Here is a 55642-nt window from a genome sequence, read left to right on the forward strand (position 1 = left end):
GCCCAGGGCTGGGCCGGCGCCACCTGGGGCGCCATGGCCATCCCCCGGGTCGGCCAGGAACTGATCATCAGCTACCTGGACGGCGACCCCGACCAGCCCATCGCCACCGGCCGCGCCTACCGCGAAACCAACCTGCCGCCGTATCAACTGCCCAGGCACAAAACGCGCATGACCATCAAAAGCCGCAGCCACAAGGGCCAGGGCTTCAACGAGCTGCGCTTTGAGGATGAGCTGGGGCAGGAAGAGGTGTTCATCCATGCCGAGAAGGACAAGAACGTTCATATCAAGCACAACAATGGGGTGTTTGTTGGCAATGATCGCAGTGAAAAGGTCGTGCGCGATGAGCAGATCGAGATCGGCCACGACCGCAGCGAACGGGTGGGTAACGATGAGCGGGTTGAGGTAGGGCAGGATCAGTATCTGCAGGTGGGGCGTGATCGCTTTCAGGTCCTTGGTCGCGACCATCAGATCGCGATTGCCAAGGACCGCATCGAAACCATCGGCAACAACCGTCATGACAGCATCGCCGTCGACCATCGCATGGACATCGGTGGCAACGCCGAGCATGTCATCCAGGGCTTCCAGCACATCACCGCCGCGCAAGGCATAGAAGCAAGCACCACGGTTCATCAACTGCACGCCAGCCAGAGCCTGGTACTCCAGGGGCCGGGGGGCAGCATCACGCTTGACGCTAATGGCATCACCTTGCGTGGCGTTGCCATCTACCTGAAAGGTCCGACCGAGCTGACTCCTCCAGGCCAGGGGCAATCCTTCGACCTGGCCGGTACAGCCGCTACCGGTGAACCCATCTGTGTCAGTTGCTGGCTCAAGGCAGCCCGAGAAGGCAAGGCGCTGATGAAGGTGGACGCATGATTACGCGAGAGCTTATCCACGCATTGAGCAATGACCTTCATGCCGAGAGGGCACCGGGGCCACGTTATCTCTGCGCCCTGGTCGAGATGGCGACGCTGTCAGAAAAAACCAGAACCCGGCTCACAGCCTACCCGGGCAACGAACTGCTGCCCCTGCTTGTGGACCCTACCCTGGAAACCATCAAACCCCTGGGTGCCCATTTGATAGCGCCCCGGGAAGATCTGGGCAAAACCTACCGGACGCTGATCGACAGCCTTGCCAGCTACGACGATGAAACCATCGTTGCCTGGATAGTCAGCACGCTGAAACCCGCCGACCTGGTTGACCACCTGAGCCAGGCAACCTTTGTCGATGATGAGCACGGTGAGCGCTACTTGCTGCGCTACTACGACCGCCGGGTCACGCCCTTGCTGCTCATGCACGCCCCGAAGCCCTGGAGCAGGTGGCTGTTTTCTCCCATGGTCTCCTGGTGGATCAGCGGAGCCACGCCCAGCCATACCACCTGGTCCAAGATTGCTTGCCCGGGCCTGGCAAAACCACATCCAGAGGTACCTCGCCTGGTGATGACCAGCGAGCTTTTGCAAGCGCTGAACTATGACACTCGACCGCAACAGCTGTTGGACATCTTCAACCAGCAGCTGCCGTCGCTGTTCACAATCTCGTGCCAGGGCGTTCGCCGCGCGCAGATCGAATCATTGCTCAAGAAGGGCAGCAAATGCGGTCTGGTCGACCATCACGACCTGGTCGAGTTCATCGGCCGCCACCTGCGCGACAGCCCGGAAAAGCTGGAAAAAGACCCGCGATGGCATGCCGCAGTGCAACGTACCGCTGAAGGCCAAGGCCGCCTGAGCGAGCTATACAGCCGAGGAAACACCCGAGCATGAACGATACTTTCACCCTGATTGCCCAGCAAACCTACAGCACCGAAGGCAGTAGCCCCTTCGTTACCTGCAAACGCTCCGTATCGATCCTGCCGCTGCGTTACGCCGTTATCGGCGGCGCGCAATCGGCATCGTCACAACAGCACGCAGCACTTCCCAGCGTATTGAATCAATCCACATCGCCAGCCAGGCTGCACCTGGACACCGCGCGCTATGCGGTACGAACACTTCGCGATGGCTACCTGTACGTGTTTATCCTGCGCCGGGAAAAAGGCTGGATATGCGAAGGCGCCTACCAAACCTACAACAGCGGGTTGTGCAAAACGTTATGGCCCAAGCCGAACGATCTGAGCGTTGGACGGATGCCGGACTTCGGCAGTCGCGCCATACAGATTGCCGACCCTGAAGACGTTGATGAAGCCCGGCTGCTGTTCACCCCCGACCCGCTAACGCCGCGCATGCTCGCGGAAATTCCTGCACAAAGACAACTTCGGGAAACCCTGCGCAAACTGGACATACGCCGGCTTATCCAGAGTTGCAGCCACACCGAGCACATCATTGAAGCACCAGCCCTTGAAACTACTGTCGCCGACAGTGTGGCGCTGACATCTGCGTCCTTGACGGCCAGCCTGGCGCAGCAACTGTTCCCGCCACCAGGCGATCTATCGACCCTGGTTGGCGTTGCATCGTTACTCGCTCCGACAACCAGGCAGGCGCAAGGCTTCGCCGTGGTTCTCGATGACCCCATCGGCATCACCCAGGAACTCAATGCCTGGCGCAACCAGAGCGTCGCCCAGTTGCAGGCTTTCATGGACAAAACCGACAGCGAAGGCATCAGCAACCAGCGCAAACACACCATCGCCTTTGCCATCGAGAACCTCAAACTCACCCTTGCCGAGCAAGCTGAGCAGCGTTACACCCAGCACGCCAACTCCCTTGGCGTTCGTTATACCGATCGCCAATACGCCAGCGGCAACGCCCACATGGCCATGGCCTCGGCAGGCAGTTACCGCAGCTTTCGCAACCCCGCGGACCAGCAGCGTCAACAGCAACAGGAAATTGATCACGCCCGTAACGAGAGTTGGGATAAAAAATACGCCTCCTCCGTTGACCAAGCGCGTATCGATGCCTTCCTGACCGAGTTCAACATCGCCACAAGGCAGGCGGATGAAATCAAGGACAACCGCGCCGCCGACCACTTGCTCTGGCTCAACAGCACGTCCCTTGCACAGGCGTTTGCCTACTACGACCGGCATGATGTGGCCAATGGCTTGCTGTTTGAAACCCAGCTGGGTGTCGCAGTCGCAGGCATGAACAATACGGCGCTGGGTAATGCGCAACTGGAAATCTGGAGTGACATCGACAGCGTCAATCCGCACAACCTGTTCTGGCGCGGGCTGGCCCTTAACCAAGCCAGCGCAACTGAACAGATCAACCTCGTGCTCGACCGGCGCAGCGAACTGGCCACGCTGGATGACAGTCAGCTGCAGGGCTTGATCAAGGCCCTGTCCGACATCTATGACAAAGCCCACGCGCTGGTAGGCGAAGTCAACAACAATGCTTCGGCCTCATCGATCAGGCTCGGCGGCGCCGTACTGCTAATCAACACCTTCGGCACACGACTGTTGCAAAGCAAGCCGGCCACGCTGCTCGATGGCCCGGCGAACACGGCCCTGGCCCTGGTGTTCAGGGCACGGCTGGGTGAGCTCGGAGCGCAGCTGCACTTTGAACGCACCAGCGTGCCGCTCAGCACCGGGGTTAAAACCAAGATCGGCCTGGCGGCCAACAAAAGCTTCGGTGACGCCATGGCAGCGGGCTCAGCCGGCCCCATGCTGGAAGTGCGCCTGGGCAGCACCTTGGCGCTGCTCGAACTCTGGAACCTGAAGCTCAAGCTGGAAAGAACCGATAAAGACAGCCGCGAATACATTGAACTGGCTGCCGCCATGATTGCGGTATCCGCCGCGGGGCTGGAACTGGGTGCTGTCGCGGTAGGGTTTGCCGATCGTAGCCGTAACAGTGCCATTCGCCAGGCTGCGCGATTGATGGGTAGTGAGTTGAAGTTGATGGCGGGGGTGTTGGCGGCGGCATCCGGAAGCATTGGAATGGTTCTAGATATCCAGGATGTATTCACAGCAACAAGAAACAATAATTATTCTTTAGCCGCTGTCTACTCTCTACGCGCCACTGCTCAAGCTGGTGCCGCATTATTTTCTGTAGCCATCGGACTCGCAACAGCTGGGCCTTATCTAGAACGCATCATCCAGCTACATGGGCGAAATACTTTTCTAACATACACACAAAAGAAATCCGCTCAGCTAGCATTGAAAATGGCTTTCATGCTGCAATGGTGCATACGAATAAACATCATAATTTTCTCCGCCACCTTAATACTGGAACTACTTCTCCCTAACAACCTTCAACACTACTTACGCCACAGCACCTTCCGCCAAGAACGCCAGAACGGAACTTCAAATTCCGAAGCTCAAGAACTAATAAATCTAAACAAAGCAATTGAGGACACACTCTGATGTATTTTTTCGAATGGCTAATGTACGACGGACGTGCAACGACGAACTACGAAGAGTTGACCAAGGAAGCCGATCGCCAAATCGAAAGCGAAGAAAAACTACCCCCTATTCGTACAACACAAAAAATTTCGGGGCGCATCACTGACAACCTTTCCCTATACGCCCATAACAAAACCTACATTGACGCTCGCACACCAAACGATGAAAAAAGGGGGCTTATCACACTAATCGCTGGTTCAATAGGCGTTGCATTTCTCATCATGCTAGCCGGCTCCAGCTATTATATTGGAGCTGATTACCTATCGCTGTTCAAGGGCACAGACGACCAACTGGATACCTCCGATTACTTGTTTATGTGGATTATCCCGGCGATCCCATTGGTCTCGCTTTACTATTATTTCAAATACGTCTTCCCTTACCTCCGTCTTGAAGCCTTCACGGCAAGGCGCCTGATCGTCCGCTTCAACCGCATCACCCGCAAGGTCTACCTGCTCCGTCCCAAGCACCTGGGCGGTATCGTTGCGCTGGACTGGGACGCGGCCGAGGTCTGCATCGACCCGAACATGTCCGAGCTGGAAGGCACCGGCGGCTTTGTCATGTTGGGCTGGGACAAGGAAACCCGGTCCGTACGGGACGCCGACGGCAATTTGAAGGATGACTTCGAAGTCACCCTGGTGGGTAGACCTACCCGCAATGCCTCGGAGTTATTGGCGTTCTGGGAATATATCCGTCGTTATATGGAAGAAGGCCCCGAGGCCGCGCCCAAACCGACGAAGCTGATTGGCAAGTTCCCCTGGCCATGGCGTTCGTTCATGGCTGTCTGGCGCCTGGACAGCCGTTTCATAAAAACCCCTGCGCTGTGGGTGTTCGTGCTCGTTTACAGCTTGCTGTTGCCACTGATCGTGATCCACGCCTTCGGCCATTGGATTTCCCTGTTGCTGTGCTACGAGCCGAAATTTCCCCGTAGCATTGAGGAAGCCGGCGTAGAAGTTAAAGCGGAAAAGGAAATTCACTGATGTACTTTTTCGAATGGCTGATGCACGACGGTCGTGCGACGACGAATTACGAGGAGTTAACTAAGGAGGCCGGTCGACAGATCGAAGAGGGCGTAAATATTTCACCTATTCGCGTCACACAACACGTATCCAACCTCACCTCGGACAATTTTTCTCTTTACACATACAGCAACACACATGTAGATGTGCGCACTCCCAACGACGAGAAACGTGGACTGATAACTTTAATTCCAGGTGTCGGCGGCGCATTGCTACTCTGCATGTTAATGTCATCACTTTATTACATTGGAGGCTATTACATATCTGCTCTCTCAGAAGCTGACGAACAATTAAACTCACTTGACTATGCGTTCATGTGGGTAATACCAGCAATTCCTGCAATAACTCTGTATTTTTACATTAAACATGTTGCCCCTTACCTCCGACTCGAACTTTTTACCGCTCGTAGACTGATCGTCCGCTTCAACCGCATCACCCGCAAGGTCTACCTGCTCCGTCCCAAGCACCTGGGCGGTATCGTTGCGCTGGACTGGGACGCGGCCGAGGTCTGCATCGACCCGAACATGTCCGAGCTGGAAGGCACCGGCGGCTTTGTCATGTTGGGCTGGGACAAGGAAACCCGGTCCGTACGGGACGCCGACGGCAATTTGAAGGATGACTGCGAAGTCACCCTGGTGGGTAAACCTACCCGCAATGCCTCGGAGCTATTGGCGTTCTGGGAATATATCCGTCGTTATATGGAAGAAGGCCCCGAGGCCGCGCCCAAGCCGGCAAAGCTGATTGGCAAGTTCCCCTGGCCATGGCGTTCGTTCATGGCCGTCTGGCGCCTGGACAGCCGTTTTATAAAAACCCCTGCGCTATGGGTGTTCGTGCTCGTTTACAGCTTGCTGTTGCCACTGATCGTGATCCACGCCTTCGGTCATTGGATTTCCCTGTTGCTGTGCTATGAGCCGAAGTTCCCCAAGTCCATCGAAAAGGCGGGCATCGAATGATGCCTTGCAAGCGTGCACTTACAGGCTGCGTTGCCAGCCGCCCTTCCCCATCTATTACCGGTGCAGTTGGCAACCTTCCAGCGCATCATCGACGGTGCCGGCCGGGGCCTGCCGCACGCCGGCCTTTTTCTGCTGCGAACAGCACGATTACGACGGCGCCGATTTTACCTCGGGCCAGGCCTACAGCCAGACCATGGCGCTGTGCCTGAGTGGCGGGGTCAGCGAGCCCGTGACCTTCAATCTCGCCCGCCGCCTGGCGCCCAAGGTGAAGTGGCCCGAAGACCTGGACCTGGAATCGAGGACAGCGCCTTGATGCCAACGGCAGGCCCCCGTTGATAAGCGACGCGCTAACCGGGCGCGCGGTCCTGGCCGAGCAACCCAACCTCACTCAACAACTGCCGCTTGAGCCCGGCAATCAGATCGGTCTGGGTAATCACCCCTACCAGCGCTTCGCCGTCCATCACCGGCAAGCAATGCAGGCCCTGCTCGCTGAGCAACGGAATCAACGCCACCGCCGGCTCGTCGCTGCGCACGGTGATCACCGGCCGGCTCATGATCTGTTCCAGCATCACCTTGGGCCGGCGCCCAAGTAGTGCGCGCCAGCTGAACCGCCCCTGGGCCATGGCCGGGCCAACCAGGTCGGTGAGGCTGACTATCCCCACCAGGCGCCGGGCGTCATCGAGCACCGGCAAGGTGTGCAGATGGTGGCTCGACAGCAACTGCCAGGCCTGTTGCAAGGTGGTTTGCGGGGTCGCCAGTTGCACGTCCCGGGACATCACCGAGGCGGCGGTAATGCCGCCCAGGCTGCGTTTGAGCGCGTGCTGCTCGGTAGCCATGATGATGCGCTCGAGCTCATCGCGGGTGACGTCGACGAACTCGCCGAGCTCTTCCAGCGCCTGGTCGAGGTCTTCGCCGCTGACGCCGACCCGCTCCCCCGGCAGCACGTCGGCAGTGTGGTGCAGGTCTTTGCGCGGTGCGGCGATCTTCGGGTAGCGAACGCCAGTCAGGCGGTTATAGATCACCGCCACGGCCACCAGCACCAGGGCATTGAGCATGATTGGTTCGAACACCTGGTCGCCCATCGCCGCCAGCGACGAATCGGCCAGCACCACGCTTACCGCCACGCCGCCGCCCGGCGGGTGCAGGCAGCGCAGCAGGCACATGAGCAAAATCGCCACGCCCAGGGCCAACGCCGCGACCCACAAGGCCGAGCCAAAGCAGTGATGCAGCACCAGGCCCACCGCGGTGGCGCTGGCATAGCTGCCAATAAACGGCCAGGGCTGCGCCAGCGCCCCGGAGTGCACGGCAAACAGCAGCACCGCCGAGGCCGCCAGTGGCCCGAGCAGGTGCAGCGCCACTGTCGGGCCAAAGGCCAGGCTGCAGGCCAGGCCTGCGAGAAACAGGCCGAGCAGCGCGCCGACGCCTGCGCGTAGCCATTCTTTCGGGGGGATATTCAAAGGGGCCGGCAGCAGCCGGCTGAACCCGTTGTTCAGAGCGCGGGGAGACATGGGTAGATCGGGCACCTGGGCAGTAAAAAAAGCCCGGCCAAAAGGGCTGGGCTGAGTATTGCGAGGGGCAATACCAATGGGCTCCGTCCGTGGAGATGGAATTTTTGGGTGTTGCGTGGGCGGGGATTTTGCCGGGGTTGGGCTGGGGGGTGGTAATTCAAAAAACTGAGGGGTGAGTGCAGTTTTTTTGAGGGATGGCACGAGTCGGCGGCAAGGCCGCCGACTTCGCCAGGCAATCAATGCATGAACAGAGCGATCAGGATGATCACCGGAATGGGTACACCCAGCATGAACAACAGTAGTGAACGCATGGTAGTTCTCCTCGGTTCAACGGACTTGGGCACTGACGTAGTCATCGACCAGCACCACGGCATCGCGACGACGGCCACCGTAAGTGGCGGCGAGGCTGGCGAAGAACGCCCCGCACAGCAACGCAATGAACATCCACAATGCCGATACCGCAGCCGCCTTGCTGGCGGCATCAGCCGCTTCACGGGCAGCCTTTTTGGCATCGTCCATTGCCTGGCGGGCCTGGGCGAAGACCTGGTCGACACGCTGCTCGGCCTGGGCCGGCGCAAGGTTGGTACGCTGGCTGACCAGTTGCGCCAGGTACTGCCGGTCTTCAGCACTCAGTTGCCCGCCATTGCTCAATGAGCGCGCCATGATGCGGGTCACCGCCACCTGGGCGGCATCTTCGTTGACCGCGACCGTGCCATCGCCACGAAACAGGGTATCGACGAAATAACCATAGGGGTCGCTGTCCTGGGAACCGCTGGCAGCCGCCGCTGCCGCAGTAACGCCACCTGCAGCACCCGCGGCGACCTGAGCCCCCGCCTGCACGCCGCCAGCGACGATACTGCTGACCGAACCGACCACCAGCGTAGCCGTTACCAGCGTGGCAACGGCCCAGGCCAGAAAGCCGTGGGCGGTATCGCGAAAGTACACCTCATCACCATGCACACTCGCCCACTTGACCCGTAGACGCCCCGCCAGGTAACCACCCAGGCCGGAGGCGATAATCTGCGTCAGCGCCAGCCAGACAATCGTCGAAATGCCCAGGCCCTTGGCGCTCATGCCGTCGCCAACCCAAGGCGAAACAGCTGAGAAGCCCAGCCCGATACCGAGCAAAACCAATATCAACGACAACGCCGCGGCGCCCGCCGCACCGGCGAAAATAGCCGCCCATGACACGCCGGAGCGGCTTTGCGCTTCGACGATGGAGGTGGAATGGGTTTCTGATGTTGTAATCATTGTTGTAGAGCTCCCGTGAGGAACATCGAATGTTCACTACAACGGGTGCACGCCCTGTGCCAAACCGGTTGAATGGGCAATGGCCATAGATTCAATAGGTTGCAGCACCTCGCGAACATCTCCATCATGCAAAGTGCATGATCGGGCCATCGGCAGCGGGTGTTCTGCACACCAGGACAACCGCCAGGGGCCGGTCCCGACCGCACACTTACCACTCAGAGCCAGCGATGATAGATGAAGCGTTGATAATCGATTTGTTTGAAGCCGCTGACACCTTGGTCAATGGCGACAACAGGGCAATGCAGCGCTTGCTTGCACCGATCAAAAACCACGAGTCCTATAACGGTATTCCCGTTCTGTTCTATGTGGCTGAAAACATACAGGCGCTGGAATTTCTTGCGGCCAAAGGCGTTGATTTTTTGCAAAACAATAGCCTTGGCGGCAATAACCTGCTGCACCGGGTGGCATTGGAAAGTGATGACTCCGTGTTCGAATGGGTACTGGCCTGGTACAGCCGCAACAACCGTGTCGATGCAGCAAATGAGGATGGGTTAACCGTGCTCTCGACGCTGCTCAAGTTCGGGCGGGCGGACCGCGCCAAGCGCTTGATCGAGTGTGGTGCAAGCCTTTCATCGGTCGCCAACAACGGCCTCACCCCGGCCCGGCAAACGGTCGTTTGCCTTGAGCAAGAGCACGATGCGCTTGAGGGTCTGGCGCTACTCCTGTCCCATGGTTTGACCCTCAGCACTGCAGAGTTGGCGTATTTGGCTCACATGGCGCGCGCAATCGATCGGCACCGGCTTGCCCAGTGGATTGAAGACGATTTGATTCCTTCTGCGCCAGCTAATTAGTGCCTGAAAGGCTGCAAGATCCCTACCGGTACGCTTTCACTGCCCCGACAAAACCTGCACAATCGCCGGCTTTTTTCCGACAAGGCAGTCCCTCATGCAACGGATCGTAATTCTGGGCAACGCCGGCAGCGGCAAGTCCACCCTCGCCCGTGCCCTGGGCAAACAGCTGGGCTTGCCCGTGGTGCATCTGGACAGGTTGTTCTGGGAGCCCGGCTGGGTCGAGCCGGATGCCGAGCAGTTCCGCTCGCGCGTGCGCGAGGCAGTGTCGCAAGACACCTGGGTGTGTGAAGGCAACTACGCGCGGCGCACCTTCGACCTGCGCCTGCCGCAGGCGGACCTGGTGATCTGGCTGGATACGCCGCGCCTGACCTGCTTGATGCGGGTGATCAAGCGCAGCGTGCTGAACCGCCCACGCCCTGACCTCGCCGATGGCTGCAGCGAGAAGCTGGACCGGGCGTTTCTGACCTTCCTGAAATTCGTCTGGACCTTTGATCGCGGCTATCGCCCGGGAATCGAAGGGGTGCGCGAAGCCACCGGGCCGCAGGTGCCGGTGGTGCATTTGTGCGGTAGCCGGCAAATTGCGGCGTTTGTCGAAGGCTTCAACCACGTTCCAGCCTGATCTCCTATGCTCATGGTTCGCCCACACCACAGAGGAGTAGCGAGCATGGCATTCGTGACCACTAACGATGGCGTTGAGATCTTCTACAAAGACTGGGGCCCACGTGACGCCGAGGTGATTTTCTTTCACCACGGCTGGCCGCTCTGCAGCGACGACTGGGATACGCAGATGTTGTTCTTCCTGGCCCAGGGGTATCGGGTCGTCGCCCATGACCGCCGCGGCCATGGGCGCTCGAGCCAGGTCTGGGATGGCCACGACATGGACCATTACGCCGATGACGTGGCGGCGCTGGTCAAACACCTGGGTGTTCAAAAGGCCGTGCATGTCGGGCATTCGACCGGCGGTGGCGAAGTCATCCATTACATCGCCCGCCATGGCCAGGAGCGGGTGGCCAAGGCCGCCCTTCTCGCCGCGGTTCCGCCGCTGATGGTACAGACCGCCAGCAACCCCGGCGGCCTGCCAAAATCAGTATTCGACGACCTGCAGGCGCAACTGGCGGCCAACCGTGCACAGTTCTACCACGACATCCCTTCCGGGCCGTTCTACGGTTACAACCGCCCGGGCGCTACGCCGTCGCAAGGGGTGATCCTCAACTGGTGGCGCCAGGGCATGATGGGCAGCGCCAAGGCCCACTACGACGGTATCGTCGCCTTCTCGCAGACCGATTTCACCGAGGACCTGAAGAAGGTCACGGTACCGGTGCTGGTGATGCACGGTGATGATGACCAGATCGTGCCCTACGACAACTCCGGACCGCTGTCGGCCAAACTGCTCGGCAACGGCACGCTGAAAACCTACAAGGGGTTCCCACACGGGATGCCTACCACTCATGCCGACATCATCAATGCCGACCTGTTGGCCTTTATCCGCAGTTGATCGCGGCTCAATGCAGATCTATCAGCTCTGGCAGAAGCGTATCCGGTTGCCAAACGGGTCATAGACTTCCAGTACCTTGCCCCAGCCCTGCTCGACGATGTCCGGGCGTCCATAGCCATAACGCTTGGCCTGCAGTTCGTCGCGCAGTTGCTCGATGTTGTGCGTGGGCACGAAGATCGTCGCCCCCGGGCTGGCATCGCCATGATGTTCGGACAGGTGCAGTTGCAGGCCGTCACGGCTGATGCCCAGATACAGCGGCAGGTCAGCTTCGAAACGGTGCTCGAACTCGACGCTGAAACCGAGGAAATCCAGGTAGAACTCGCGGGCCTTGGCCTCGTCGAAACTACGCAGGATGGGAATGGGCTTGTCGAAGCGGACCGCCGTCGGCTTGGCTTGCTCGGTTGAAATCATCGTTTTTCTCCTGAAGCCGAGGCCGTGTGGGCGCGAGCGGCTGGCAGCATAAGCCTGGGGGCGATAGTACACAGATGATCGAAGCGCTGTCGATTTCGCCGGCGCCGGTTCGACTAGTGTCAGGCAGTTCCGCCTGCAGCCCCATCAGGAGCCACTCATGCGTAGACTCATCGTTGCCGCCTTCACCAGCCTCGACGGCGTAATCCAGGCCCCGGGCAAGCGCCTGTTCGATGACCAGGCGCAAGCGGCGTCCTTTACCTTGGCCGAATCGAACAGCACGCCAGGTGGAGTGCTGATCGCCCGTTATGTGCTTGATGGGGAGGTGCGCACCGGCTCATTTGCCTAGACTGCAGCTGTGCATGCTGGCCTTGCCAGCGCCGGTAATGTTGAATGGAGAGCGCCATGCCTGCCCCCGAAAACGAGCTGTTGCAAAGCTGGCAAGACAACGCCCAGGCGTGGATTGAAGCCGTTCGTAGCGGCGCCATCGAAAGCCGCCAGCAAGTCACCGACCAGGCGATTCTGCTGGCGGTGCTCGGCCGCCAGCCCGAACGCGTGCTCGACCTGGGCTGTGGCGAAGGCTGGCTGTTGCGCGCACTGGCCGAGCGCGGCATCGACGCCGTAGGGGTGGACGGCGACCCGACCCTGGTCGAAGCGGCGCGGGCAGCGGGCACGGCCCAGGTGTATCTGGCCAGCTATGAAGCGCTGGCAGACGCACAGGTTGATATCGGTCGCGACTACTCGCTGATCTGCGCCAACTTCGCCCTGCTGCACCAGGACATCATCCCCCTGCTCGGCGCCATGAACGCCCTGCTCGCCGCTGGTGGCGCCCTGGTGATCCAGACCCTGCATCCGTGGACGGCCGCGGCGGGCAACTATCAGGACGGTTGGCGGCAAGAAACCTTTTCCGGCTTTGCCGGCCAGTGGCAGCCCATGCCCTGGTACCTGCGCACTTTGTCCAGCTGGGTTAATGCCCTGGACATGGCAGGGTTCAGGCTGGCCACCCTGCAAGAGCCACAGCATCCGCAAAGCCCGCTGCCGCAATCACTGCTGTTGATAGCCGAGCCTAAAGATTGAAGCGCATCCCACCCACCTGACAAGGAACCACACACCATGAGCGAAGAGACAAAAGTAAAAGGGCCAGCGTCGTACTTCCCCTCCATCGAGAAGAAATACGGCCAGCCCGTCAGCCACTGGCTAAAGCTGATCGGCACCGTCAGCGGCAAGAAGCACATGGAGATCGTCAACTGGCTCAAGGCCGAGCATGGCTTGGGCCATGGCCATGCCAATGCCTTGGTGGCGTATTTTTTGGCGAGCGGCAAAAACAGCTGAGGATACAACCCGCCCCATGCTGGTCATCGAACAGTTGCACAAGTCGTTCAGCACTGCCCAAGGCCTGCTGCCGGTATTGCAAGGCGTCGACTTGCGCCTGGCCCAGGGCAGCAGCCTGGCATTGATGGGTGAGTCCGGCAGCGGCAAAAGCACCTTGCTGCACCTGGTCGCCGGTCTCGATCGCGCCGATAGTGGGCGCATCCTGATCGATGGCCAGGCGCTGGACGCCCGTTCGGAATCAGCCCTGGCCCGCTGGCGCCGGGAAGGCATCGGCCTGGTGTTCCAGCAGTACAACCTGATCAGTAGCCTTGATGTGGCAGCCAATCTTGCCTTTCAGGCCAGGCTGGCGGCGCGCCTTGACCGCCAGTGGCTGGACTACCTGGCTACCCGCCTGGGTCTGGCCAGCCTGTTGCAGCGCTACCCGGAGCAACTCTCCGGTGGCCAGCAGCAGCGGGTCGCCATCGGCCGGGCGCTGGCCGCCCGCCCGGCGCTGGTGCTGGCTGATGAGCCCACCGGCAGCCTCGACGAGCGTAGCAGCGATGAGGTGCTCGCGTTGATGCTGCAACTGGTCGCCGAGGCGGGCAGCAGCCTGTTGATGGTGACCCACAGCCCGCGGCTGGCGGCGCGCCTTGAGCAATGCTGCATCCTGCACGCCGGGCGTGTGCAGGTCGAGGCGCGTTGATGAGCCCGCTGCTGATTGCCCTGCAGGCACTGCTGAGCCACTGGCGGCGCCATCGCTTGCAGTTTTTCAGCATCTTTACCGGCTTGTGGCTGGCCACTGCGCTATGGACCGGGGTACAGGCGCTCAACAGCCAGGCGCGGGCCGACTACGCCCGCGCCAGCGCGGTGCTGACCGGGCCCTCGCAGGCGCAGTTGATAGCCCGCAACGGTGAGCGCTTCGAGCAGGCGCTGTACCTGCAACTGCGCAGGCTCGGCTGGCAGGTGTCGCCGCTGCTGGAAGGTCGCTTGCGCTTTGCCGGGGAGCAACCGCTGACGGTACGTCTGATCGGTATCGAGCCGCTGAGCCTGCCAACAGCAATGACTGTCGCCGGCACGCCGCTGCAAGGCGTCGATGTGCAGGCATTCATTGGCACGCCCGGGCAAGCCTGGATCGGCCCCGATACCCTGCGGCAACTGCCTCTGAATGCCAGCGGGCAAGCCACCAGCAGCGACGGCCAGGTACTGCCGCCGTTTGTTGTTCAGCCGCAGCTGGCACCAGGGGTGATTGTGGTGGATATCGGCCATGCGCAAGCCTTGCTGCAAGCGCCCGGCCAGCTGTCGCGACTGCTTTTGAATGATGACGCCAGGCCCTTGCCCGCAGATATCGCCGCGCGCCTGACCCTGCAAGCGCCCAGCGACGATGGCGACCTGCAGCGCCTGACCGCCAGCTTTCACCTCAACCTCACCGCGCTGGGCCTGCTGGCCTTCGTCGTCGGGCTGTTCATCGCCCACGCCGCCATCGGCCTGGCCCTGGAACAGCGCCGCGGGCTGATTCGCAACCTGCGTGCCTGTGGCATCAGCTTGCCCACCCTGTTGACTGGCTTGGCCCTGGAACTGGGGGTTTTCGCCGTGCTCGGCGGCCTGGCCGGGGTGGCCAGCGGCTATGGCCTGGCCGCCCTGCTGCTGCCCGATGTCGCCGCCAGCCTGCGTGGCCTGTATGGCGCCCAGGTTGCCGGGCAACTGAGCCTGCCGGCCGGGTGGTGGCTGGCGGGCATCGCCGTGAGCGTGCTCGGTGCCTTGCTCGCCGGAGCCAGCAGCGTGTTGCGCGCCGCCCGTTTGCCGCTGCTGGCCCTGGCCCAGCCGCAGGCCTGGCGCATGGCCCAGGGGCCGTGGCTGCGCCGCCAGGCACTGGTCGCTGCGGTGTTGTTGCTGGTGGCGCTGGGCTGCTGGCAGTGGGGCAACAGCCTGACCAGCGCCTTTATCCTGCTGGCGACGTTGTTGTTGGCGGCAGCATTGCTGCTCCCCGCCCTGCTCGACGCCGCGCTGGCCTGGCTGGCGCCGCTGTGTCGCGGGCCGCTGGCGCAGTGGTTTGTCGCCGACAGCCGCCAGCAGCTCCCGGCACTGAGCCTGGCGTTGATGGCGCTGCTATTGGCATTGGCCGCAAGCGTCGGCGTGGGCAGCATGACCGAGGGCTTTCGCAAAACCTTCAGCGGCTGGCTCGATCAGCGCCTTTCGGCCGACCTGTACCTCACGCCGCACGACACCGCCCAGGCCGTGCAGATCAGCGAGTGGCTCGCCCAACAGCCGTCAATCACTGCCCTGCTGCCCAGCTGGCGTGCAGAAATACGCGTGCAGCAGTGGCCGGTGCAAGTCCAGGGCATCACCGATCACCCTGCCTACCCCGCGCGCTGGCCTTTACTGGAACAAAGCCCGCAGGCCTGGGCGCAACTGGCCAGCGGTCGCGCGGCCATGCTCAGTGAGCAACTGGCCCGGCGCCTGGGCCTGCAGCTGGGCGACCCGCTGCAGGTAGCCAATCAAACCCTGACCGTTGTCGGCATCTATGCCGACTATGGCAACCCCAAGGGCCACCTGCTGGTCAACGCCGGCTGGCTGCGCGCACACGTGCCGCAGGCGACGCTGAGCAACATCAGCCTGAACCTTGCCGCCGAGCGTATTGCCGCGCTCAAGGCGCAACTGCAGCAGCGCTTCGCCCTGGACGACAACCGTGTGGTCGAGCAAGCCACCTTGAAGCGCTGGTCTACGGAGATTTTCAACCGCACCTTTGCCGCCACTACGGCGCTCAACAGCCTGACCCTGGGCGTGGCGGGCGTCGCCCTGTTCATCAGCCTGCTGACCTTGAGCCAGAACCGCCTGGGGCAGCTGGCACCGCTCTGGGCCCTGGGCGTGCGGCGCATACAACTTGCCTGGTTGTCGCTGGGGCAAACCCTGCTGCTGAGCAGCCTGACCGTGCTGCTGGCGATCCCCTTGGGGCTGTTGCTGGCCTGGTGCCTGGTGGCGGTGGTGAATGTCCAGGCGTTCGGCTGGCGCCTGCCGCTGCATGTGTTTGCCGCGCAACTGCTACAGCTGGCAATGCTCGGCTTGCTCACCAGCCTGCTGGCCAGCGCTTGGCCGTTATGGCAACTGGCGCGGCGCCAGCCCTGCGAACTGTTGAGGCAATTTGCCGATGAAGCCTGACCTCTGCCTGTGGCTCGGCCTGTTGCTGCTGAGCGGTTGTGACCAGCCTGCGCCCGCGCCGAAAAGCTTTGCTGGCTTGGGTCAGGACGCCGCGGCCTTCAACCAGGTAACGCGCAATCATCCGTTAGTGTTCCCCCTCGACCACGCTGCCCACACCGGCTTTCGCATCGAGTGGTGGTACGTCACCACCAACCTCACCGACGGCCAGGGCCGCGACTGGGGCGCGCAGTGGACGCTGTTCCGCTCGGCCCTGCGCCCTGGCACCGAAACCACCGGCTGGAACAGCCCCAACCTGTGGATGGGCCATGCCGCGCTCACCGGCCCCGGCGGGCATCAATACGCCGAAACCCTGGCACGCGGCGGCATCGGCCAGGCGGGTGTTACCACCCAGCCGTTTCACGCCTGGATCAACGATTGGTCGCTACAAGGCAGCGACGACCTCGGGCGCCTGCAAATGAGCGCCAACGGCACGGGTTTCAGCTATTCCCTGAAGCTGGTCAGCAACGGCCCGCTGGTGCTGCACGGTGCCCGGGGCTACAGCGAAAAATCCGGCAAGGGCCAGGCCTCGTACTATTACAGCCAGCCGTTCTACCAAGTCAGTGGCGAAGTCGAACGCAACGGCCAGCGCGTGGCCGTGAGTGGCAACGCCTGGCTCGACCGCGAATGGAGCAGCCAGCCCCTGGCGGCTGGGCAGTCGGGTTGGGACTGGTTCTCCCTGCACCTGGACAGCGGCGCCAAACTGATGCTGTTTCGCGTGCGCGAAACCCAGGGCGCGCCCTACCACGCTGGCACCTGGATAAGCGCCGAGGGTAACGCCCAGGCATTGCAGGGTGCGCAGATCCAGCTGCAGGAACTGGCCTGGAGCAAGCAGGACAACGGCCACAAGGTACCGACACGCTGGCGTGTGCAGGTGCCGGCGCATGACGTGGATGTACAGGTCGATGCACTGGAGCCCAAAGCGTGGATGTCGACGCGCTTTCCCTACTGGGAAGGGCCGGTGCGCTTCAATGGCAGTGTGAGCGGCAAGGGCTATCTGGAGATGACCGGATACTGATGCTGCAGGAGCGGGCTCGCGCCAATCCTGTGGGAGCGGGCTTGACCCGCGATTGAGCGCGAAGCGGTCGCAGTCCGGTCAGCACCTGATGTGCTGGCTGTAACGGCCTCATCGCTGGCAAAGCCAGCTCCCACAGAGATCCTGCAAGCATCCACTTCTGTGGGAGCCGGACTTGCCGGCGATCGAGCGCGTAGCGGTCGTAATTCGGCCACCACCTGAAGTGCTGGCTGTACCGGTCTCATCGTACACCCGCCAATCCGAATCCGCTTTCACTGTAGGATCTTTCCGATTACGTCCAGCGGTGCGCTAGATCGCGAGCGGCGGTGCTAGGTTCCGGCCTTCATTGCCCAAGGAACCTGCGCATGACAAGGATGCCACCCTCAACACCTTCCCCAGCTCACTCGATATTGTCTTCCTCAGAGTCACTGCAGCCCAGCGTCTACGTCGTACCGCGCAGCGTGACGGGCAGTCAGGTAGTGGCTTTGGGAAGCATGATTGGCAACACATCTGGTGATCTTGCTGGAGAACTATTCTACAACTGGACAGGCTTATGAGTATTGACCCTCGTTCCTGGCCTCTGGGATTACAGATGGTGCTGATCCTTGGCCCGTGGAGCAGCAGATTCGCGTTTGGGGGACATCAAGCCTAGTGGCGCGTTGGGTGCTAGTCGGAGTGATCAGTGGCTTACTGGCCTACCCACAAAAACATATACGCCAAGGCCAGCTCGACGCAGTGCAAGTGCGCAACTTCCCCCGGCGGCTCCGACGTCGCTTGCTTGTTTCCGGCAGACTGATCTTTATTGGGTTCGCGTTAATGATCATGAGTCTCGGGTTGTACAAATTCTGCGAACCCTAGCCCGTGAGAGCCACGAACACACAACAGGAGACGCACCATGGACCACTTCACCGGCGGTTGCCTGTGCGGCAACGTGCGATTTGCAGCCTCGGGACGCCCCTACCGGGTCGGCCTGTGTCACTGCCTGGACTGTCGCAAGCATCACGGCGCGCTGTTTCACGCCTCGGCGATTTTCCCCGCAGAGGCAGTCAGCATCGAAGGCGAAACCCGTGACTACGCCGGGCGCTATTTTTGCCCACGTTGCGGCTCGTCGGTGTTCGCCCGCTCAGGCGATGAAGTCGAGATCAACCTCGGCGCGCTGGATGCGCCCAACCTGCTCACGCCCACCTACGAAAGCTGGACCACTCGCCGCGAATCCTGGCTGCCACCCTTCCCGCTCGTCCACCACTACGAAAAAGATCGCGATCCGTCGGGGCGCTTCGAGGACTAGGCCCCCAGCTGTCGCTGCATCTCCTGCGACATCTGGCGGGACCCCTCGCGCAACGGCTCCGGGGCGCCGACCGGCTGAAAGCCATGGGCCTGGTACAAACGCATCGCCGGGCTGTCGGCGAGGGTCACGCCCAGGCCCACCCGGCGCACGGCAACGCTCGCGCAGATCGCGGTAGCTGGGCCATTCATGGGCTAAAACGGGGCGGACGGCGATCACAAGGCTTCCTTGGCTGATTGATCCTCAACAGGCTGCCAGACTACCACCAAGATGCGATCATGCCGCCCTTCATCGACACCGCAGGATCGACCCACGATGTTTTCAGCAAGATGGACCTGGCTGGCCCTTGGCCTGTTACCCGCCCTGACCCAGGCCGCAACACCGGAACCGGTGCCACTGACCCGGGTGTTCCAGGACTGGCGCCTGGCCTGCGACAACACCCGCCGCTGCACCGCGGTGTCGGGCAGCACCGACAACCCCGGGATGGGCCTGTACATCGTCCGCGAAGCCGGCGCCAAGGGCAGCACCCGGGTCAGTGTGATCGGCTACGACGACGTCGGCCTGCGCTACGAATTTCACCTCGATGGCCGCCCCACCGAGCCCTGGCAGTACGGCTCGCACGACCGTGAGTACTATTACCTCGAGGGCGACGCCGCCGTTGAAAAACTGCGCGAGCTGCGCAACAGCGACACCTTGAGTTCCAACAGCAACTTTGGCGAGCGCCGGGTATCGCTGCAAGGCTTGAGCGCCGCCCTGTTGCTGATGGACTCGGTGCAAGGGCGCATCGGCCACCCCAGCGCCTTCGTGCACCCGGGCTACCAGGCGGACAGCCGCGTACCGCCGGCCCCGGCGATTCCCAGACTGCCACGCTTTACCCTGGCACCAGCCTTGAGCGAAGCCGAGCAGCAGGCCATCGGCGACTACCTGATTGCCCTGACCAAGGAAGAACTGAGCGCCGCGCCCCATCAAAACTGGCAGGCCCAGGCCGAGGTCTACCCCCTGGACCCGGCCCACGCCCTGGTGCGCCTGCGTTACGGCTGCGCCGAGGACGGCTGCAACCACAGCCTCTATCGTGTCTCGCGCACGGCGCCGTACCAGGCGACACCGCTAGCGCTCAAGGCGGCGCCCGAGGCTCAGTTTGCGCCTGACCTGTATGGGCAGATCAGCTTCAACCCGGTCAGCGGCCAGTTGAAGATTTTCCGCGAGATGGGCAAGGACTGCGGCGACAGCTCGACCTGGCAATACGACGGTGCGGCCATGCAGCTCAAGGACCGGCGGACCATGTGGCGCTGCGACAGCATCAACGAGGAGTACTGGCCGGTGACCTGGCGCGCCAAGGGCTGACTCAGGCGCCCAGATCATCCCAGTACGGCGGCGTGCCGATGGCGTCGAGAAAGTAGTCCCATACCCGCCGTACCTTCTGCGAGCGCAGGCGGTTTTCCGCTGACAGCAGGTGGATCTGGCTGGGCGTCGCCTCCACGGCGCCTTGCCAGTCGGGCAGCAGTTGCACCAGGGCCTTGCTGGTAAAGCTGTGCTTGCTGAACAGCCAGGACGGGAAGAACACAATGCCGCGCCCGGCCAGGGCCGCTTCCACCAGCACCTGGGCATTGTTGCTGCGCAGCGGCCCGTGCACATCGACCACCTCGACGCTATCGCTGCCCGGCGCACGCAAGTGCCAGCGCTGCGCCCCGCCGGTGCCTTTGTAGACCAGGCAACTGTGCTGGCGCAGGTCCTGCGCGGACGTCGGCTGGCCATGTTTGTCGAGGTAGTCGGGGCTGGCGCACAGTACATAACGCTGGGTGCAGATCTGCCGGCCGATCAGCCCCGAATCCTGTAGATGGCCGACGCGAAAGGTGATATCGGCGCCCTCCTGCACCGGGTCGATATAGGCATCGGTGGCGGTCAGTTCCACGGTCAGCTCCGGGTATTGCTCATGCAAGCCATTGAGCAGGCGCACGATGTGCAGATGCGCAAAGGCTACCGGCGCGTTGATCCGCACCAGGCCGCGAATGTCGCCGGGCTTGCCGCTGATCGACTCGTCGGCGGCATCCAGCAGCTCCAGCACTTCGCGAATCTGCAGGTAATAGCGCTCGCCGGCTTCGGTCAGTTTTACCGCGCGGGTGTTGCGGTACAGCAACTGCTGCCCGACCTCTCGCTCCAGCGCGGCGATAAAGCGCGACACCGACGAGGCCGGCACCTGAAAGTGCCGGGCAGTGGCAGAGAAACTGCCGGTCACCGCGACCATGGCGAAAAAGCGGTGGGCCTTGAGGTGCATGGGGCGGCTCCCTATAAAGCGCAAATCCGCCCAGTATAGGCGTGCGTATTGCTATTACAGCAATAGTGTTTTGCCATAGGCCTTGATTGTGGCTGATTTCGCAAGACTCTAGGATGACGTCATTCCATTGCCAGGCCCCACTCATGAATGACCTGTTTGCCCCCTACGACCTCGGCCCACTGCAGCTGAGCAACCGTTTTGTCATGGCGCCGATGACCCGTTCGCGCGCCCCAGAAGACATCGCCACCGCGCAAATCGCCCTGCATTACACCCAGCGCGGCACCGCTGGCCTGATCGTTTCCGAAGGCACGCCGATCTCCCGCGAAGGCCAGGGCTATCTGTTCAACCCGGGTATTTTCAGCGAGCAGCAGATCCACGGCTGGAAGCTGGTGACCGACTCGGTGCACAGCGTTGGCGGCAAGATCTTCGCCCAGCTGTGGCATGTCGGCCGCGTCTCGCACACCTCGATCCAGCGCAATGGCCAGGCCCCGGTCAGCGCTACCAGCAAGGTCGCCCAAGGCGCGATTGCCTTCGGCTACACCGACAGCGGCGAGCCGGGTTTTGTCCCGACCTCGACGCCGCGCCCGTTGACCACCGAGGAAGTTACCCGGGTGGTCGAAGACTTCGCCCAGGCCGCTGCCAATGCCATTGCCGCAGGCTTTGACGGCGTGGAAATCCACGGCGCCAACGGTTACCTGATCGAGCAGTTCCTCAACCCGCTGGTCAACGACCGCAGCGACCGTTACGCCGCCGACACCCTGGAAAACCGCCTGCGCTTTGTCTTTGAAGTGGTCGATGCGGTGGTCGCGCGCATCGGCGCCGGCAAGGTCGGCATCCGCGTCTCGCCTTACGGCCAGCTGTTCGACATGCCGATCTACCCGCAGATCGACGAAACCTACTCGGCCCTCTGCGCCGGCATGGGCGCGCGCGGTATCGCCTATGTGCATGTGATGGACCAGACCCACTTCTTCCTCGCCAGCGAAGGCGCCGTGGCCCAGGAACAAGCCCTGCGCGAGCTGCTGGCCCATTGCAAGGCGCAACTGTGTGAAACGGCGCTGATCCTGGCCGGGGACATGACCCTGGAGCGCGCCCAGGACCTGGTCGATGCCGGCCTGATCGACCTGGCGGGCTTTGGCCAGCCGTTCATCGCCAACCCCGACCTGGTCGCGCGGCTGAAAAACGGCTGGCCGTTGACCACCCCGGACCGCGACACCTACTACGGCGGCGGCGCCAAGGGCTATCTGGACTACGCCCCGTACGCCCCGGCCTGAAGCGCGAGCAGGCCGGCGCTAGCCAGGCGTGGCATTATTTGCGCACACCGCTGTCCCCTTTTGTTCGCTCGCTTGTCATCAAGGGCATGTGAACCCAAAAGAGAGCGCAACAATGCCCGCACTGACACGCCACCGAACGCGCCTGGCGTCTTCGTTTTCGTCCCCTACCCTGTGCCTGGTGCTGGGCCTGGCGTCGTTGGCGCCACCCGCGGTGCTGGCCGACGGTGCCAGCCGCAGCTACCAGATACCGGCTGGCGAACTGGGCACCGCGCTGACCCGCTTTACCGCCCAGGCCGGGGTCAGCCTGTCGGTTGACCCGGGCCTGGTCAATGGCCGGCGCAGTGCCGGTTTGAGCGGCAGTTTCAGCGTCGATGAAGGCTTTGCCCGGTTGCTGCAGGGCTCTGGCCTGCAACTGCAACCGGTGGCCGCGGGTGCCTACACCCTGGTGCCAGCACCACAAAGCGGTGAAGCGCTGGAAATCGCCCCCACCAGCATCCTCGGCGCCCACAGCGGCGGCGATGACGACGGCCAGCGCTACGCCGGCGGCCAGGTCGCGCGCCGTGGCTCGCAAGGCCTGCTGGGCTCGCGGGACTTCATGGAAACGCCGTTCAGCATGACCACCTACACCAGCGAGGCGATCAAGGGCCAGCAGGCGCGCACCCTCGGCGACCTGATCGCCAGCGACCCGTCGGTGCGTGCCACCAACCCCGCCGGTGGGCGCTTCGAGCAGTTCACCATTCGCGGCCTCAGCCTGTTCAACAGCGATGTTGCCTACAACGGCCTGTACGGCGTCCTGCCGACCTATTCCATCGACATGGAAATGGCCGACCGCGTCGACATCATCAAAGGCCCCAGCCAGCTGATCAATGGCATCTCGCCGCGCGGCAGCGTCGGCGGCGGCATCAACGTGGTGCCCAAGCGTGCCAGCGACACGCCGATCACCGAATTCACCGCCAGCTACGCCTCAGGCAGCCAGGTGGGTGGCGCCGTCGACATCGGCCGGCGCTTTGGCGAGGACGGCAAGTTCGGCCTGCGCTTCAATGGCGTCAAGCAAGCCGGCGACACCGAATGGGACCAGCAGAGCGTCGACCGCGAAATGGCCGTGCTCGGCCTGGACTTTCGCGGCGAGCGCCTGCGCCTGTCGACCGATATCGGCCATACCACCCGTGATACCGATGCCCCCCAGGAGCGGGTCATCGTTGGCGCCAATGCCAAGGTGCCGGACGCAGGCGACGTGCGCCGCAACTACGCCCAGGCCTGGAGCAAGGCGCGCACCAACGATACCTTCGGCACGCTGAACGCCGAATACGATATCAACGACGCGCTGATGGCCTACGGCGCCGTCGGCGCGCGCAAGAGCAACCATGACTTTCTGCGCCACAACGTGCCGGTCTCCAACGATGCCGGCGACTTCAGCGTCCAGCCCCGCGACTTCACCCGCGACGAGAACGTGCGCACCGCCACCGCCGGCCTGCGCAACTGGTTCGCAACCGGGCCGGTGAGCCACGAGGTCAACCTGGCGGCCAACTACTTCTACATGGACTTCGAGAACGGCGGCGGGCGTTATGCCGCCGGCCCCAGCAACCTCTACACCCCGCGCCCGACCCCGACGCCCGGCACCCTGCTGCGCTCGGACCCCAAGGTCTATACCGAGAACCGCTTCAGCGGCGTGGCGTTGTCCGACACCCTGGGCTTTTTCGACCAGCGCCTGTTGCTGACCCTCGGCGCGCGCTGGCAGCGGGTCCAGGTCGATGACTGGAGCGACGGCATCAAGGGCGACACTGCCTACGACGAAGAGAAGCTCTCGCCCTCGGGCGGCATCCTGTTCAAGCTTACCGACCAGCTCTCGCTGTATGCCAACTACATGGAAGGCCTGAGCCAGGGCAAGATCGCCCCGTCGACCTCGATCAACGAAGACCAGATCTTCGCGCCGTTCGTCAGCCGCCAGGTGGAAGTCGGCGCCAAGTACGACCTGGGCAACTTCGCCCTGACCGCCAGCGCCTTTCGCATCAAGCAGCCGGCCTACGAGACCAACGCCACTACCCGCGTGTTCGGGCCCAACGGCAAGCGCGAGAACAAGGGCGTCGAGCTCAGCGTGTTCGGCGAGCCGCTCAAGGGTTTTCGCCTGCTCGGTGGGGTGATGTTCATCGACAGCGAACTGACCGACACCGTCGGTGGCAGCTTCGACGGCAACCGCGCCCCGGCAACGCCGGAGTACAACGTCAGCCTCGGCGCCGAGTATGACGTACCGGCCCTCTCCGGCCTGACCCTGACCGCCCGGGGCATCCACTCAAGCTCGCAGTACCTGGACCAGGCCAACAGCAAGCAGATCGACGGTTGGGAGCGTTACGACCTGGGTGCGCGCTATGCCTTCAAGGTCGACGACAAGGCCATCACCCTGCGCGCCAGTGTCGAAAACGTCCTGGACCAGCGCTACTGGGCTTCGGCGGGCGCCTCGGATGACAGCGAGGCGGGGTTGACCCTGTCGACCCCGTGGACCTACCTGGTGTCAGCGACACTGGGGTTCTGAGGGCAACGCTGTTGCTCCCGCAGTTTCAACCCCTGACCGCCGCCTCAATCGCCGCGATATCAATCTTGCGCATGCCCATCATCGCATCGAAGGCGCGCTTGGCGGCGGCACGGTCAGTGCTGGTAATTGCCTCGACCAGCACCCGCGGCGAGATCTGCCACGACAGCCCCCACTTGTCCTTGCACCAGCCGCAGGCGCTCTCCTGGCCGCCATTGCCGACAATGGCGTGCCACAAACGATCGGTTTCAGCCTGGTCTTCGGTCGCGACCTGGAACGAAAACGCCTCGCTGTGCGTGAACATCGGCCCGCCGTTAAGCCCCACGCAGGGGATGCCCAGCACAGTAAACTCGACGGTCAGCACGTCGCCCTCGTTGCCCGAGGGAAAGTCGCCCGGCGCCCGGTGCACGGCACCGACCTTGCTGTCGGGGAAGGTCTTGGCGTAAAAGGTCGCAGCCTCCAGCGCGGTGCCGTCGTACCAGAGGCAGATGGTATTTTTAGGGCTCATCCTGGTTCTCCATGGTTGGTGAATGGCAGGTTGAGTCTAGTCAGGAAGACCGCGAACACACTCATAACGCACCATTCAACTGCCCCAGGTCCGCCGCCAGTTGCAACCTGGCGGTGTACCAGTTGACCAGCGACTCCACGCGCCGCTGCTCGGCAAGCGCCAGCTCGTTCTGCGCCCTGAGCAGTTCGATGATGCTGCCCACCCCGGCCTTGTAGCGCCCCAGTGCCACTTGATGGGATTGCCCGGCGCTGGCGACGAAGCTGCGGCTGATGGCCAGGGCGCGGGTGCGCGCATCCAGGGCCTGGCGGCTTTTCCAGACGTTGAGGGCCACGCTGCGTTCGGCCTGCTCCAGGGCTTGCTCACGGGCGTCGGCTTCATAATCGGCGGCGCGGGCACGCCGACGGCTGAGAAAGCCGTCAAAGATCGGCACGGTGATCTGCACGCCAACGCTCCAGGTCTCGATCTGCTGGCGCGTCGACACCTGGTCGATCGGCGTGTCTTCCTGCTGGTAGCTGCTGAACAGCGACACCTTGGGGCGTCCCTCGGCACGCGCTTCATCCGCCTTGGCACGCGTGGCATACCAGTCCGCGCGGGCCTTTTCGATGGCCGGGTGCTGGACCCTGGCTTGCTCCATCAGGGCATCGACACTGGCCATGAACTCGCCCTCCTGCCCCGCCGGCTCGTTCAAGGCGGTGAGCGTCAGCGGTGCCGAGGGTGACAGCCCGAGGGCGCTGGCCAGGGCGCCCTGGGCCGTCGCGTAGTCACCTTCAGCCAGCACCCGCTCGAGCTGCGCCTGGTCATGGGTAGCCTGGGCCTGAAGGCGGTCGGTCTGCTCTCCGGCCCCGGCCTGGTACTTGGCCGTTGCCGCCTTGAGGCTGTTGGCCGCCAGGGATTCGGCGCTGCGCTTGGCCGCGAGCAAGGCGGCGTTGGCCTGGACCTGGTAGAAGGCCTTGCTGGTGGCGAGCACCGTGGCCTGGATTTTCTCCACGCGACTGCTGCTGGCCGCGTTCAACAGCTGGCGGGCGCCCTCGACTTTCGCCGCCCGCAGGCCAAAGTCATACAGCACCCAGTTGAGGTTCAGGCCATAGCTGTTGGTGCGGGTGTTGAGGGTCGAGTCGGCCTCGGGAAAGTTGTCAAAGCGCGTCTTGCGGCTTGCCCGCCCACTGCTGGCCTGGGCCTGCACGGTCGGCCAGTAGGCCGAGTACTCGGCATCGAGGCTGGCCTGGCTACTCAGTTGCGACAGCCAGGCTTCGCGCACTTGCGGGTCGGCGCACAGGGCGATGGCCACGGCACTGGACAACACCAGCGGCTCTGAAGGGTTTAGCCTGCCGGGGCAGGCATCGAGGGCTTCGGCGGCCATGCCCGGCACCACCGTCCAGGCCAGCAGCAAGGCGGCCAGACACAGCCTGGTCAGGTGGCGGTTCATGACGAAGACGCCGCACCGTGGGCACGTTCATCTGGCTCGACTGGCGCCTGCTCATCGGCCTCGATCAGCGGCCCGTCATACACCACCCGGCCGTTGTCGAGCGCCAGCACCCGGCGTGCCGAACGAATGGTATCGGGGCGATGGGCGACAATGATGCGGGTGATGTTCAGTGCTTGCAGCGCCTGGTTGACCGCCGCCTCGCGGTCGATGTCGAGGTGGCTGGTGGCCTCGTCGAGAAACAGCAGCTTGGGCCGCCGGTACAGCGCCCGGGCCAGCAGGATGCGCTGCTTCTGTCCACCCGACAGCACCGTGCCCATGTCGCCCACCAAGGTGTTGTAGGCCATGGGCATCTGCGCGATGTCATCATGCACCGCCGCCATGCGCGCGCACTGCTCGACCCAGCGCGGGTTGGCCTCGGCGCTGAAAAAACTGATGTTGTCGGCAATCGAGCCGGCAAACAGCACATCATCCTGCAGCACCGTGGCGCTGACCCGCCGCAGGCGCTCCAGGTTGTGACTGTCGATGGCCACGCCGTCGAGCAGCACGCTGCCGCTGCTGGGGCTGAGAATGCCGAGCATGACATTGAGCAAAGTAGTCTTGCCGCCACCCGAGGGGCCGACAATCGCCAGGGAATCGCCCGCCTCGATGCGCACCGACACTTCATCCAGCACATAGGGCTCGTGCTCGGAATAGCGAAACTTGAGCTGGCGCACTTCCAGGCTCGGCACGCTGTCGACGGCGTCGTTGTCGTCAGCGCTCGGGGGCTGCCTGGGCTCGGGCACCTGCAGCAGGATATCGGCCAGGCGTTCGCCATGCAGGCGCAGCATCAGCACATCCACCAGCTTGTCGATCAACCCGGCCACGCGACTGTTGAACTGCTCCTTGTAGGCGTTGAAGGCAATCAGCATGCCGGCGCTGAACTGGCCTTCGAGCACCAGCCTTGCGCCGAGCCAGATCACCAGCACGGTCACCAGGCCGAACAGCAGGCCATTGAAGGCGCGGTAAGCCAGCGCGAGCTTTTGCGGGCGCAAGCCGGCGTTGATTTCTTCGACCAGCAGGCTGCCCCAGGCGCTGGCACGTTGCTCCTGATGGCCGAACAACTTGATGGTGCGCACCCCGCGCATGCTTTCCAGAAAGTAGCTCTGCTGGCGGGCGGCATGCACCAGCTCCTCTTCGCTGGCGCGACGCAACGGGCCAAACCAGGCCCAGCGGGCCAGGGCATAGATGACCATGGCCAGCAACGCGATCAGTGCCAGCGGCGGGCTGTAGGCGAACATCAGGCCGAGGGTCACCAGGGTCATCAGGCCGTCGAGCAAGGCTTCGACAAACGAGGTGGTCAGGGTGTGCTGGATCGACTTCAACGAGCCAAAGCGCGAGACGATATCGCCCAGGTGGCGGCGCTCGAAAAACGCCACCGGCAAGCGCACAAGATGGCTGAAGACATTGATCTGCCATTGCGCGCTAAGCAGGGTGCCCAGGTACATCAACGCCCAGGAGCGCCCCAGCGCCAAAGTTTGCTGCATCACCAGCAGCAGAGCAAAACCGATGGCCAGCACCGCCAGCAGGTCAAGGTCGGCGCTGACCAGCACCTTGTCGATCACCGTTTGCAGAAAAAACGGGCTGAGCACCATGCACAGCTCCAGCGCCGCCGCCAGCAACAGCACATGGCTGAGCACCCCGCCAAAGCCTTGCACCCGGCCCAGCAACTGGCGCAGGCGCAGCGGCGGGTTGGCCGCACCCGGCTGAAAATCGCTCTGTGGCCACAGCTCCAGGGCCACGCCGGTGAAGGCCGCCGAGACTTCTTCGAACGACAGTTTGCACACCCCACGCCCCGGATCGTGCAGGGTCACCCCACGCGGGCCAACCTCCTTGAGCACCACGAAGTGGTTGAAGTTCCAGTGCAGCACACAGGGCAAGCGCAGTTGCCCGAGCGCTTGCAGCTCCAGGCGTAACGGGCGGCTGGCCAGGCCCAACTGGCTGGCCATGGCCATCAGTTGCTTGAGGGTAGCGCCTTTCATCGATGGCGACAGCTTCTGGCGCAGCGAGAACAGGTCGTGACGCTGGCCGTGAAAGCCGGCGATCATCGCCAGGCAGGCCTGGCCGCACTCGGCGGCTTCGGCCTGGAGCACCATGGGCAGCTTGCGGCCGATGCCGAAAGCCAGCGGTTGGCGAATGTTCAAAGGCGTTTCCCTATGCCGCGCAGGGGTTCGAGCAGCCACTCGTAGAGGGGCATGTTCTCCTGCAGGATGTCGGCGTCCAGTTGCATGCCCGAACGCAAGCGCTCGTTCAGCCCGCGCCCGCGCATGTTTTGTTGTTCGAGGGTGACCCGCACCCGATACATCGGGCCCTGCTCGCGCTGCTGCTCGGAGACGCCGCCCACGCTCATGATTTCATCGGCTGGCAGCGCGCTGCGCGACACCGACGCCACCGTGCCGCGGGCCAGGCCGAAGTGCTGGTATGGATAGGCCTGATAGCGCAGCAGCACGGCATCGCCACTGCGCACGAAGCCCGCCGAACGGCTGGGCACATAGAGTTCGGCGTACAGCTGGGCATCGCTGGGCACGATGCTCAGCAGTGGCCGGTTACCGTCGGCGCGGGTGCCGTTGACCACGCCAACAGCCGTCACTTCGCCACTGGCCGGGGCGGTAATCACCACCTGGCGTTTGACTTCGCTTTCCAGCAGGTTGCCCTGGCTCTGCGACAAGCGCCGCTCAAGCTCGGCCAGTTGCTTGCCCTGGTTGAACGGCAACTCGGCAAGCTCGGCGCGCAAGGTGGCGATATCGTTGCGCAGCGACAGCAGCGAACGGCTCAGCTCTTCGCTGCGCAGGCGCACTTCGAGCACGGCATCCTGCTTTTCCTGCAACTGGTCGCGCGACACGTAGTCCTGGCGCTGCAGGTCGGCATAACGCGCGGCAATGCCCTGGGCCAGCCCCAGGCGCTGGCGGCTGATGTCCATCTGCGTGAGGATTTTCTGCTGCTCGCTTTCCAGCACCGCCAGGCGCCGGCGCTTGCCCTCAAGCTCCTGCAGGTGCAGCGCCCGGGTGCTGGCGATTTCCTCAGTGAGGCTGTCGTTACGACGCTTGATCAAGCGGCTGATAGCCACGTGCGCGCCACCGGCCTCGGCGTACAGGTCACTGCCCAGGGCCATCAGTGTCGACCCGGCCTCAACGCTCTGCCCTTCGACCGCAGCCAGGCCTTGCACCACCCCTGCCTGTGGCGCAAACACCTTGATCAGCCCGCCCTCGGGCACCAGTACGCCACTCACGGTGGCGCGGCGGGTATAGGTGGCGCAGGTCAGGAACACAATCAACAACAGGCTGAACAGCAGCGCAGCCAGCGCCGCCCAGCGCAGGGGCACGGGCGACACCAGCAGTACGCTGCCCAACTCCTTGTCACGCCGTGCGTGCACGGCTTCGCTCCTGAATAACATGCCAATCCATGACCCGGCGGATAACGTTAATAACATGAACAGACTGATCGCCTGAGTCTGTAGCAGCATAACGGCGGGTTAATCGGCAGGCACTAGCACACTTGTACTATTGCCCTTGAAGCGCTGGCGTTACTAACTTGGCCGGGGATCGAAACAGCCTGATGCTGTTATTAGATTAGAACTGTGATCGATCTCACACTTTAATAGTGCAAGACCTTGCGCCCAGGCCCTCTCCTGGGGGGATCAACCTAGGACGAACCCACTGTAGCAAACGAGGTATACATAACATGACCCATGCACAAAACATCGACATGACCCGCGCGCAACCCTCTGCCCTGCGGGTGCTCGACGATCAGGAAGTGGACCAGGTAAGCGGCGGGTTTTCCGTCAGCGCCGGTTCCTGGACACTGACCGGTGGCTCTTATAACTTCGGCGCGGGTGCCGGGTATCGCTTTGACTTATACAAAGGCGGCGCCCACCAGGGCAGTTACACCCTGTGCAAATAAATCCGATGGTTATATGAGTTGGAAGTAAGCGAAGGGCCATCATGGCCCTTCGCTCTATATATAAAGATGATAGTTAATTGCCATCAGCGACCTTGCGTTCAATATCGGCAATCTTGCGGCTAAGTTCTTCGGCAGCCTCAGCCTGGGTGCGATGATTGGCCGGGGTGATCGGCCGGTTGGCAAGGTCGTCTTCAGCAGGCTTGTCCGTCTCGTTGGCGGGCGTGTCGCGCTCTTTGCTGTTCATTGCAGGTACCTCCCGTGTCATACCCGTTGGATAGCACAGCAGCCTTGGAGTTCTGATCGGTAACGGCTTGAAGTTGGCCCGGCTTCTGCGATGATGCCCGGCCAGGACGGACGTTCGCTTACCCGGCAGGATTGAAACACCATGGTTGACCCAAGATGGACCTGGCTGTCCTTGATGCTCCTGCCGGCCCTGACCCAGGCCGCGCCGGAACCGGAGCCAGTGCTCAAGCAGTTCAAGCAATGGGTCGTGGGTTGCGACAACACCCTGCGCTGCACCGCCGTGTCGAGCAGCGTCGATCAAGGCGTGGGCCTTGAGCTGGTGCGCGAAGCCGGGGCCCAGGGGGCCACCACCCTGACCCTGTTCAGCGACGCCGGTGTCGAGCTCGGCGCCAGGCTGCTGCTCGACGGCGGCCCGGTGCCTGCGGGGTTTCGGCCAGGCGCCCAGGGGCAGATGCGTTATCACGCCAAAGGCGATGTCGCCGTCAGGTTGCTGCGCCAGCTGCGCAACGGCCAGACCCTGACCCTGGACACTGGCAACGGCCAGCACCCGGTATCGCTGCAGGGCCTGAGTGCCTCCTTGCTGTTTATCGATTCGCTGCAAGGTCGAATCGATCACACCAGCGCCTTTGTAAACCCCGGCACGCGCCCCGACAGCCAGCTGCCGCCAGCACCGCCGACGCCCACCCTCGCCCCCTTCACACCGGCGCCAGGGGTAAGCGATGCCGAGCAGAAAGCCATCGCCGACGCCGTCATTGCCACCACCCGCCATGAATGGAGTGAACCCGAGTACGACAACTGGCAAGCCGAAGCCGAGGTCTCGCCGCTGGACGCGACCCATGTGCTGGTAGGCCTGCGTTACGGCTGTGGGAGCCAGGGCTGCATGTACAGCTACTACCGCGCCTTGCGCAGCGCGCCCTATCAACCCACCTCGCTGCACATCGAGGTCCCCAGGCATGATGTGCTGGGCGGCGAGATGTATGGCTTTTTCAAGTTCGACCCGGCCCGCGGCGAGCTCAACCAGCTACAGCCGGGCGGGCGCTACTGCGGCGCCAATGCAACCTGGCGCTATGACGGCGCGGTGATGCAGCTCAAGGCATTCAGCCGGATGAGCTGGTGCGACAGCGTCGATACTGCCCATTGGCCGCAGATCTGGCGTACCGAGGGATAGCACCGGGCATACAGCTTGGCGCGGGCATTCGCTACACTGCGCGCTTTGCCCCAAGAGCCTATGCGCATGGATGCCCTCGCCCGTTTTGCCCTCAAGCCGCTTGCTGCGAGCCTGGCTGTGCTCACCCTGGCCGCCTGCAGCCACTTTCCTGGCGGTGATGAGGCCGATCTGCCAGGCGACGGCCACCTGCCCGAGTACCAGAGTCCGGCCCCCGACTGGCGCGTGCTGAACCTGGACGAGGATCAGGACTGGCTGCTAATTGACCGTAACAGCCTGCAGCATGAGGGCGACATTACCTACGCCTGGACCGGCATCCAGCGCCACCGCTACCCGATGAAGTACGGCCACGCGGTGATGGCCCTGCACAGCCGCGAGCGCCTGGCATTCTATTGCCAGCGCCAGCTCATCAGCCGGCAAATCCAGTTGTTCCTCGACAACGACGATCGCGTAGACCGCACCCGACTCGAATCGCAGCCCTTCAGCGCGTTCTACCGGCAGGCCCCGTTGTACTATCAGCAGTTGTTCGACGCCGCCTGCCAAGCGCCGGCCGAGCTTGCCAAGCTTGCCCCGCTCAAAGCCCGTACGCCGTTGCCGCCGCCGTTTTTGCCGCCCAGGGCCAGGCCTGAAGTGCTTGCGGCCATCGCCGCCCTCGACCTGCCGACACCACGCCTGAGCCTGCACCGGCTGGATTATCGCTACGACGCCAACCTCAGCGACGGCAACGATGCCGTCAACAGGCCACGCCAGGTATTCCTCAGCACCGACAGCCGCTCCGGCCAGCTGTTGCTACAGGCTGTAGACCCGACGATAGCGCAGCAGCTCCAACTGAGCTTTCGCGGCCTGTTCGATCTGTCCGCACGCGGCATCGACATCATGACCGGGCAGGAGCAGGACGCCAGCGACAGCTTGACCGCGCTCTCATTCAGCGGCGACTGGCAAACCCTGCCCGCCCAGGCACAACTGAGCTACACCAGCAGCCACGCCGGGCCAACTTCGAGCATTACCCGCACCACCCATTGCCAGGTCGGCAAGGCGCAAGCGGCCAGCGCCCTGCACCCGGCCCTGCAAGGCAGCGCCAAGCCGTTGACCTGCACCTGGCAGAGCCCGGGCGGCAACCGTTGGCGCGAAGGCTACAGCTACCTGGTCGACTACGGCGTGTTCGTCCGCACCCGCGAAGACAACCCGCTGGGCAGCTGGCGCTGGAAAGTCGAGTCGCTGCAGTGAATCAATGCAGGACCGTGGCGAAGCTTGCGTCCATGCGCTCGCGGTCGTAGTCCAGCAGCCACGGCTGGTGCTGGCGGTACAGCTGCGACAACAGCGCATGGTTGGGGCCGACCACGTCCATGCCGCGATCGTCATAGGGCCAGACCATCAGGCGCTGGTTGAGGTTGAACAGGTAGACGCCACAGCACAGGCTCGGGCGAATGACCCCGGCGCTGCCGGACAGCGCACACCAGAGCAGCGGTTGCAGCATCGACAGCGGCAGTTCAAAGGCCAGGTGCAACCAGTACTCGGGCCGGTGCTCGTCGAACCAGTCGTCCGGGTCCAGCCGTTCGCTCCACAGCGAGCGCTGGGCGGGGATGCGAATGCCGGCCGCTTGCAGGCCACGCAACAGCTCGCGCCGGGCAAAACCGTTGCCGTCGGTATGGGTGCGCAGGCACACCACCAGCGATTGCTCACCGGCAAACAGGTCGCGGCACACTGCGGTGGCCTTGCTGACCGCCAGCAGGAAGCGTTCGATGTCACTACCGCCTTCGGCCAGTTCGAAACGCAGGCCTTGCGGGTAGTTATAGAAAAGCGGCCTGGCAAAGGCCAGGCCGCTGAAAATGTGCTGGATTTGCAGTTGTAGATTCACGATACCTTCCTGGCTGTGGGCCCCGCACAGCTGGGGCCAGAGTCCATTGCGGCCAGCACCCTGAAGGTGCTGGCCGCAGTGCTTCACTCAGTGCGGCGCGCGGGGGATGGTCTTGAGCAGGTCTTCAGGGCTGATGTGCCCGACCACCTGCTGCACGCTGCCCGGTTGCGGCAGGCCAAGGATGTGGCCTTTCATCTTGCCGATCACGTGCATCTCGCACGGCTTGCAGTCGAACTTCAGGGTCAGTACTTCATCGCCGTGAATCAGCTGCATCGGCGCCACCTTGGTGCGCACGCCGGTCACGCCCTTGGCCTGCTTGGGGCACAGGTTGAAGGAGAAACGCAGGCAGTGCTTGGTGATCATCACCGGCACTTCGCCCGCCTCTTCGTGGGCCTCGTAGGCGGCGTCGATCAGCTTGACCCCGTGACGGTGGTAGAAGTCGCGGGCTTTCTGGTTGTAGACGTTGGCCAAAAACGACAGGTGCGACTCCGGGTACACCGGCGGCGGGTTGGTTTCGGCCTTGCGGCCACCGCGCGGGTGGGCCTGGATGCGCGCGGCGGTCAGCGCTTCGATGACCTCGCGGCGCAGGGCCTTGAGCTGCGAGTTGGGAATGAAGTACGCCTGCGGCGCATCGAGCTGAACGTCGGTGGCATGGTACTCGGTGGTGCCCAGCTGGCCGAGCAGGTCGCGCAGTTGCTCCAGCGCCTGCTCCGGCTTGTTGGCCAGGCCGAACGGGCCGTCCAGGGCGACGCTGGCACTGATGCCCTCCTCGCTGGTAGCGGTCAGCGCCAGGCGCTGTTCGTCGAGCTTGGCCACCCAGGCCAGGCCGATACGGCGCTCGGCCGAGGTCTTTTGCAAAGCCTGCTGCCAGTTGTGGTCGAGGTTGCGGCTCAGCGGATGGTTGGGCCGCAGCTGGTGCATGCCCTTGGGCATCTCGTTGGGCTCGACGCGGTAGCGGTAGCGTTTTTCGCCGTCTTCATCGAACTCGCCTTTAGGCTCGGCGATGTTGGCGCGAAAGCCCACCACTTCGCGCTTGACCAGCACGTTGAGGCCGTCGCCGTTGGACAGCGGCTCGTGAGTGACCACCTGCAGGTCGCGCTTGCCGACTTTCTCGACCACACCCACCGGCAGGCCGGTGAAGGTCGGCGAGTCGAAGGCGCCGATGTCGATCTTGCGCTCGCTGACGAAGTAGTCGGTGCTGCCGCGGTGGAAGGTTTTGTCCGGGTCGGGCAGGAAGAAGTGCGCGGTGCGCCCGCTGGAGGCGCGGGCCAGGTCCGGGCGGTCTTCGAGCACGGCGTCCAGGCGCTGGCGGTAGTAGGCGGTGATGTTCTTCACATAGCCCATGTCCTTGTAGCGCCCTTCGATCTTGAACGAGCGCACGCCGGCCTCGACCAGGGCGCGGATGTTGGCGCTCTGGTTGTTATCCTTCATCGACAGCAGGTGCTTCTCGTAGGCGATCACCCCGCCCTTCTCGTCCTTGAGGGTGTACGGCAGGCGGCAGGCCTGGGAGCAGTCGCCACGGTTGGCGCTGCGCCCGGTCTGGGCGTGGGAGATGTTGCACTGGCCGGAGAACGCCACGCACAGCGCACCGTGGATGAAGAACTCGATCGCCGCGTCGGTCTCGTCGGCGATGGCGCGGATTTCCTGCAGGTTCAGCTCGCGGGCCAGCACCAGCTGGGAAAAGCCGGCCTGGTCGAGGAACTTGGCCCGGGCCAGGGTGCGGATGTCGGTCTGGGTGCTGGCGTGCAGCTCGATCGGCGGGATGTCCAGCTCCATCACCCCCAGGTCCTGGACGATCAGGGCGTCGACGCCAGCATCGTACAGCTCGTGGATCAGCTTGCGCGCCGGTTCCAGCTCGTTGTCGTGGAGGATGGTGTTGATGGTGGTGAACACCCGCGCATGGTAGCGGCGGGCGAACTCCACCAGCTGGGCGATATCGCTGACGTCGTTGCAGGCATTGTGGCGCGCGCCGAAGCTTGGGCCGCCGAGGTACACGGCGTCGGCGCCATGCAGAATGGCCTCGCGGGCGATGGCGACATCGCGGGCGGGGCTGAGCAATTCCAGGTGATGCTTGGGCAGGGACATGTTTTTTTAGTCAGGCTGTCACGGTCGAGGCGCGCATTGTAGCGGCGAAACGCCTGAACGGCACCCGTAGCCTGCCCGGTGGTGCGCCCGATCGCGGGTCAAGTCGAGTCGTCGCACCGCCGCTCCCACAAAGAACTGTGGGCCGGCCTTGCCGCCGATGAGGCCAGTGCAGTCAGCACAAGAGGTGTTGACTGGATTACGACCGCTTCGCGCTCGATCGCCGGCAAGGCCAGCTCCCACCGGTCCGTTGAATGCAGATCCACATTGTGGGAGCGGGCTTGACCCGCGATGAGGCCGGTGTAGTCAACATCAGATGTGGCTGAATTGCGACCGCTTCGCGCTCGATCGCCGGCAAGGCCAGCTCCCACCGGTCCGTTGAATGCAGATCCACTGTGGGAGCGGCGGTGCGACGACTCGACTTGACCCGCGATGAGGCCGGTGTAGTCAACATCAGTTGTGGCTGAATTGCGACCGCTGCGCGCTCGATCGCCGGCAAGGCCAGCTCCCACCGGTCCGTTGAATGCAGATCCACTGTGGGAGCGGCGGTGCGACGACTCGACTTGACCCGCGATGAGGCCAGTGCAGTCAGCACATCAGCTAGCGCCTGGATTGCGACCGCTGCGCGCTCGATCGCCGGCAAGGCCTGCTCCCACCGGTCCGTTGAATGCAGATCCACTGTGGGAGCCGGCTTTGCCGGCGATGAGGCCAGTGCAGCCACCGCAACAACTCAGGCCTTGGCCGCCATCGCCGTTACTTCCACGCGCATGCCTTCCACTGCCAGCGACGCCACGCCCACTGCGGCACGCACCGGCCAGGGCTTGGCGAAGAAGCGCTGGTAGACCTCGTTGAACGCCGCACGCTCGGCCATGTCGGTGAGGTAGATGGTCAGGTGCAACACCCGGTCCATGGAGCTGCCAGCGCGCTCCAGGGCAACTTTCAGGGCTTGCAGGGTGCACTCGCTCTGGGCAGTGATGTCGCCCAGTTCCAGGCTGCCATCGGCACGGGTAGGGATCTGGGTCGAAACCAGGATGCCGCCGAAACCGGCGACGTCGGAAGAGATCGAGTCGGCGTCCGGGTCGGGGATGAAGGTGATGTCTTGGTTAGCCATGGGTATCTCGTGTCTGGGGAATAAAAAAGGGCGGTCACCCGCCCCTTCTGCTTACTTGCCGCTGGCCAGCGCCGGCGTGCGCGGTGGCACCAGCCGCCTGGATTCGGTCGACTCGAAGGCCGCCGCCAGGCGCAGCAATGACGAATCGTCGTAGGCGCGACCGGCAAAGGTCAAGCCCACCGGCATGCCGATATCGGCCATCACGCCCATCGGCACGGTCACCGTCGGCACGCCCAGGTGACGGATCGCCAGGTTGCCGTTGGCCACCCACACGCCGTTGCTCCAGGCGATGTCGGCCGACGCCGGGTCGACATCGGCATTGGCCGGGCCAACGTCAGCGACGGTCGGGAAGATCACCACGTCAAGCTTGAGCGCGTCCATCCAGTCTTCGAGGTCGATGCGCCGGGTCTGTTCCAGGCCGCGCAGGCCGTCCGGCACGGTGCTGATCTGGTCCCACGGGGTGATGCCGCGCTCGGCCATGCGCACGTATTCGTCCATGCCAGCGGCGAGGTCGCCTTCGCGGTTGGGCAGCGTGCCCGGATCATGCGGGAAAATCTTCGGCCCGTCGACGTCAACCAGGCGGTTGAGCTTGGGGTCGCCGTTGGTCTGGAGGAAATCATCGAAAGCCCAGGCAGTCAGATCCCACAGCTCGTGGTGGAGGAACTCCTTGGACACCAGGCCGCGATTGAACACGGTCGGCGCCCCCGGGCGATCGCCTTCGCAGTTGGACACCAGCGGGAAATCGACTTCGATGACGTCGGCGCCGGCCGCTTCCAGGGCCTTGCGCGCCTGCTCCCAGAGAGCGATCACCGATGGCCGGGTGTTGATCCGCTGGCCGGTCGGGCCACCGATACCCGGGGCTTCGCTGGTACCGGCCTCTGGGTCGGCATTGATGTACATGCGCGGCACGCCGAAACGCTTGCCCTTGAGCGCTGCGGCATCGGCTGCAAGCTCGTGGTAGGAGGCCGGGCGCACCGAGTCGACGCTGGGGATCGGCACCCAGGGCTGCAGGCGCCACAGATCGCCGCGTTTGTCCGGGTCTTCGGCGACGACGATGTCGAGCACTTCGAGCAGGTCGGCCATGGTCCGGGCAAAGGGCACCACCACGTCCATGGTCGGCGTCAGCGGCCAGTTGCCGCGCACCGAGATCACCCCGCGCGATGGGGTGTAGGCGCACAGACCGTTGTTCGAGGCCGGGCCGCGGCCACTGGACCAGGTTTCTTCGGCCAGGCCGAAGGCGGCAAAGCTGGCCGCCGTGGCCGTACCGGCACCGTTGGACGAACCAGAGGCAAACGGTGCGGTCAGGTAGTCGGCGTTGTACGGGCTTTCGGCGCGGCCATAGACGCCGCGCTGCATGCCGCCATTAGCCATCGGCGGCATGTTGGTCTTGCCCAGGCAGATGGCGCCGGCAGCGCGCAGGCGCTCGATGGTGAAGGCGTCGCGGTAGGCCACAAGGTCAGCGAAGGCCGGGCTGCCGGAGGCGGCGGTCAGGCCCTTGACCAGGTAGCTGTCCTTGGCGGTGTACGGAATGCCGTCGAGCGGGCCGAGGGTCTGGCCCTTGGCGCGGCGTTCGTCAGAAGCCTGCGCTTCGTTCAGGGCTTCGGGGTTGCGCACCACCACCGCGTTGAGTCTGGTGGCAGTGTTCGGGCCGTCGTAGGCGTCGATGCGCGCCAGGTAAGCCTTGACCAGCTCGACCGAGGTGGTCTGGCCGGACTCGAGCGCCGCGCGTAGCTGGGCAATGGAGACCTCTGTGACTTCGATCATGCTGCTACCGCCGAGGGTTGATGGCTGACTGGGTTAAGGCTTGCACCACACGGGGTCTGGAGCACGGGGATTTCACGGCTTTGAAGATGGGTTCGCATAGTTGTTCTCATTGCACGGCATGACGCTGCAGGGTCTGGACGAATTACCTGAGCGGCCTATTTAGCACCAAAATTGCCCACAGAGGAACGGGGAGCCAGCAGGCAGCGGTGCATTCAGGCGCGTGCGAAGGTGCAAAAATCGGCTACCTGGCCTGGGCCAGCAGCAGATATTCAGCTTTACCCCTCCCATCACCGCGAGCATCATGCGCACTTCGCGTTCACGGAGGATTTCGCACATGTTCAGGGCACTTTTCGACACGCTGTTCAAGCGCACGCCTACCGAAGAAGGGTTTGCCCGGACCTTCATCAAGGCCGCGCGCGCCGGCGGCTATGCCGAGCCCCTGGACTATCAGGCCGATGACTTTCGCCTGCGCTACGGCGACAGCAGCTACTTCAACCTGCACAATGCCTACCGCGACTACCTGAACGCCGACAAGGCGCGTAAAACCCAGGTGCTCAACAGCTACGTGCGCGGCCTGATCGACAGCCGCAACAGCACCGCGGCGCAGCCGCTGGAGCAGGTTCGCGCGCTGCTGCGGCCGGTGATCCGCAACGTGGCCATGCTCGAAGAGATCCGCCTGCATCTGGTCCGTAATCACGGCTGGGACTCGCCCTGCCCCATGGCCTGGCAGCCGTTCTGCGAAGACTGCGTGACCTTGCTGGCCATCGACTACCCCGACACCACCTCGACCCAGACCGCCGGCCCGCAACAGGACTGGGGCATCAGCCTGGAGCAGGCGCTGGCGATTGCCCTGGACAACCTGCGCGACGCCAGTCCCGATGCCTTCGAGGCGATCCTGCCCGGTTTGTACCAGGGCGCCTGGAAAGACGGCTACGACACCAGCCGCGTGCTGCTGCCCGACGTGCTGCAGCGCTTGGCGCTCAAGGGCCAGCCGGTGTTCATGATGCCCAGCCGCGATGTGCTGATGGTCACCGGCGACAAGGACGCCGACAACCTGCGGCAGATGGTCGAGCTGAGCTTCCACGCGCTGGAGCACGGGCGCCCGCAGTCGAGCCAGATCTACACCTATCACGACCGCCGCATCGTGCCCTTCCAGGTCCAGGACGCGCTCCTGCAAGCGCGCCTGGGCGACCTGCAGCGGCTGCTGCGCCACGGCATCTATAGCACGCAAAAAGAGTTTCTCGACAAGATTCACGAAGCCCATCCCGAGGACATCTTCGTCGCCACCCACCGGCTTTACAGCGACGCCGAAAACGGCAATAGCAGCTTTTCGATCGCGGCCTGGACCGAGGGCGTGTTCACCTCGTTGCCGCAAACCGACCGGGTGATCCTGGTCCAGCCCCAGGCAGACGGCTCGGCGCATACCCAGGTGGTGGCCTGGCACGAGATCGAGACGCTGCTGAGCGAACTGCTGGCTAAAGACGGCGAGCTCTACCCGCCACGCTTTCGCACCCTCGGCTTTCCCAGCGCCGAGCAGTTGAGCCAACTGACGCCCATCGGCTAAAGCCGCCTCAGGCACCATTCTGGTAAAGTTTGCCCACCGCTCTTAACAACCAAGAACAATCGCGATGAAGCCCCTGAACCAGCCTCGCCTCATTGTGTTCGTCGCCTACCCGCAGATGGGCCTGCTTGACCTGACCGGTGCGCAAACGGTGTTCTGGGCGGCGTCCAGGGCCATGCAGGCGCGTGGCCTGCCCGGCTACCAACTGCATACCGCCAGCCTCGAAGGCGGCCTGATGGCCAGTGCCGAGGGCCTGGCCGTGGATACCTCGCGCCTGGAGCAACTGGCCGCAGCAGCCATCGATACCTTCATCGTCCCCGGCGCCCCGGCGATCTGCCAGACCCTGGACGACTACGGCGCGCTCACCGCCTGGCTGCAGGCCAATGCCGCTCGCGCCCGGCGTATCGCCTCGGTGTGCAGCGGGGCTTTTCTGCTGGCCAAGGCCGGCCTGCTCGACGGCCGCCGCGCCGCCACCCACTGGGCCATGTGCGACAGCCTCAGGCAGACATTCCCGGCCATCGAGGTGGACGCCGATGCGATCTTCATCCAGCACGGCACGGTGTGGACCTCGGCCGGGGTCAGTGCCGGCATCGACCTGGCCCTGGCCCTGGTAGAAGCCGACTGTGGGCGCGAGGTGAGCATGGCCGTCGCCCGTGAACTGGTGGTGTACCTCAAGCGCCCCGGCGGCCAGGCCCAGTACAGCACCCTGCTGCAATCACAAAGCCAGGACGGCGCAGCGTTCGAGCAACTGCACCTGTGGCTCGGCGAACACCTCGGCGACCCGCGCCTGAACGTCGAGCGCCTGGCCGAACAGGCGTGCATGAGCCCACGCAATTTCACCCGCCTGTACAAACTCAAGACCGGCCGCACGCCGTCCAAGGCCATCGAATTGTTCCGCCTGGAAGCCGCCCGGCGGTTGCTGGAAAGCTCGACCCGCAACATCGAACAGATCGCCCGCCAGTGCGGTTTTGCCGATGAAGAACGCATGCGCAGCACCTTCCAGCGTCACCTGTCGATCTCGCCGCGCGACTACCGCAGCCGCTTTAGCGGCACGGTCTGAGCAGCCTGGCCGAAACTCAGGGGTATTTGGCCTGGGGCCGCCGCCGCCCTGCCCTTACGATCATGCCATCGGCAGTCAACCTGCCCCGTGGTCACCCGTCGTCAGGAGCTCTCCCATGCAACAGCACATTGTGGTTATCGGCGCAGGTTTTGCAGGTGTCTGGAGCGCCTTGAGCGCAGCACGGCAGCTGGACCTGCAAGACTGCCAGGACGTCAGCATTTCGGTACTCGCCCCGCAAGCCGAACTGCGCATGCGCCCGCGTTTCTACGAAGCTGACGCGCATACCCTGTTCGCCCCGCTGGGGGCGTTGTTCGAGGCGGTTGGCGTGCGCTTTGTCCAGGGCTCGGCAACAGCGATCGACACCCAGGCCAAGACCGTCGGCTACCGCAACGCAAGCGGCGCCCTGCTGCAACTGCGCTACGACCGTTTGGTGCTGGCGGCGGGCAGCCAGCTGATGCGCCCGAACCTGGCCGGCATGCAGCAGTATGCCTTCGATGTCGATGAACTCGAGTCGGCGGTGCGCCTTGAGCAGCACCTCAATAGCCTCAAGTCCCGGCCTTCAAGCCTTGCGCGCAACACCGTGGTGGTCGCCGGCGGCGGCTTTACCGGGATCGAAACCGCCACTGAAATGCCCGCACGTTTGCGTGCAGCCCTGGGTGACGACAGCGAGGTGCGGGTGATCATTGTCGACCGCGGCAGCAAGGTGGCCGCAGCCATGGGCGAGGCCATCGCCCCGGCGATTGTCGAGGCCAGCGCACAACTGGGCATCGAGTGGCTGCTCGATGCCACGGTGGAGTCGGTCGACGCCCAGGGCGTGACCCTCGCCGATGGCCGGCGCATAGAGGCCAGCACGGTGATCTGGACCGTCGGTTTTCGCGCCAACCCGCTGACCGCGCAAGTGCCTGGTGAGCGCAACGGCCAGGGGCGCCTGCAAGTCGATGCCAACCTCAAGGTCATCGGCCAGGAGCATGTGTATGCCGCAGGTGATGTCGCTTGCGCCGCCACCGATGAGCTGGGCAATTACTCGCTGATGTCCTGCCAGCACGCCATCGCCCTTGGCCGTCACGCCGGCAACAATGTCGCCGCCGACCTGCTTGGCGTCGCCCCGCTGCCCTACCGCCAACCCAAGTACGTGACCTGCCTCGACCTTGGGGCCTGGGGTGCGGTGTTCACCGAAGGCTGGGAGCGTCAGTTGAAGTTGGTGAAGGACGAAGCCAAGGCCCTCAAGACCCAGATCAATACCCTGTGGATCTACCCGCCGGCGGCGGATCGCGCCACCGCCCTGGCCGCCGCCGATCCGATGACCCCGGTGGCTTGAGGTAAAGGGGCTGGATAAAAGCGGCGCAAAACGGCATCCTCCCGGCCTTTTGCCCGCGCCTGAGCGGCCAAGGAGATACCCATGCACGACCTGCCACTGGCCGCCGCCGACTTCGCGTTCCTCGATGCCACCTTGCAGCAATATGGCGATGACCACTCGGTGCTCAACGCCTCGGAGCTCGACGGTTACTTCACCGCCCTGGTCTCGAGCCCGGTGCAGGTGGACATCAGCGAGTGGTTCCCGGCGATCTGGGGTGGGCAGATGCCGGAATGGCAAAGCGCTGCAGACTGCCAGCGCTTCGTCGAGCTGTGTGCCCGTCACCTGAACAGCCTGGCCACCCAGCTGGTTGAAGCACCGCAGGCGTTTGCTCCGCGCCTGGAGCAGACCGAACATCAGGGCCAGCCACTGCCGCTGGCGGAGGAATGGTGCTTTGGTTACTTGCGCGGTGTCGCCATTGCACAATGGCCTGCGCTGCCTGCGCCGCAAGCACAGGCCTTGCAAGTGATCAGCGGCTGGGCGGAACAGGATGAGTTCGAGTTGCCAGCGAACCTGGACGTTGCCCTGCATCGTCAGCGGGTGGTGGCGATAGCCCCGGCGGTGCGGGCGTTGCATGACTATTGGCTGGCACAGCGCTGACCGGCTCTTTGGTGCCTGTATTACCACCGCTGCGCACTTGATCGCGGGTCAAGTCGAGGCGTCGCACCGCCGCTCCCACAGGGGAGCGGGGTTGACCCGCGACGAGGCTTACTTGAGATCGAACCGATCCAGGTTCATCACTTTCGTCCAGGCCGCGACGAAGTCCCTGACAAACTGCTCCTTGGCATCGCTGCTGGCATAGAACTCCGCCAGCGCCCGCAGTTGCGAATTGGAACCGAACACCAGGTCCACCCGGGTGCCGGTCCATTTCACCGCGCCAGTCTTGCGATCCCGCCCTTCGAACGCTTCGTTGGCCGCCGACACCGGCTTCCACTCCACGCCCATGTCCAGCAGGTTGACGAAGAAGTCATTGCTCAGCGTACCCGGCTGCTGGGTGAAGACGCCGTGTTTGCTCTGCCCATCGTTGACCCCCAGCACTCGCAGGCCGCCCACCAGCACGGTCATTTCCGGCGCGCTCAGGGTCAGCAGTTGCGCCTTGTCGATTAACAGGGCCTCGGCCGGTACCCGGTAGCTGTTCTTCAGGTAGTTGCGAAAACCATCGGCATTGGGCTCAAGAAAGCCGAACGATTCGACGTCGGTCTGCTCCTGCGAGGCGTCCATACGTCCCGGGGTAAATGGCACGCTGATATTGACCCCGGCGTTTTTCGCCGCCTGCTCGACCGCCGCACTGCCCGCCAGCACGATCAGGTCGGCCAGGGAGACTTTCTTGCCAGCGCCCTGGGCACTGTTGAAGTCGTTCTGGATGCCTTCCAGCACGCTCAGCACCTTGGCCAGTTGCTCGGGCTGATTAGCCTGCCAGAACTTCTGCGGCGCCAGGCGCAGGCGCCCGCCGTTGGCCCCGCCGCGCTTGTCGGAGCCACGGAAGGTCGACGCCGCCGCCCAGGCCGTAGACACCAGTTCGGCCACCGACAGCCCCGAAGCCAACAGCCTGGCCTTCAGTGCGGTCACGTCGCTGTCATCGACCAGAGCATGGTCGACCTCGGGGATCGGGTCTTGCCAGAGCAGCTCTTCGCTGGGCAGTTCCGGGCCCAGGTAACGCGACAGCGGGCCCATGTCGCGGTGGATCAGCTTGAACCAGGCACGGGCAAAGGCATCGCTCAATTGCTCGGGGTTGGCCAGGAAGCGCCGGGAAATCTTCTCGTAGATCGGATCGAAGCGCAGCGACAGGTCGGTGGTGAGCATGGTCGGGTTGCGCCGTTTGCTCGGGTCGTGGGCGTCGGGAATGATCCCGGCGCCAGCGCCGTTTTTTGGCGTCCACTGGTTGGCCCCGGCCGGGCTCTTGGTCAGTTCCCACTCGAAGCCGAAGAGGTTTTCCAGGTAGTTGTTGCTCCAACGCGTGGGCGTGGTGGTCCAGGTCACTTCCAGGCCACTGGTGATGGTGTCGGCGCCCTTGCCCGTGCCAAAGCTGTTGCGCCAGCCCAGGCCCTGTTCTTCAAGACCGGCGGCTTCCGGTTCCGGGCCGACGTTATCGGCAGGGCCGGCGCCGTGGGTTTTACCGAAGGCATGGCCGCCGGCGATCAGGGCCACGGTTTCTTCATCGTTCATGGCCATACGTGCAAAGGTTTCGCGGATGTCCTTGGCGGCGGCGACCGGGTCGGGGTTGCCTTCCGGACCTTCCGGGTTGACGTAGATCAGGCCCATCTGCACTGCGGCCAGCGGGTTTTCCAGGTTGCGGCCCTGGTCGGTGCGGCTTTCTTCGTTGCCGTGCTGCTCGGGCTCGGCCACCAGGGTGCCTTCGCCGGGCTCCTGCATTGGCTGCGGGCCCTTGCCGTAGCGGGTATCGCCGCCCAGCCACTTGTTTTCCGAGCCCCAGTAGACGTCTTCATCCGGCTCCCAGACATCCGCGCGGCCACCAGAAAAGCCGAAGGTCTTGAAGCCCATGGACTCCAGCGCCACATTGCCGGTAAGCACGATCAGGTCGGCCCAGGAGATGCTCCGCCCATATTTCTGCTTGATCGGCCACAGCAGGCGCCGGGCCTTGTCCAGGCTGACGTTGTCAGGCCAGCTGTTGAGCGGGGCGAAGCGTTGTTGGCCGGAACCTGCGCCGCCCCGGCCATCACCGGTGCGGTAGGTGCCGGCGCTGTGCCAGGCCATGCGAATGAACAGCGGCCCGTAATGACCGAAATCCGCCGGCCACCAGTCCTGGGAATCGGTCATCAGCGCATGCAGGTCTTGTTTCAGGGCTTGGAAGTCCAGGCTCTTGAAGGCCTCGGCATAATTGAAGCCATCGCCTTGGGGATCGGACTGCGGCGAGTGCTGGTGGAGGATCTTCAGGTTCAGTTGGTTCGGCCACCAGTCGCGGTTCGTCGTACCACCGCCAGCGGCATGACTGAACGGGCATTTCGATTCAGTAGACATGGGTGAGCTACCTTTGTATCCAGCGTTTTAGTTATCTCCACATCAGGTCCGGCCGGCACCCGCCAGCGCATCATCAAGGCTAGTCCCGGCCCCGGCAGTCAGCAAATAGACGCAGTATTGCCCGCCGATAGCCATAATCTCTTATACCAACCCCAGGGAAGGAGCAGATCGTAGGAACAGCCGCCTCACCTGAGGTCATGACCATGAACAGCCGTCCGCGTCGCACCGCCTACCACGAAGCCGGCCATGCCCTGGCCTTCTGGTGGAACGGCCTGGCGATCCGGCGGGTAACGGTGCGTACCCGGGCCGAGGCGCTGATCGGGCCGATGGTGGATTTGCGCGGTAACCTGCAAGCGGTCAAGGGCCTGGTCGAGGCGGACTACCTGGTGCCCCTGCCCGCCTTCGAGCCACCGGGCATCGCCGAGTACCTGCCGTCGATGATCGAGCTGATCGAACGCGACCTGCTCAACTGCTTCGCCGGCCCCGTGGCCGAAGCGATCTACCGGCGCTGCCCGGATGAGCGCTTTCTCGGCACCAGCGGCGCCGGCGACCTGCGCCGCGCCCGCGAACTGACCGCCCTGCTGCCGGCACGGCGGATGCACGATGCCGAAGCCGTGGCCCTGACCCGCTGCCACAGCCTGGTACGCCACTACTGGCCGGTGCTGCGGACGCTGGCCGAGCGCCTGCGTGTGCAGGGAGCACTGGATGGCGACACGCTGGTCGAGCTGCTTTGCCAGTTGACCGGCGAGACCCCGCAACGGCTCGGCAATCCGCTGGCAAGCCTGGACAGGCGCTGGCAACAACGGTCTGTCTGAGCTTCAGCCCACCGACGGCACCTTGGCCGGCTGGCCATGTTGGCGAGTGGTAATGATGCCGATCAACGAGATCAACAGCGCCAGGCCAATGGTGGTGGTCACCTCGGCGCGATGCTCGGGGGTCACCAGCATCACCCCAAGTGCAGCACTGATGAAGGCGATCACCAGGTAAGTCAGCCACGGGAACAGCCACATGCGAAACGTCAGCTCGACCTTCTGCTTGAGCAGCATCCGGCGCATGCGCAACTGCGACACGGCAATTACCAGGTACACCAGCAAGGCAATAGCGCCGGAGCTGGCCAGCAGGAACTGGAACAGCCCGGCCGGGGCAAAGTAGCTGACCACAGTGATCACCGCGCCCAGCACGGTGCTGGCGATGACCGCAGCGCGCGGCACCCCCGCCGCCGACGTCACCTTGACCTGTCGCGGCGCCTCACCGCGTTTGCCGAGGGAAAACAGCATGCGCGAGGCAATGTAGATCGAGGAGTTCATGCAACTGGCCACCGCCACCAGTACCACCACATCCATCATCAGCTTGGCGTGGGGAATGTTCATCAGCTCCAGGGCCCGTTGGTAAGAGCCCACCGAGGCCAGCTGCGGGTCGTTCCAGGGCACGATGGAAATGATCACCGCGATCGACAGCAGGTAGAACACGCCGATGCGCCAGATCACCGAACGGGTGGCGCGGGCGATGTTCTTCGCCGGGCTGCGGGATTCGGCGGCGGCGATGGTCACAGCCTCGGTGCCGATAAAGCTGAACATCACCGTGATGAACGCACCGACCACCGCCGACACGCCGTTGGGGGCAAAGCCACCATGGCTTTCGAGCAAGCGGCTGAGGCCACTGACCTCGCGCTCCGGCACCCAGCCCATCAGCACGGCGGCGCCGAGCGAAATGAAGGCGATGATCGCCACGACCTTGAACAGCGCGAACCAGAACTCGAACTCGCCGTACTTGGCCACGCTGAACAGGTTGGTCGCAGCCAGGGCGATAATTGACAACAGGGCAAACAGCCAGGCATCGACCGATGGCAACCAGTTGTTCAGCACATGCCCGGCGGCCAGGGCTTCGATGGGAATCACCAGCACCCAGAACCACCAGTACATCCAGCCGATGGTAAACCCGGCCCAGGGCCCGATGGCCTGGTCGGCGTAGGTCGAGAACGAGCCCGTGTCGGGGTTGGCCACGGCCATTTCGCCGAGCATGCGCATGACCAGGATGACCAACAGGCCCGACAGCACATAAGCGAAGATTGCCGCAGGACCTGCGGCGGCAATCGCATGCCCGGAGCCGACGAACAAGCCGGCGCCAATGATGCCGGCGATGGAAAGCATGGTGACATGGCGCGGCTTGAAACCCTGCGCCAACTGACCGCTCGAATCCTTGGAGCCCAGGCTGATCATTGTATTTATTCTCTTGTGATCGCAACGCATGGCATTGACTGCTGGCGTCACCTTACCTGTGCTGCTAGACGGCGGATTTGCCTGAGCGCGCCGTTCGCTGTGTCTGATCTCGCCATGAAACGTTCGTACCCGCTCAGTGCAACGCCCGGGTCACGAGGAAGTTCACCAGTTCCGGTTCATCGTCCAGTTCGATCGCGCGTACCGGGCGTGGCAGGTTGTCGAGCACCGAGCGCCAGAAGGCGTGGGCGGTCTCGTCCTGATCGTAGTAACGCACCAGCCACTGGTTCTGCCCGCTCGCCAGCACCTGGCTGGCCAGGGCGCTGGCGATGCCCTTGCGCCGGTAGCGCTTGAGGATGAACAGGTCGGCCAGCTCCAGGGCGTCGAGGCCGGGCAGCTCGCTGCGTTCGATCAGCAAAAAGCCGGCGATGTAGCCGTCGACCAGGATCAGGTTGGCGCTCCATTGCGGCGCTTGCCAGTAGCGTTGCAGGTGCTCGTCATGCACATAGAAGCGGCCATCGACCTCGACGTCTTCCTGTTCCCAGTCCGACGACTCGTAGGCGTAAAACTGGTAGAGGTTGCGGATCAGCTCGATCTGCTCAGGGCCGGTTTGCAGGAGCTCGACAGTGAGGTCGCTCATGGCTGGACCTCATACAGCGGAAGAATCGACGGCATTGGTATCTCGATAAGTGAACGAACAGCGCGTTTTGCGGGCGCTATTGTTTACAAAAGCCGGGGCCAATGCCATCGCTAAAACGCCTTACCTGGTCGGCAGCGCGGCGACCGCGTCGATTTCGATCTGCATGCCATCGAGCGCCAGGCGCGGCACCGGGATCAGCGTGCAGGTCGGGGTCATGTTACTGCCCCAGGCCCGCTGGGCCTCAGCGCCCCAGATACGCAGCCTGGCCTCATCGTGGTCGACAATCAGCAGGGTCAGCTTGAACACATCGGCCAGTGTGGCGCCTTTGGACGCCAGGGCGGTCTGCAGGTTACCCAGGGCCTGGCGCGCCTGCTCGGCAAAATCGCTCGACAACCGGCCTTCAAGGTCTTCACCACCCTGGCCGGCGATATACAGCAGCCGGGCATTGGCGGCGACTTCAGCCACATGGGAGTAGGCGTTGGCGCTGGGATCGTAGAGGCCTTCGGGGTTGGACAGGTGAAAAACTGCGGTCATGGTACTGCTCCGAATGATTGGAGCGGCGAGTATCAAACCTCGACCTAAGTAGAGGTCAAGCCTGATGTTACCTGCCCTGCGCAAGGGTCAAGGGTGACTGGCGTGTTAATCTGGCCCCTCGCACGGATTCGACCAGAGAGCAGACATGCCAATCGACCTACCTGACACCATACGCCCACTGTTCATTGCCGCCGGATGGCCGGCCAACAACCCGCTACCGGCCAGCGTACCGACTAATCATCCGGCGGCCACGCTGCTGCTGAGCCTCAACGGCCTGTGCGTCGGCCACTGTGGCGCCGGTGAAGAATGCGCCGCCGGCGACATCGAGTTCAGGGCCAAGCCCGCCCTGCACGACGACAAAGTCATCGTGAGAATGCAACACAAGCTCAACACCACCCTGGTGTGCATCGGCGATGTCCACCACGGCCATGGTGCGCTGTTTGTCGACAGCCAGGGCGCCTGCTACCTCATGAGCCAGGTTCACGATGCCTTCTGGCTGCTCGGCAGCACCTTCGTGGTTGCCGCAGAAAGCCTGCTGCTGGGCCGCCAGCCACAAGCGCAACTGCTGTGAAATTCAGGCGCAAATAAGGCAAATTGCTGGCCCCCTGCTAGCCGCTTCGTTGGCAAACTCGCTTTCTTTTCAGCAAGTTAGGTAGGTGCTATGCGGGCTTATGGATTAACCCTGGCAGCGTTTTTTCTGGTCGCCCTCCCGCTCGGTGCCCAGGCCAAGGCCCTGGGCAACAATGACCGCTACATGTGCAGTTGGGGTTCGGAGATTGCCGCCGGCGCGCAGCAGTCGAAGTTGTCCGGGGTGACGCTGTACGCCGCGCGCAAGCGCCTGCAGGTGCGTAAGTTCAACAAGCCGTGGATGCGCATGACCGCCATGGGCATCACCGAACAGACCTACAACAGCCAGTCGCGCCTAAAGCCCGCAGCCATCAAGCAGACCTACTACGAGCAGTGCGTCAGCCATGCGCTGGCGCGACGCTGAATACGCCGGCTGCTTCGAGGGTTTCAATCAGCCGCTCCGGCCACACCGTGTCGGTGGTTTGCCGCAGTTCCTCGGCCGACCACCAGCGATGATCGGCCATTACTTCGACCTCCGACGCCGTCCAGCCCTGGCGGCACAGCTGCTGGTCCTGCGCCTGGATCAGGTAGTACTGCTCGACCGACGTGACCCACTCGCAGCTGGGCAATTGCATGGTGAAGCGGCGCTCGCTCAAGTGGGCGCCCACGGCATCGACCTGGATGCCGGTTTCTTCGCGCAGCTCGCGAATGGCAGCCTGCTCGAAGGTTTCCCCCTCTTCCACACCGCCCCCCGGTGTTGCCCAGTAATCGTCACCGGCCAGCGCGCCGTTGCGATGGACGAAGCGAAACAGCAACACGCTGCGGGAGGGGCTGATGACTAATAGGCGGGCTGATTTACGTTCACGCATCGTGGTGGTCCTGTCCTTGGTTTATGATCGCGGCCGAGATTCTACCGGGCTCCAGGGATGAACAACGACAAATCTGCACCGACCCCCACTGATTATCACGGCAGCTGCCTGTGCGCCGCCGTCAGCTACCGCATCACCACCCCGCTAAAAGCCGTCACCCACTGCCATTGCAGCCAATGCCGCAAGGCCCATGGCGCAGCCTTCGCCACGTACGGCAGCGTGCCGGCAGCGGCCTTGAGCTGTAGCGATCCGCAGGGCATGTTACGGGTGTTCAAATCATCGCCTTCGGTTAGTCGCAGTTTTTGTTCAGGCTGCGGCGCGAGCCTGTTCTGGGCCAATGCCAGTGGCGAGTATCCGGACTGGATCAGCGTTGCGCTGGGTACCCTGGATACGCCGTTCGCGCCTGCCCGGCAAAAACATGTGCATGTGCAATCCAAGGCCTGCTGGCTGGTGATTGGCGATTCGTGGCCGCAGCACCAGTGACCGGTAAAACTTCAAAGCAAGGACGCCCTATGTATCGTTTGATTTACGCAGGCTTCGGCGCGCTGATGGCGCTGGCGACCCCGGCCCAGGCAAACAGCCTGTGCCCTGGCGCCAACACCGAAGTGCAGATGCTTGAATGCATGCAGCGCTCGCTGAAAAAATCCGATCGGCAATTGAATCAGCTCTATCAGGAGCTGGTCACACGCTTCAAGGAAGAAGGCGCGTCACCCGGGCGCCCGACCCAGGACGTGGCGCTGAAAAAAGCCCAGCGCGCCTGGATTGCCTTTCGTGATGCCAGCTGTGAACTGGAGACATATGAATCGGTTGGCGGCAGCGGCTACGCCACCATCCATACCCATTGCCTGTTGAAGCAGACGCAAGCCAGAGTCCAGTACCTGAAGCGGATTTCCGGGATGCCCTGATGGGTCATGGATGGCTGCCTGCAGCCCCACCTACCCCGCATGGCCTCACACCTGGTACTCAACCCGATCCGCCTCCACCGGCGTCGGCACTTCCCAGCGAAAATACATGCGCTCGATGTCCTTGTTGCGCAGCGAGGTGTCACGGCGGGCGTTGCGGCGCATCAGTTCGCGCTCGCTCTGTTCCAGGTACACCAGCTGTACGTCGGCGTCGTAGCTGTAGAGCAGGTCGAGGGTCTTCTTGCGCATTTGCTGCGACAGGTGCGTGCTGTTCCACACGAAGGGCTCACGGCGGCGCAGCAGGGTCTTGGCCTTGTCGATCGCGTACTGCGCTACCGGGCCTTTGTCACCATGGCTCAGCCCCAGTTCCTGGCGGGCATCGTCGAACGACACCACGGCCAGATCCGCGGCATGCTGGTTGACCCAGGTGTCCTTGCCGCTGGCCGGCAGCCCCGCCAGCATGATCACCTGCGAACCTTGCACTTCACGGTACAGGCTGTACTGCGGCAGCACCGAGGCACCGCGAAAGTAGCAGCGCCGGGTGTAGTCGTCGGCAAAGGCCTTGGGCTGATCCAGGCAGCCTTCGTCTTCGGCCAGCAGGCGGAAGACTTCGATGTCGTCGAGCAGCCCTTGCTTGCCGGCAAAGCCGCGGCCCTGCATGTCGGCGCTGGCCACGGCGCAAAGCATCCACACCGGCAACTCCCACGACAGGCGATGGAGGATCTGCTCGGCCGAACGCCCGCTCTTGTCCCCGGCCAGGGCAAAGAACGGCAGCTGGTGCACGCTGATGATCCGGCAGATGCTTTCGCGCAGCTCAAACGCCACCCCGGCCTGCCATAACAGGATGCGCGCATCCACCGCGCCGCGACGCGAATGCCCGGGCTGGCCGATCTTGCCGGTGACTTCATCGATCACCGTGCACGACGGCTTGGCGATGTCGTGCAGCACCGCGGCGTAAAACAGCACGAACTGCTGTTCAGGCGTGGCACGCTGGTACACAGGGTCGGCGAGCAAGGCATCGACGACCATCATGGTGTGGGTCCAGACGTCGCCCTCCTGGTGGTAGACCGGGTCCTGCGGGGTTGCCGCCAAGGCACGCAGAGACGGGATCGCCTCGAGCAGCGCCGGGTAGTCGACCGCGCGGCCGGGGCCGGGCATCAACCCTTGCAATGTGTTCATGTCCATATCATTCAACTCCTTGTTCGGCGGCCTGCAGGCTGGCCCAGGTGACCTGAGGCTCAGGCGCATACAGGTCGACACCGGCGGCCAGCAGGTTGGGGATGTACGGCTGGCGCAGGTGGTGCTCATCGGCTTCGAGGATGGCCTGGACAAAGTCGTGGCGCACCCATTTGATCCGCCCGGTGGTGTGCTCGGCGGTTTCGATTTTCAGGTACAGGCCTTCCATCAGGTCAGAGCGGTCGCCCTGGTTCCAGGCCTTGGCAAAGTCCAGTTGCTGGCGGGCGATGACCTCGGCGAAAGCGTCCTTCCAGCGTCGCGACTTGGCTTGTGAGTGGCCGACCAGGGCGAGCAGGTCCTTCAGCCGTGGCGGTGCGGTGCCTTCGAACAGCACCGGCACCGACAGCACCGGGCCGCCTGCAAGCAACTGCTGACGCCGCGCGGTGGAAAGGAACACCTGCGCCTCGCGGTCCCAGATGTCGAACTCGAAAAACAGGTGCGGCAGCTGGTCGTAGAACACGCTGTGGCGCTTGCTCATCACCTCGCCGAACAGCACGTAGCGATCTTCCAGGTGCTCGAGCAGCCAGTCTTCGTGGCAAGCCGCCCATTGCTTGAACTGGCTGAACTGGCGCTCGCGGCTGCCGCCGGCCAGGTAATGGCCACGGGACTGCAACAGCAGCTCGCCGGCGGCAGAAAAACTGATCGCGGCATTGGCGCCATCGAGCTTTTCCTCGACCACCAGGTACTGGCCCTTCAGTTCGCTGTAAGGCAGCTGGTCATGGTCGCTATCGCCGGGTTGCAGGCGAGAACTTTGCAGGTGTGGGGTGCGCGGGTACTTGAACAGGTCGAGCTGCGCGAGCTCGCGGATATCGAGTGTCATGGGTCTTCTCCAAAAGGGGGAAAACCGACGACAGCGGGCAGGTGAAAGTGCGTGCGCAGGCAGGCACCAACAGGCTTAAACGTCCGTCGTCGGCATCAGGCGTGTTGGTTGGCGTGGGGCACTGGCTTCACCTAAATAATGAGGGGTGGTGGATCTGAGGGTGCGGATTGGAAACGAGATGGGGGTGGGCTGTCAAGCGCTGTGTGGTTCGCGATGGCCTCATCAAAGGCAAGGCCGGCTCCCACAATAGCCCTGCATACAGCGGACCTGTGGGAGCTGGCCTTGCCAGCGATGGGCTGCGTAGCAGCCCTATGCCGACTGGCGCCGAGCGCCGTTGAGCGCATCATCCTTCGCGCTGTTACGCTCATGCCCCTGGCGCAAACGCAGCGCCGCCAAGGCCGCCACCACCAGCACCACGGCGATGAACTGCAAACCGTTCACGGCATTGCCGGTGCTTTGCTCGATCATGCCCATTACCGACGGCCCGAAGAAGCCGCCCAGCAAACCGCAGGAGTTGACGAAGCCCAGGCCACCCGCCAGCGCCGCACCTTTGAGGCGCGAGGCCGGGTAGAGGAAGATGATCGACTGGACGACAAAGAACATCAGCGCCGACAGGCAAAAACCCAGCAGGCTGATCACCGGCCCTGCCTGTGAGGCAATGGCCAGGCCCAGGGCCATGGTCAGCAAACCGGTGACCAGGATCCGCCGCGCCCGCTGCGCCGTGCTGGCAAACCGCGGCAGGATGATCGCCCCGGCCGCTGCCGCCAGCCATGGCAACGAGGTGAGAAAGCCGATCTGCAGCACACTCAGGTCGCCGTACTTGCCGATGATCCCCGGCAGGAAAAAGATCACCGTGTAGATGGTGATCTGGTGGCAAAAGTAGACAAAGATCGCCAACAGGATCTGTGGTGTCAGGCACTGCTTGAGCGAGTGCCCGCTGTGGCCAGCGCCCTCCTCGGCTTCACTGGCCAGCTGGCGTTCGATCTGCTCGGCTTCAGCGCTACTCAACCACGGTGCCTTGCTCGGCCGGTCGGGCAGTTTCTTCCATACCACGTAGGCAAAGAACACCGCCGGCAAGCCTTCGAGCATGAACATCCACTGCCAGCCGTGCCAGCCCATCAGGCCGTCCATCTGCATCAGCGCCGCGCCCAACGGCCCGCCGATGATGTTGGCAAAACACACCCCGAGCAGGAAGTAGCCGGTAGCGCGGGCACGTTGTTCGCGGCCGAACCAGTAGGTCAGGTAGAGCATCACCCCGGGGAACAAGCCGGCCTCGGCGATGCCCAGCAACAGGCGCAGTACATAGAACGAAGTCTCGCCCTGGACGAAGGCCATGGCCGCAGAAATCAGCCCCCAGGTCACCATGATCCGGGCAATCCAGAAGCGCGCACCGACCCTGTGCATGATCAGGTTGCTGGGCACTTCCGACAGCGCATAGGTAAGGAAAAACAACCCGGCGCCCAGTCCGTAGGCGGCCGCGGAAATACCCAGGTCGACATCCAGTTGATGCTTGGCCAGGGCGATGTTGGTGCGGTCGAGAAAGCTCAGCACATAGGCGGCGATCAGCAACGGCATGAGTTTGACGAACAGCAACCGGTTGAGGGTTGCAGGATCACGGGGCACAGTCAGTTCTTCGGGCGATCTTGTAATTGTCATGGCACGAATCTCTAGTGTGGCGACAGCGGTGGGAACGGCCCGGCCAGCACTGGCCGGGGCATGCAGGCAAGCTAGAAATCGACTGCGTAGCGGCCCTTGAGGCTGAGCATTTCCCTGGCCTCATCGGGGCTGGCGACCCGCCCGCCGAGGGCTTCGATCACCGTGCGGATGCGCTTGACCTGATCGGCATTGGACGCCGCCAGCTTGCCCGGGCCGTCCCACAGCGAGTCCTCAAGCCCCACGCGCACGTTGCTGCCCATGGCCAGGCCCATGGTGCCCAGGGGGATCTGGTTGCGCCCGGCGCCGAGGATCGACCACTCGTAGTTGTCGCCAAACAGGCGGTCGGCAGTGCGGCGCATGTGCGCCAGGTCTTCGGGGTGGCCACCGATGCCGCCGCGCAGGCCGAACACCGACTGGATGAACAACGGCGCCTTGAGCAGCCCGCGCTGGAGGAAATGCGCGGCGGTGTACAAGTG

General features: G+C 63.5%; 54 protein-coding genes (1 of these 54 cut by a window edge). 31 read left to right on the forward strand and 23 right to left on the reverse strand.

Annotation, left to right across the window (positions count from 1 at the left end; translation table 11 throughout):
* From ABIE20_RS10125 to ABIE20_RS10150, 6 genes are all read left to right on the forward strand, one after another.
* Positions 1–873 (forward strand): type VI secretion system Vgr family protein (locus ABIE20_RS10125; RefSeq protein WP_429504827.1); only part of this gene is annotated, 873 nt, incomplete at its 5' end.
* Positions 870–1757 (forward strand): DUF4123 domain-containing protein, encoded by an 888-nt coding sequence (locus tag ABIE20_RS10130; RefSeq protein ID WP_429504829.1) that lies wholly within the window; start codon positions 870–872, stop codon positions 1755–1757. The genes ABIE20_RS10125 and ABIE20_RS10130, both read left to right, overlap by 4 nt.
* Positions 1754–4282: a T6SS effector BTH_I2691 family protein gene (locus ABIE20_RS10135; RefSeq protein ID WP_429504831.1), complete on the forward strand. Its 2529-nt coding sequence runs from the start codon at positions 1754–1756 to the stop codon at positions 4280–4282. The genes ABIE20_RS10130 and ABIE20_RS10135 overlap by 4 nt, the downstream gene beginning before the upstream one ends.
* A complete protein-coding gene (locus ABIE20_RS10140; RefSeq protein WP_429504832.1) occupies positions 4282–5298 on the forward strand; it encodes a DUF6708 domain-containing protein in 1017 nt (338 codons plus the stop codon). Before ABIE20_RS10135 ends, ABIE20_RS10140 begins: the two co-directional genes overlap by 1 nt.
* Positions 5298–6290, forward strand: coding sequence for a DUF6708 domain-containing protein (locus ABIE20_RS10145; protein WP_429504834.1), 993 nt, complete (start codon positions 5298–5300; stop codon positions 6288–6290). Before ABIE20_RS10140 ends, ABIE20_RS10145 begins: the two co-directional genes overlap by 1 nt.
* A 94-nt stretch (positions 6291–6384) precedes the next feature.
* Positions 6385–6603 carry a hypothetical protein gene (locus tag ABIE20_RS10150; protein ID WP_429504836.1) on the forward strand — a complete coding sequence of 73 codons (219 nt, stop codon included), beginning with the start codon at positions 6385–6387 and terminating at the stop codon, positions 6601–6603.
* 34 nt (positions 6604–6637) lie between these two features.
* Here ABIE20_RS10150 and ABIE20_RS10155 read toward each other — a convergent pair whose 3' ends face one another.
* On the reverse strand, positions 6638–7798 hold the full coding sequence (locus tag ABIE20_RS10155; RefSeq protein ID WP_429504838.1) for an HPP family protein: 1161 nt from the start codon (positions 7796–7798) through the stop codon (positions 6638–6640).
* Between the two features lie 327 nt (positions 7799–8125).
* Positions 8126–9049, reverse strand: coding sequence for a hypothetical protein (locus tag ABIE20_RS10160; RefSeq protein ID WP_429504840.1), 924 nt, complete (start codon positions 9047–9049; stop codon positions 8126–8128).
* A 227-nt stretch (positions 9050–9276) separates the two neighbouring features.
* On the opposite strand from ABIE20_RS10160, the gene ABIE20_RS10165 reads away from it, so the two are divergent.
* The 3 genes from ABIE20_RS10165 to ABIE20_RS10175 all read left to right on the forward strand — a co-directional run bounded on the left by ABIE20_RS10165 (position 9277) and on the right by ABIE20_RS10175 (position 11395).
* The gene (locus ABIE20_RS10165) at positions 9277–9900 is read left to right on the forward strand and encodes a hypothetical protein (RefSeq protein ID WP_429504841.1); all 624 of its coding nucleotides are present in this window, start codon (positions 9277–9279) and stop codon (positions 9898–9900) included.
* 94 nt (positions 9901–9994) lie between these two features.
* The gene (locus ABIE20_RS10170) at positions 9995–10519 is read left to right on the forward strand and encodes an AAA family ATPase (RefSeq protein WP_429504843.1); all 525 of its coding nucleotides are present in this window, start codon (positions 9995–9997) and stop codon (positions 10517–10519) included.
* A gap of 45 nt (positions 10520–10564) precedes the next feature.
* Positions 10565–11395, forward strand: coding sequence for an alpha/beta fold hydrolase (locus ABIE20_RS10175; RefSeq protein ID WP_429504845.1), 831 nt, complete (start codon positions 10565–10567; stop codon positions 11393–11395).
* Between the two features lie 21 nt (positions 11396–11416).
* Here ABIE20_RS10175 and ABIE20_RS10180 read toward each other — a convergent pair whose 3' ends face one another.
* Complete coding sequence (locus ABIE20_RS10180; protein WP_429505259.1) at positions 11417–11929, reverse strand: glyoxalase superfamily protein; 513 nt, start codon at positions 11927–11929, stop codon at positions 11417–11419.
* Between the two features lie 34 nt (positions 11930–11963).
* Between ABIE20_RS10180 and ABIE20_RS10185 the strand changes: the two genes are divergently transcribed.
* The 7 genes from ABIE20_RS10185 to ABIE20_RS10215 all read left to right on the forward strand — a co-directional run bounded on the left by ABIE20_RS10185 (position 11964) and on the right by ABIE20_RS10215 (position 18609).
* The gene (locus tag ABIE20_RS10185) at positions 11964–12152 is read left to right on the forward strand and encodes a hypothetical protein (protein ID WP_429504847.1); all 189 of its coding nucleotides are present in this window, start codon (positions 11964–11966) and stop codon (positions 12150–12152) included.
* Positions 12153–12208: 56 nt separating this feature from the next.
* Entirely contained in the window at positions 12209–12880 is a 672-nt protein-coding gene (locus ABIE20_RS10190) for a class I SAM-dependent methyltransferase (protein ID WP_429504849.1), read from the forward strand.
* Positions 12881–12916: 36 nt separating this feature from the next.
* Entirely contained in the window at positions 12917–13135 is a 219-nt protein-coding gene (locus ABIE20_RS10195; protein WP_429504851.1) for a DUF4287 domain-containing protein, read from the forward strand.
* 16 nt (positions 13136–13151) lie between these two features.
* Positions 13152–13817: an ABC transporter ATP-binding protein gene (locus tag ABIE20_RS10200; RefSeq protein ID WP_429504853.1), complete on the forward strand. Its 666-nt coding sequence runs from the start codon at positions 13152–13154 to the stop codon at positions 13815–13817.
* On the forward strand, positions 13817–16270 hold the full coding sequence (locus tag ABIE20_RS10205) for an ABC transporter permease (protein WP_429504855.1): 2454 nt from the start codon (positions 13817–13819) through the stop codon (positions 16268–16270). The genes ABIE20_RS10200 and ABIE20_RS10205 overlap by 1 nt, the downstream gene beginning before the upstream one ends.
* A complete protein-coding gene (locus tag ABIE20_RS10210; RefSeq protein ID WP_429504857.1) occupies positions 16260–17324 on the forward strand; it encodes a lipocalin-like domain-containing protein in 1065 nt (354 codons plus the stop codon). The genes ABIE20_RS10205 and ABIE20_RS10210 overlap by 11 nt, the downstream gene beginning before the upstream one ends.
* Positions 17325–18216: 892 nt before the next feature.
* On the forward strand, positions 18217–18609 hold the full coding sequence (locus ABIE20_RS10215; protein WP_429504859.1) for a GFA family protein: 393 nt from the start codon (positions 18217–18219) through the stop codon (positions 18607–18609).
* On the opposite strand, the gene ABIE20_RS10220 is transcribed toward ABIE20_RS10215, so the two are convergent.
* Positions 18606–18797 carry a hypothetical protein gene (locus ABIE20_RS10220; protein WP_429504861.1) on the reverse strand — a complete coding sequence of 64 codons (192 nt, stop codon included), beginning with the start codon at positions 18795–18797 and terminating at the stop codon, positions 18606–18608. The two genes, ABIE20_RS10215 and ABIE20_RS10220, sit on opposite strands and share 4 nt — an antisense overlap.
* Before the next feature lie 124 nt (positions 18798–18921).
* On the opposite strand from ABIE20_RS10220, the gene ABIE20_RS10225 reads away from it, so the two are divergent.
* Complete coding sequence (locus ABIE20_RS10225) at positions 18922–19950, forward strand: DUF1176 domain-containing protein (protein ID WP_429504863.1); 1029 nt, start codon at positions 18922–18924, stop codon at positions 19948–19950.
* Position 19951: 1 nt separating this feature from the next.
* On the opposite strand, the gene ABIE20_RS10230 is transcribed toward ABIE20_RS10225, so the two are convergent.
* On the reverse strand, positions 19952–20881 hold the full coding sequence (locus ABIE20_RS10230; RefSeq protein WP_429504865.1) for a LysR family transcriptional regulator: 930 nt from the start codon (positions 20879–20881) through the stop codon (positions 19952–19954).
* Positions 20882–21024: 143 nt separating this feature from the next.
* On the opposite strand from ABIE20_RS10230, the gene ABIE20_RS10235 reads away from it, so the two are divergent.
* Together ABIE20_RS10235 and ABIE20_RS10240 are read left to right on the forward strand one after the other, a co-directional pair.
* On the forward strand, positions 21025–22152 hold the full coding sequence (locus tag ABIE20_RS10235) for an alkene reductase (RefSeq protein WP_429504867.1): 1128 nt from the start codon (positions 21025–21027) through the stop codon (positions 22150–22152).
* 112 nt (positions 22153–22264) lie between these two features.
* On the forward strand, positions 22265–24682 hold the full coding sequence (locus ABIE20_RS10240; protein WP_429504869.1) for a TonB-dependent siderophore receptor: 2418 nt from the start codon (positions 22265–22267) through the stop codon (positions 24680–24682).
* 25 nt (positions 24683–24707) lie between these two features.
* Here ABIE20_RS10240 and ABIE20_RS10245 read toward each other — a convergent pair whose 3' ends face one another.
* The 4 genes from ABIE20_RS10245 to ABIE20_RS10260 form a co-directional block, all read right to left on the reverse strand.
* Positions 24708–25187: a VOC family protein gene (locus ABIE20_RS10245; protein WP_429504871.1), complete on the reverse strand. Its 480-nt coding sequence runs from the start codon at positions 25185–25187 to the stop codon at positions 24708–24710.
* Positions 25188–25248: 61 nt separating this feature from the next.
* Positions 25249–26613 (reverse strand): TolC family protein, encoded by a 1365-nt coding sequence (locus tag ABIE20_RS10250; RefSeq protein WP_429504873.1) that lies wholly within the window; start codon positions 26611–26613, stop codon positions 25249–25251.
* Positions 26610–28745, reverse strand: coding sequence for a peptidase domain-containing ABC transporter (locus ABIE20_RS10255; RefSeq protein ID WP_429505260.1), 2136 nt, complete (start codon positions 28743–28745; stop codon positions 26610–26612). Before ABIE20_RS10255 ends, ABIE20_RS10250 begins: the two co-directional genes overlap by 4 nt.
* Positions 28746–28789: 44 nt before the next feature.
* Positions 28790–30043 (reverse strand): HlyD family secretion protein, encoded by a 1254-nt coding sequence (locus tag ABIE20_RS10260; protein ID WP_429504875.1) that lies wholly within the window; start codon positions 30041–30043, stop codon positions 28790–28792.
* Between the two features lie 287 nt (positions 30044–30330).
* Here ABIE20_RS10260 and ABIE20_RS10265 point away from each other — a divergent pair, with 287 nt between their 5' ends.
* Entirely contained in the window at positions 30331–30549 is a 219-nt protein-coding gene (locus ABIE20_RS10265; protein ID WP_429504877.1) for a hypothetical protein, read from the forward strand.
* A gap of 73 nt (positions 30550–30622) precedes the next feature.
* On the opposite strand, the gene ABIE20_RS10270 is transcribed toward ABIE20_RS10265, so the two are convergent.
* Positions 30623–30793, reverse strand: coding sequence for a hypothetical protein (locus tag ABIE20_RS10270; protein WP_429504879.1), 171 nt, complete (start codon positions 30791–30793; stop codon positions 30623–30625).
* Positions 30794–30934: 141 nt separating this feature from the next.
* Here ABIE20_RS10270 and ABIE20_RS10275 point away from each other — a divergent pair, with 141 nt between their 5' ends.
* Both ABIE20_RS10275 and ABIE20_RS10280 read left to right on the forward strand, forming a co-directional pair.
* Positions 30935–31960: a DUF1176 domain-containing protein gene (locus tag ABIE20_RS10275; RefSeq protein WP_429504881.1), complete on the forward strand. Its 1026-nt coding sequence runs from the start codon at positions 30935–30937 to the stop codon at positions 31958–31960.
* 66 nt (positions 31961–32026) lie between these two features.
* The gene (locus ABIE20_RS10280) at positions 32027–33184 is read left to right on the forward strand and encodes a hypothetical protein (protein WP_429504883.1); all 1158 of its coding nucleotides are present in this window, start codon (positions 32027–32029) and stop codon (positions 33182–33184) included.
* A 1-nt stretch (position 33185) separates the two neighbouring features.
* Here the strand turns inward: ABIE20_RS10280 and ABIE20_RS10285 are convergent, their stop codons facing one another.
* The 4 genes from ABIE20_RS10285 to ABIE20_RS10300 form a co-directional block, all read right to left on the reverse strand.
* The gene (locus tag ABIE20_RS10285; RefSeq protein WP_429504885.1) at positions 33186–33815 is read right to left on the reverse strand and encodes a DUF3885 domain-containing protein; all 630 of its coding nucleotides are present in this window, start codon (positions 33813–33815) and stop codon (positions 33186–33188) included.
* 87 nt (positions 33816–33902) lie between these two features.
* A complete protein-coding gene (locus tag ABIE20_RS10290) occupies positions 33903–35900 on the reverse strand; it encodes a peptidase U32 family protein (RefSeq protein WP_429504887.1) in 1998 nt (665 codons plus the stop codon).
* A 727-nt stretch (positions 35901–36627) separates the two neighbouring features.
* On the reverse strand, positions 36628–37008 hold the full coding sequence (locus ABIE20_RS10295) for a RidA family protein (protein ID WP_429504889.1): 381 nt from the start codon (positions 37006–37008) through the stop codon (positions 36628–36630).
* A 51-nt stretch (positions 37009–37059) separates the two neighbouring features.
* Positions 37060–38772 (reverse strand): amidase, encoded by a 1713-nt coding sequence (locus ABIE20_RS10300; protein ID WP_429504891.1) that lies wholly within the window; start codon positions 38770–38772, stop codon positions 37060–37062.
* Positions 38773–39106: 334 nt separating this feature from the next.
* Here ABIE20_RS10300 and ABIE20_RS10305 point away from each other — a divergent pair, with 334 nt between their 5' ends.
* The 4 genes from ABIE20_RS10305 to ABIE20_RS10320 all read left to right on the forward strand — a co-directional run bounded on the left by ABIE20_RS10305 (position 39107) and on the right by ABIE20_RS10320 (position 43347).
* Positions 39107–40336: a hypothetical protein gene (locus ABIE20_RS10305; protein ID WP_429504893.1), complete on the forward strand. Its 1230-nt coding sequence runs from the start codon at positions 39107–39109 to the stop codon at positions 40334–40336.
* Positions 40337–40400: 64 nt separating this feature from the next.
* Complete coding sequence (locus ABIE20_RS10310) at positions 40401–41393, forward strand: GlxA family transcriptional regulator (RefSeq protein WP_429504895.1); 993 nt, start codon at positions 40401–40403, stop codon at positions 41391–41393.
* Positions 41394–41508: 115 nt separating this feature from the next.
* Positions 41509–42711, forward strand: coding sequence for an NAD(P)/FAD-dependent oxidoreductase (locus ABIE20_RS10315; protein ID WP_429504897.1), 1203 nt, complete (start codon positions 41509–41511; stop codon positions 42709–42711).
* An 81-nt stretch (positions 42712–42792) separates the two neighbouring features.
* Entirely contained in the window at positions 42793–43347 is a 555-nt protein-coding gene (locus ABIE20_RS10320) for a UPF0149 family protein (RefSeq protein WP_429504899.1), read from the forward strand.
* A gap of 108 nt (positions 43348–43455) precedes the next feature.
* On the opposite strand, the gene katG is transcribed toward ABIE20_RS10320, so the two are convergent.
* Positions 43456–45726, reverse strand: a complete 2271-nt coding sequence (gene katG, locus ABIE20_RS10325) for a catalase/peroxidase HPI (RefSeq protein WP_429504901.1) — start codon at positions 45724–45726, stop codon at positions 43456–43458.
* A 203-nt stretch (positions 45727–45929) separates the two neighbouring features.
* Here katG and ABIE20_RS10330 point away from each other — a divergent pair, with 203 nt between their 5' ends.
* The gene (locus ABIE20_RS10330; RefSeq protein ID WP_429504903.1) at positions 45930–46541 is read left to right on the forward strand and encodes a hypothetical protein; all 612 of its coding nucleotides are present in this window, start codon (positions 45930–45932) and stop codon (positions 46539–46541) included.
* 3 nt (positions 46542–46544) lie between these two features.
* On the opposite strand, the gene gabP is transcribed toward ABIE20_RS10330, so the two are convergent.
* The 3 genes from gabP to ABIE20_RS10345 form a co-directional block, all read right to left on the reverse strand.
* Complete coding sequence (gabP, locus tag ABIE20_RS10335) at positions 46545–47945, reverse strand: GABA permease (protein ID WP_429504905.1); 1401 nt, start codon at positions 47943–47945, stop codon at positions 46545–46547.
* A 133-nt stretch (positions 47946–48078) separates the two neighbouring features.
* Positions 48079–48582, reverse strand: coding sequence for a GNAT family N-acetyltransferase (locus ABIE20_RS10340; protein ID WP_429504907.1), 504 nt, complete (start codon positions 48580–48582; stop codon positions 48079–48081).
* Between the two features lie 120 nt (positions 48583–48702).
* Complete coding sequence (locus tag ABIE20_RS10345; RefSeq protein WP_429504909.1) at positions 48703–49116, reverse strand: RidA family protein; 414 nt, start codon at positions 49114–49116, stop codon at positions 48703–48705.
* Positions 49117–49261: 145 nt separating this feature from the next.
* On the opposite strand from ABIE20_RS10345, the gene ABIE20_RS10350 reads away from it, so the two are divergent.
* Both ABIE20_RS10350 and ABIE20_RS10355 read left to right on the forward strand, forming a co-directional pair.
* Positions 49262–49687, forward strand: a complete 426-nt coding sequence (locus tag ABIE20_RS10350; protein ID WP_429504911.1) for an SUKH-3 domain-containing protein — start codon at positions 49262–49264, stop codon at positions 49685–49687.
* A 90-nt stretch (positions 49688–49777) separates the two neighbouring features.
* A complete protein-coding gene (locus ABIE20_RS10355; RefSeq protein ID WP_429504913.1) occupies positions 49778–50107 on the forward strand; it encodes a hypothetical protein in 330 nt (109 codons plus the stop codon).
* On the opposite strand, the gene ABIE20_RS10360 is transcribed toward ABIE20_RS10355, so the two are convergent.
* Entirely contained in the window at positions 50082–50552 is a 471-nt protein-coding gene (locus ABIE20_RS10360; protein ID WP_429504915.1) for an NUDIX hydrolase, read from the reverse strand. The two genes, ABIE20_RS10355 and ABIE20_RS10360, sit on opposite strands and share 26 nt — an antisense overlap.
* 57 nt (positions 50553–50609) lie before the next feature.
* On the opposite strand from ABIE20_RS10360, the gene ABIE20_RS10365 reads away from it, so the two are divergent.
* A complete protein-coding gene (locus ABIE20_RS10365; RefSeq protein ID WP_429504917.1) occupies positions 50610–51035 on the forward strand; it encodes a GFA family protein in 426 nt (141 codons plus the stop codon).
* 29 nt (positions 51036–51064) lie between these two features.
* Positions 51065–51457 carry a lysozyme inhibitor LprI family protein gene (locus ABIE20_RS10370; RefSeq protein WP_429504919.1) on the forward strand — a complete coding sequence of 131 codons (393 nt, stop codon included), beginning with the start codon at positions 51065–51067 and terminating at the stop codon, positions 51455–51457.
* 45 nt (positions 51458–51502) lie between these two features.
* Here the strand turns inward: ABIE20_RS10370 and ABIE20_RS10375 are convergent, their stop codons facing one another.
* From ABIE20_RS10375 to ABIE20_RS10390, 4 genes are all read right to left on the reverse strand, one after another.
* A complete protein-coding gene (locus ABIE20_RS10375) occupies positions 51503–52639 on the reverse strand; it encodes an AAA family ATPase (protein WP_429504921.1) in 1137 nt (378 codons plus the stop codon).
* A 1-nt stretch (position 52640) separates the two neighbouring features.
* Entirely contained in the window at positions 52641–53510 is an 870-nt protein-coding gene (locus ABIE20_RS10380) for an RNA ligase family protein (protein ID WP_429504923.1), read from the reverse strand.
* A gap of 309 nt (positions 53511–53819) precedes the next feature.
* Positions 53820–55166 (reverse strand): MFS transporter, encoded by a 1347-nt coding sequence (locus tag ABIE20_RS10385; RefSeq protein ID WP_429504925.1) that lies wholly within the window; start codon positions 55164–55166, stop codon positions 53820–53822.
* A 71-nt stretch (positions 55167–55237) separates the two neighbouring features.
* Positions 55238–55642, reverse strand: the final stretch of a protein-coding gene (locus ABIE20_RS10390) for a 3-keto-5-aminohexanoate cleavage protein (protein WP_429504927.1). 528 nt of this gene lie beyond the right edge of the window; only the last 405 of its 933 coding nucleotides appear in the window; its start codon lies beyond the right edge, outside the window; the stop codon is at positions 55238–55240.

Origin of the sequence: Pseudomonas sp. 2835, assembly GCF_050435905.1 — a bacterium.
In the GTDB taxonomy this organism is placed as follows: domain Bacteria; phylum Pseudomonadota; class Gammaproteobacteria; order Pseudomonadales; family Pseudomonadaceae; genus Aquipseudomonas.

Bases quoted from the DNA above. Each gene is read 5' to 3' on its own strand.
- ABIE20_RS10200 (WP_429504853.1), top strand. From the start codon at position 13,152: ATGCTGGTCATCGAACAGTTGCACAAGTCGTTCAGCACTGCCCAAGGC.
- ABIE20_RS10145 (WP_429504834.1), top strand. From the start codon at position 5,298: ATGTACTTTTTCGAATGGCTGATGCACGACGGTCGTGCGACGACGAAT.
- ABIE20_RS10300 (WP_429504891.1), bottom strand. From the start codon at position 38,772: ATGATCGAAGTCACAGAGGTCTCCATTGCCCAGCTACGCGCGGCGCTC.
- ABIE20_RS10340 (WP_429504907.1), bottom strand. From the start codon at position 48,582: ATGAGCGACCTCACTGTCGAGCTCCTGCAAACCGGCCCTGAGCAGATC.
- ABIE20_RS10280 (WP_429504883.1), top strand. From the start codon at position 32,027: ATGGATGCCCTCGCCCGTTTTGCCCTCAAGCCGCTTGCTGCGAGCCTG.
- ABIE20_RS10385 (WP_429504925.1), bottom strand. From the start codon at position 55,166: ATGACAATTACAAGATCGCCCGAAGAACTGACTGTGCCCCGTGATCCT.
- ABIE20_RS10255 (WP_429505260.1), bottom strand. From the start codon at position 28,745: ATGGTGCTCCAGGCCGAAGCCGCCGAGTGCGGCCAGGCCTGCCTGGCG.
- ABIE20_RS10210 (WP_429504857.1), top strand. From the start codon at position 16,260: ATGAAGCCTGACCTCTGCCTGTGGCTCGGCCTGTTGCTGCTGAGCGGT.
- ABIE20_RS10310 (WP_429504895.1), top strand. From the start codon at position 40,401: ATGAAGCCCCTGAACCAGCCTCGCCTCATTGTGTTCGTCGCCTACCCG.
- ABIE20_RS10305 (WP_429504893.1), top strand. From the start codon at position 39,107: ATGTTCAGGGCACTTTTCGACACGCTGTTCAAGCGCACGCCTACCGAA.
- ABIE20_RS10350 (WP_429504911.1), top strand. From the start codon at position 49,262: ATGCCAATCGACCTACCTGACACCATACGCCCACTGTTCATTGCCGCC.
- ABIE20_RS10225 (WP_429504863.1), top strand. From the start codon at position 18,922: ATGTTTTCAGCAAGATGGACCTGGCTGGCCCTTGGCCTGTTACCCGCC.
- ABIE20_RS10330 (WP_429504903.1), top strand. From the start codon at position 45,930: ATGAACAGCCGTCCGCGTCGCACCGCCTACCACGAAGCCGGCCATGCC.
- ABIE20_RS10355 (WP_429504913.1), top strand. From the start codon at position 49,778: ATGCGGGCTTATGGATTAACCCTGGCAGCGTTTTTTCTGGTCGCCCTC.
- gabP (WP_429504905.1), bottom strand. From the start codon at position 47,945: ATGATCAGCCTGGGCTCCAAGGATTCGAGCGGTCAGTTGGCGCAGGGT.
- ABIE20_RS10295 (WP_429504889.1), bottom strand. From the start codon at position 37,008: ATGGCTAACCAAGACATCACCTTCATCCCCGACCCGGACGCCGACTCG.
- ABIE20_RS10160 (WP_429504840.1), bottom strand. From the start codon at position 9,049: ATGATTACAACATCAGAAACCCATTCCACCTCCATCGTCGAAGCGCAA.
- ABIE20_RS10370 (WP_429504919.1), top strand. From the start codon at position 51,065: ATGTATCGTTTGATTTACGCAGGCTTCGGCGCGCTGATGGCGCTGGCG.
- ABIE20_RS10270 (WP_429504879.1), bottom strand. From the start codon at position 30,793: ATGAACAGCAAAGAGCGCGACACGCCCGCCAACGAGACGGACAAGCCT.
- ABIE20_RS10250 (WP_429504873.1), bottom strand. From the start codon at position 26,613: ATGAACCGCCACCTGACCAGGCTGTGTCTGGCCGCCTTGCTGCTGGCC.
- ABIE20_RS10380 (WP_429504923.1), bottom strand. From the start codon at position 53,510: ATGACACTCGATATCCGCGAGCTCGCGCAGCTCGACCTGTTCAAGTAC.
- ABIE20_RS10275 (WP_429504881.1), top strand. From the start codon at position 30,935: ATGGTTGACCCAAGATGGACCTGGCTGTCCTTGATGCTCCTGCCGGCC.
- ABIE20_RS10260 (WP_429504875.1), bottom strand. From the start codon at position 30,043: ATGTTATTCAGGAGCGAAGCCGTGCACGCACGGCGTGACAAGGAGTTG.
- ABIE20_RS10290 (WP_429504887.1), bottom strand. From the start codon at position 35,900: ATGTCCCTGCCCAAGCATCACCTGGAATTGCTCAGCCCCGCCCGCGAT.
- ABIE20_RS10235 (WP_429504867.1), top strand. From the start codon at position 21,025: ATGAATGACCTGTTTGCCCCCTACGACCTCGGCCCACTGCAGCTGAGC.
- ABIE20_RS10190 (WP_429504849.1), top strand. From the start codon at position 12,209: ATGCCTGCCCCCGAAAACGAGCTGTTGCAAAGCTGGCAAGACAACGCC.
- ABIE20_RS10135 (WP_429504831.1), top strand. From the start codon at position 1,754: ATGAACGATACTTTCACCCTGATTGCCCAGCAAACCTACAGCACCGAA.
- ABIE20_RS10205 (WP_429504855.1), top strand. From the start codon at position 13,817: ATGAGCCCGCTGCTGATTGCCCTGCAGGCACTGCTGAGCCACTGGCGG.
- ABIE20_RS10170 (WP_429504843.1), top strand. From the start codon at position 9,995: ATGCAACGGATCGTAATTCTGGGCAACGCCGGCAGCGGCAAGTCCACC.
- ABIE20_RS10315 (WP_429504897.1), top strand. From the start codon at position 41,509: ATGCAACAGCACATTGTGGTTATCGGCGCAGGTTTTGCAGGTGTCTGG.
- ABIE20_RS10375 (WP_429504921.1), bottom strand. From the start codon at position 52,639: ATGGACATGAACACATTGCAAGGGTTGATGCCCGGCCCCGGCCGCGCG.
- ABIE20_RS10320 (WP_429504899.1), top strand. From the start codon at position 42,793: ATGCACGACCTGCCACTGGCCGCCGCCGACTTCGCGTTCCTCGATGCC.
- ABIE20_RS10220 (WP_429504861.1), bottom strand. From the start codon at position 18,797: ATGAATGGCCCAGCTACCGCGATCTGCGCGAGCGTTGCCGTGCGCCGG.
- ABIE20_RS10365 (WP_429504917.1), top strand. From the start codon at position 50,610: ATGAACAACGACAAATCTGCACCGACCCCCACTGATTATCACGGCAGC.
- ABIE20_RS10345 (WP_429504909.1), bottom strand. From the start codon at position 49,116: ATGACCGCAGTTTTTCACCTGTCCAACCCCGAAGGCCTCTACGATCCC.
- ABIE20_RS10155 (WP_429504838.1), bottom strand. From the start codon at position 7,798: ATGTCTCCCCGCGCTCTGAACAACGGGTTCAGCCGGCTGCTGCCGGCC.
- ABIE20_RS10130 (WP_429504829.1), top strand. From the start codon at position 870: ATGATTACGCGAGAGCTTATCCACGCATTGAGCAATGACCTTCATGCC.
- ABIE20_RS10265 (WP_429504877.1), top strand. From the start codon at position 30,331: ATGACCCATGCACAAAACATCGACATGACCCGCGCGCAACCCTCTGCC.
- ABIE20_RS10185 (WP_429504847.1), top strand. From the start codon at position 11,964: ATGCGTAGACTCATCGTTGCCGCCTTCACCAGCCTCGACGGCGTAATC.
- ABIE20_RS10230 (WP_429504865.1), bottom strand. From the start codon at position 20,881: ATGCACCTCAAGGCCCACCGCTTTTTCGCCATGGTCGCGGTGACCGGC.
- ABIE20_RS10195 (WP_429504851.1), top strand. From the start codon at position 12,917: ATGAGCGAAGAGACAAAAGTAAAAGGGCCAGCGTCGTACTTCCCCTCC.
- katG (WP_429504901.1), bottom strand. From the start codon at position 45,726: ATGTCTACTGAATCGAAATGCCCGTTCAGTCATGCCGCTGGCGGTGGT.
- ABIE20_RS10240 (WP_429504869.1), top strand. From the start codon at position 22,265: ATGCCCGCACTGACACGCCACCGAACGCGCCTGGCGTCTTCGTTTTCG.
- ABIE20_RS10165 (WP_429504841.1), top strand. From the start codon at position 9,277: ATGATAGATGAAGCGTTGATAATCGATTTGTTTGAAGCCGCTGACACC.
- ABIE20_RS10215 (WP_429504859.1), top strand. From the start codon at position 18,217: ATGGACCACTTCACCGGCGGTTGCCTGTGCGGCAACGTGCGATTTGCA.
- ABIE20_RS10175 (WP_429504845.1), top strand. From the start codon at position 10,565: ATGGCATTCGTGACCACTAACGATGGCGTTGAGATCTTCTACAAAGAC.
- ABIE20_RS10360 (WP_429504915.1), bottom strand. From the start codon at position 50,552: ATGCGTGAACGTAAATCAGCCCGCCTATTAGTCATCAGCCCCTCCCGC.
- ABIE20_RS10245 (WP_429504871.1), bottom strand. From the start codon at position 25,187: ATGAGCCCTAAAAATACCATCTGCCTCTGGTACGACGGCACCGCGCTG.
- ABIE20_RS10140 (WP_429504832.1), top strand. From the start codon at position 4,282: ATGTATTTTTTCGAATGGCTAATGTACGACGGACGTGCAACGACGAAC.